This is a genomic window from Lachnospira rogosae (ex Hitch et al. 2025) (assembly GCF_040096455.1).
GTDB classification, from domain to species: Bacteria; Bacillota; Clostridia; order Lachnospirales; family Lachnospiraceae; genus Lachnospira; species Lachnospira rogosae.
In genome coordinates this window covers 57672-115342 of record NZ_JBBMER010000005.1, presented here as the reverse complement: position 1 = coordinate 115342, position 57671 = coordinate 57672, and the positions used below count along the sequence as shown (strand labels likewise).

General features: G+C 35.6%; 54 protein-coding genes and 1 pseudogene (2 of these 55 cut by a window edge). 42 read left to right on the top strand and 13 right to left on the bottom strand.

The window, feature by feature from the left end:
• The 3 genes in view from WMO14_RS08275 to WMO14_RS08265 are tightly spaced (at most 35 nt apart) and all read left to right on the top strand, a layout consistent with a single transcriptional unit that may run on beyond the window.
• Positions 1-1437, top strand: the 3' portion of a protein-coding gene (locus WMO14_RS08275) for an alpha-galactosidase (protein WP_349153638.1). Its footprint begins 957 nt before the window's first position; only the last 1437 of its 2394 coding nucleotides appear in the window; its start codon lies beyond the left edge, outside the window; it ends in the stop codon at positions 1435-1437.
• A complete protein-coding gene (locus tag WMO14_RS08270; RefSeq protein ID WP_349153637.1) occupies positions 1424-2746 on the top strand; it encodes a galactokinase in 1323 nt (440 codons plus the stop codon). The genes WMO14_RS08275 and WMO14_RS08270 overlap by 14 nt, the downstream gene beginning before the upstream one ends.
• 35 nt (positions 2747-2781) lie before the next feature.
• Complete coding sequence (locus WMO14_RS08265) at positions 2782-4338, top strand: UDP-glucose--hexose-1-phosphate uridylyltransferase (protein WP_090139714.1); 1557 nt, start codon at positions 2782-2784, stop codon at positions 4336-4338.
• A 172-nt stretch (positions 4339-4510) separates the two neighbouring features.
• Here WMO14_RS08265 and WMO14_RS08260 read toward each other — a convergent pair whose 3' ends face one another.
• Positions 4511-5104, bottom strand: coding sequence for a hypothetical protein (locus WMO14_RS08260; RefSeq protein ID WP_349153636.1), 594 nt, complete (start codon positions 5102-5104; stop codon positions 4511-4513).
• 556 nt (positions 5105-5660) lie between these two features.
• Between WMO14_RS08260 and WMO14_RS08255 the strand changes: the two genes are divergently transcribed.
• From WMO14_RS08255 to WMO14_RS08240, 4 genes are all read left to right on the top strand, one after another.
• On the top strand, positions 5661-6554 hold the full coding sequence (locus WMO14_RS08255; protein ID WP_349153635.1) for a zinc dependent phospholipase C family protein: 894 nt from the start codon (positions 5661-5663) through the stop codon (positions 6552-6554).
• Positions 6544-7872, top strand: a complete 1329-nt coding sequence (locus tag WMO14_RS08250) for an MFS transporter (RefSeq protein ID WP_349153634.1) — start codon at positions 6544-6546, stop codon at positions 7870-7872. The genes WMO14_RS08255 and WMO14_RS08250 overlap by 11 nt, the downstream gene beginning before the upstream one ends.
• A 178-nt stretch (positions 7873-8050) precedes the next feature.
• Positions 8051-8677 (top strand): methylated-DNA--[protein]-cysteine S-methyltransferase, encoded by a 627-nt coding sequence (locus WMO14_RS08245; RefSeq protein ID WP_349153633.1) that lies wholly within the window; start codon positions 8051-8053, stop codon positions 8675-8677.
• 207 nt (positions 8678-8884) lie between these two features.
• Positions 8885-10069 carry a pyridoxal phosphate-dependent aminotransferase gene (locus WMO14_RS08240; protein ID WP_349153632.1) on the top strand — a complete coding sequence of 395 codons (1185 nt, stop codon included), beginning with the start codon at positions 8885-8887 and terminating at the stop codon, positions 10067-10069.
• Here WMO14_RS08240 and WMO14_RS08235 read toward each other — a convergent pair whose 3' ends face one another.
• Entirely contained in the window at positions 10070-10948 is an 879-nt protein-coding gene (locus tag WMO14_RS08235) for a YitT family protein (protein WP_022503018.1), read from the bottom strand. It abuts the gene before it with no gap.
• A gap of 265 nt (positions 10949-11213) precedes the next feature.
• Here WMO14_RS08235 and metF point away from each other — a divergent pair, with 265 nt between their 5' ends.
• The 18 genes and pseudogenes from metF to WMO14_RS08145 all read left to right on the top strand — a co-directional run bounded on the left by metF (position 11214) and on the right by WMO14_RS08145 (position 27360).
• Positions 11214-12080 (top strand): methylenetetrahydrofolate reductase [NAD(P)H], encoded by an 867-nt coding sequence (gene metF / locus WMO14_RS08230; RefSeq protein WP_349153631.1) that lies wholly within the window; start codon positions 11214-11216, stop codon positions 12078-12080.
• A 1-nt stretch (position 12081) separates the two neighbouring features.
• Positions 12082-12717 carry an MBL fold metallo-hydrolase gene (locus tag WMO14_RS08225; RefSeq protein WP_349153630.1) on the top strand — a complete coding sequence of 212 codons (636 nt, stop codon included), beginning with the start codon at positions 12082-12084 and terminating at the stop codon, positions 12715-12717.
• Between the two features lie 133 nt (positions 12718-12850).
• A complete protein-coding gene (locus WMO14_RS08220) occupies positions 12851-13609 on the top strand; it encodes an SDR family NAD(P)-dependent oxidoreductase (RefSeq protein WP_022503015.1) in 759 nt (252 codons plus the stop codon).
• Between the two features lie 390 nt (positions 13610-13999).
• Positions 14000-14866 carry a deoxyribonuclease IV gene (locus tag WMO14_RS08215; protein ID WP_055306377.1) on the top strand — a complete coding sequence of 289 codons (867 nt, stop codon included), beginning with the start codon at positions 14000-14002 and terminating at the stop codon, positions 14864-14866.
• A 73-nt stretch (positions 14867-14939) separates the two neighbouring features.
• Positions 14940-15155 carry a hypothetical protein gene (locus WMO14_RS08210; RefSeq protein ID WP_022503013.1) on the top strand — a complete coding sequence of 72 codons (216 nt, stop codon included), beginning with the start codon at positions 14940-14942 and terminating at the stop codon, positions 15153-15155.
• Between the two features lie 6 nt (positions 15156-15161).
• Complete coding sequence (locus WMO14_RS08205; RefSeq protein ID WP_022503012.1) at positions 15162-15575, top strand: hypothetical protein; 414 nt, start codon at positions 15162-15164, stop codon at positions 15573-15575.
• A gap of 13 nt (positions 15576-15588) precedes the next feature.
• Positions 15589-16434: pseudogene (locus WMO14_RS08200) on the top strand (DNA/RNA non-specific endonuclease); the annotation flags it as partial.
• 154 nt (positions 16435-16588) lie between these two features.
• Positions 16589-17275, top strand: coding sequence for a hypothetical protein (locus WMO14_RS08195; RefSeq protein ID WP_055306378.1), 687 nt, complete (start codon positions 16589-16591; stop codon positions 17273-17275).
• Positions 17276-17280: 5 nt separating this feature from the next.
• The gene (locus WMO14_RS08190; RefSeq protein WP_090139597.1) at positions 17281-18030 is read left to right on the top strand and encodes a SipW-dependent-type signal peptide-containing protein; all 750 of its coding nucleotides are present in this window, start codon (positions 17281-17283) and stop codon (positions 18028-18030) included.
• A 121-nt stretch (positions 18031-18151) separates the two neighbouring features.
• Positions 18152-18754 (top strand): TasA family protein, encoded by a 603-nt coding sequence (locus tag WMO14_RS08185; protein WP_022503008.1) that lies wholly within the window; start codon positions 18152-18154, stop codon positions 18752-18754.
• Positions 18755-18883: 129 nt separating this feature from the next.
• Positions 18884-19477, top strand: a complete 594-nt coding sequence (locus tag WMO14_RS08180) for a hypothetical protein (protein WP_055306380.1) — start codon at positions 18884-18886, stop codon at positions 19475-19477.
• Between the two features lie 8 nt (positions 19478-19485).
• Entirely contained in the window at positions 19486-20154 is a 669-nt protein-coding gene (locus WMO14_RS08175; RefSeq protein ID WP_349153629.1) for an LPXTG cell wall anchor domain-containing protein, read from the top strand.
• A 2-nt stretch (positions 20155-20156) separates the two neighbouring features.
• A complete protein-coding gene (locus tag WMO14_RS08170; protein ID WP_349153628.1) occupies positions 20157-21311 on the top strand; it encodes an AfsR/SARP family transcriptional regulator in 1155 nt (384 codons plus the stop codon).
• A gap of 25 nt (positions 21312-21336) precedes the next feature.
• The gene (locus WMO14_RS08165) at positions 21337-24312 is read left to right on the top strand and encodes a SpaA isopeptide-forming pilin-related protein (protein WP_055306383.1); all 2976 of its coding nucleotides are present in this window, start codon (positions 21337-21339) and stop codon (positions 24310-24312) included.
• A gap of 16 nt (positions 24313-24328) precedes the next feature.
• Positions 24329-24712 carry a signal peptidase I gene (locus WMO14_RS08160; protein WP_055175728.1) on the top strand — a complete coding sequence of 128 codons (384 nt, stop codon included), beginning with the start codon at positions 24329-24331 and terminating at the stop codon, positions 24710-24712.
• A gap of 131 nt (positions 24713-24843) precedes the next feature.
• Entirely contained in the window at positions 24844-25557 is a 714-nt protein-coding gene (locus WMO14_RS08155; RefSeq protein ID WP_055175724.1) for a hypothetical protein, read from the top strand.
• A 247-nt stretch (positions 25558-25804) separates the two neighbouring features.
• On the top strand, positions 25805-26872 hold the full coding sequence (locus WMO14_RS08150) for a GGDEF domain-containing protein (RefSeq protein WP_349153627.1): 1068 nt from the start codon (positions 25805-25807) through the stop codon (positions 26870-26872).
• Between the two features lie 131 nt (positions 26873-27003).
• A complete protein-coding gene (locus WMO14_RS08145; RefSeq protein ID WP_022503000.1) occupies positions 27004-27360 on the top strand; it encodes a PilZ domain-containing protein in 357 nt (118 codons plus the stop codon).
• A 165-nt stretch (positions 27361-27525) separates the two neighbouring features.
• Here WMO14_RS08145 and WMO14_RS08140 read toward each other — a convergent pair whose 3' ends face one another.
• The gene (locus WMO14_RS08140) at positions 27526-29106 is read right to left on the bottom strand and encodes an LCP family protein (RefSeq protein WP_022502999.1); all 1581 of its coding nucleotides are present in this window, start codon (positions 29104-29106) and stop codon (positions 27526-27528) included.
• Between the two features lie 186 nt (positions 29107-29292).
• On the opposite strand from WMO14_RS08140, the gene upp reads away from it, so the two are divergent.
• Positions 29293-29937, top strand: coding sequence for a uracil phosphoribosyltransferase (gene upp, locus WMO14_RS08135; protein WP_022502998.1), 645 nt, complete (start codon positions 29293-29295; stop codon positions 29935-29937).
• 157 nt (positions 29938-30094) lie between these two features.
• On the opposite strand, the gene WMO14_RS08130 is transcribed toward upp, so the two are convergent.
• Entirely contained in the window at positions 30095-31504 is a 1410-nt protein-coding gene (locus tag WMO14_RS08130; RefSeq protein ID WP_022502997.1) for a uracil-xanthine permease family protein, read from the bottom strand.
• A 257-nt stretch (positions 31505-31761) separates the two neighbouring features.
• On the opposite strand from WMO14_RS08130, the gene WMO14_RS08125 reads away from it, so the two are divergent.
• The 3 genes from WMO14_RS08125 to WMO14_RS08115 all read left to right on the top strand — a co-directional run bounded on the left by WMO14_RS08125 (position 31762) and on the right by WMO14_RS08115 (position 36404).
• Positions 31762-33330: an O-antigen ligase family protein gene (locus tag WMO14_RS08125; RefSeq protein WP_349153626.1), complete on the top strand. Its 1569-nt coding sequence runs from the start codon at positions 31762-31764 to the stop codon at positions 33328-33330.
• 80 nt (positions 33331-33410) lie between these two features.
• On the top strand, positions 33411-35393 hold the full coding sequence (locus WMO14_RS08120; protein WP_349153625.1) for a methyl-accepting chemotaxis protein: 1983 nt from the start codon (positions 33411-33413) through the stop codon (positions 35391-35393).
• A 33-nt stretch (positions 35394-35426) separates the two neighbouring features.
• The gene (locus WMO14_RS08115; protein WP_349153624.1) at positions 35427-36404 is read left to right on the top strand and encodes a sugar ABC transporter substrate-binding protein; all 978 of its coding nucleotides are present in this window, start codon (positions 35427-35429) and stop codon (positions 36402-36404) included.
• Positions 36405-36562: 158 nt separating this feature from the next.
• On the opposite strand, the gene WMO14_RS08110 is transcribed toward WMO14_RS08115, so the two are convergent.
• Entirely contained in the window at positions 36563-38053 is a 1491-nt protein-coding gene (locus tag WMO14_RS08110) for an AAA family ATPase (RefSeq protein ID WP_349153623.1), read from the bottom strand.
• Between the two features lie 163 nt (positions 38054-38216).
• Here WMO14_RS08110 and WMO14_RS08105 point away from each other — a divergent pair, with 163 nt between their 5' ends.
• From WMO14_RS08105 to WMO14_RS08080, 6 genes are all read left to right on the top strand, one after another.
• Positions 38217-38435 (top strand): hypothetical protein, encoded by a 219-nt coding sequence (locus WMO14_RS08105; RefSeq protein WP_090139586.1) that lies wholly within the window; start codon positions 38217-38219, stop codon positions 38433-38435.
• On the top strand, positions 38425-39060 hold the full coding sequence (locus WMO14_RS08100; RefSeq protein ID WP_090139585.1) for a hypothetical protein: 636 nt from the start codon (positions 38425-38427) through the stop codon (positions 39058-39060). Before WMO14_RS08105 ends, WMO14_RS08100 begins: the two co-directional genes overlap by 11 nt.
• 161 nt (positions 39061-39221) lie before the next feature.
• Positions 39222-40082 carry a DUF3737 family protein gene (locus WMO14_RS08095; protein WP_055175695.1) on the top strand — a complete coding sequence of 287 codons (861 nt, stop codon included), beginning with the start codon at positions 39222-39224 and terminating at the stop codon, positions 40080-40082.
• 73 nt (positions 40083-40155) lie between these two features.
• A complete protein-coding gene (locus tag WMO14_RS08090) occupies positions 40156-40716 on the top strand; it encodes a flavin reductase family protein (protein WP_055175692.1) in 561 nt (186 codons plus the stop codon).
• Between the two features lie 257 nt (positions 40717-40973).
• Positions 40974-41828 (top strand): DUF6033 family protein, encoded by an 855-nt coding sequence (locus WMO14_RS08085; protein ID WP_022502990.1) that lies wholly within the window; start codon positions 40974-40976, stop codon positions 41826-41828.
• Positions 41829-41893: 65 nt separating this feature from the next.
• Positions 41894-42871 (top strand): hypothetical protein, encoded by a 978-nt coding sequence (locus WMO14_RS08080; RefSeq protein ID WP_349153622.1) that lies wholly within the window; start codon positions 41894-41896, stop codon positions 42869-42871.
• Between the two features lie 152 nt (positions 42872-43023).
• Here WMO14_RS08080 and WMO14_RS08075 read toward each other — a convergent pair whose 3' ends face one another.
• The 4 genes from WMO14_RS08075 to WMO14_RS08060 form a co-directional block, all read right to left on the bottom strand.
• Entirely contained in the window at positions 43024-43770 is a 747-nt protein-coding gene (locus WMO14_RS08075; protein ID WP_349153621.1) for a DUF4097 family beta strand repeat-containing protein, read from the bottom strand.
• A 27-nt stretch (positions 43771-43797) separates the two neighbouring features.
• Positions 43798-44769: a permease prefix domain 1-containing protein gene (locus tag WMO14_RS08070; RefSeq protein WP_022502987.1), complete on the bottom strand. Its 972-nt coding sequence runs from the start codon at positions 44767-44769 to the stop codon at positions 43798-43800.
• A 3-nt stretch (positions 44770-44772) separates the two neighbouring features.
• Positions 44773-45111: a PadR family transcriptional regulator gene (locus tag WMO14_RS08065; protein ID WP_022502986.1), complete on the bottom strand. Its 339-nt coding sequence runs from the start codon at positions 45109-45111 to the stop codon at positions 44773-44775.
• A 237-nt stretch (positions 45112-45348) separates the two neighbouring features.
• Positions 45349-45756 carry a MerR family transcriptional regulator gene (locus tag WMO14_RS08060; RefSeq protein WP_022502985.1) on the bottom strand — a complete coding sequence of 136 codons (408 nt, stop codon included), beginning with the start codon at positions 45754-45756 and terminating at the stop codon, positions 45349-45351.
• Between the two features lie 383 nt (positions 45757-46139).
• Between WMO14_RS08060 and WMO14_RS08055 the strand changes: the two genes are divergently transcribed.
• From WMO14_RS08055 to WMO14_RS08035, 5 genes are all read left to right on the top strand, one after another.
• Positions 46140-46910, top strand: a complete 771-nt coding sequence (locus tag WMO14_RS08055; RefSeq protein WP_349153620.1) for an NAD-dependent protein deacylase — start codon at positions 46140-46142, stop codon at positions 46908-46910.
• Positions 46911-47017: 107 nt separating this feature from the next.
• Complete coding sequence (locus tag WMO14_RS08050) at positions 47018-47446, top strand: SseB family protein (protein WP_055175674.1); 429 nt, start codon at positions 47018-47020, stop codon at positions 47444-47446.
• Positions 47447-47491: 45 nt separating this feature from the next.
• Positions 47492-48076: a GNAT family N-acetyltransferase gene (locus tag WMO14_RS08045; RefSeq protein ID WP_349153619.1), complete on the top strand. Its 585-nt coding sequence runs from the start codon at positions 47492-47494 to the stop codon at positions 48074-48076.
• 27 nt (positions 48077-48103) lie between these two features.
• Positions 48104-48340: a hypothetical protein gene (locus tag WMO14_RS08040; protein ID WP_055175670.1), complete on the top strand. Its 237-nt coding sequence runs from the start codon at positions 48104-48106 to the stop codon at positions 48338-48340.
• An 11-nt stretch (positions 48341-48351) separates the two neighbouring features.
• Entirely contained in the window at positions 48352-49353 is a 1002-nt protein-coding gene (locus WMO14_RS08035) for an asparaginase (RefSeq protein ID WP_349153618.1), read from the top strand.
• Positions 49354-49496: 143 nt separating this feature from the next.
• Here the strand turns inward: WMO14_RS08035 and WMO14_RS08030 are convergent, their stop codons facing one another.
• Positions 49497-50978 (bottom strand): methyl-accepting chemotaxis protein, encoded by a 1482-nt coding sequence (locus WMO14_RS08030; protein ID WP_055175666.1) that lies wholly within the window; start codon positions 50976-50978, stop codon positions 49497-49499.
• 306 nt (positions 50979-51284) lie between these two features.
• Here WMO14_RS08030 and WMO14_RS08025 point away from each other — a divergent pair, with 306 nt between their 5' ends.
• The gene (locus WMO14_RS08025) at positions 51285-52904 is read left to right on the top strand and encodes a glycoside hydrolase family 43 protein (protein ID WP_349153617.1); all 1620 of its coding nucleotides are present in this window, start codon (positions 51285-51287) and stop codon (positions 52902-52904) included.
• Between the two features lie 45 nt (positions 52905-52949).
• Positions 52950-55736 (top strand): glycosyl hydrolase family 95 catalytic domain-containing protein, encoded by a 2787-nt coding sequence (locus WMO14_RS08020; protein WP_349153616.1) that lies wholly within the window; start codon positions 52950-52952, stop codon positions 55734-55736.
• 52 nt (positions 55737-55788) lie between these two features.
• On the opposite strand, the gene rfbC is transcribed toward WMO14_RS08020, so the two are convergent.
• The 3 genes from rfbC to rfbA all read right to left on the bottom strand — a co-directional run.
• Positions 55789-56394 carry a dTDP-4-dehydrorhamnose 3,5-epimerase gene (gene rfbC, locus WMO14_RS08015; protein WP_022502976.1) on the bottom strand — a complete coding sequence of 202 codons (606 nt, stop codon included), beginning with the start codon at positions 56392-56394 and terminating at the stop codon, positions 55789-55791.
• Between the two features lie 87 nt (positions 56395-56481).
• Complete coding sequence (rfbB, locus tag WMO14_RS08010) at positions 56482-57501, bottom strand: dTDP-glucose 4,6-dehydratase (protein ID WP_022502975.1); 1020 nt, start codon at positions 57499-57501, stop codon at positions 56482-56484.
• A 77-nt stretch (positions 57502-57578) separates the two neighbouring features.
• Positions 57579-57671 carry the final stretch of a glucose-1-phosphate thymidylyltransferase RfbA gene (gene rfbA / locus WMO14_RS08005; protein WP_349153615.1) on the bottom strand. It continues 807 nt past the right edge of the window, so the window shows 93 of its 900 coding nt (coding positions 808-900); its start codon lies beyond the right edge, outside the window — the gene reads right to left on this strand; its stop codon occupies positions 57579-57581.

Here is a 57671-nt window from a genome sequence, read left to right as displayed (position 1 = left end):
AGCTGGCGCGACAAGGAAAGACCAGTTCTTATTAATAGCTGGGAAGCGGCATACTTTAATATTAATGAAAGAAAGCTTGTGAAGCTTGCAAAGGCGGCTAAGGATATAGGTGTTGAACTGTTCGTTATGGATGATGGCTGGTTTGGCGAGAGAAATGACGACACAAGTTCATTAGGCGACTGGACACCGAATAGCAGAAAGCTTCCAAATGGAATAGCTGGCATCGCTGATAAGATAAAAGAATCCGGGCTTAAATTTGGAATATGGGTTGAGCCTGAGATGGTGAGTGTGAACAGCAGATTATATGAGGCACACCCTGAATGGGTAATTGAAATACCAGATGTAGAACATTCAGAGGGACGGAATCAGAGAATTCTTGATTTAACCTATGAAGCTGTTCAGGACTATATAATTGAGGAGATGAGTGAGGTGTTCTCATCAGCAGATATATCTTATGTAAAATGGGATATGAACAGAATATTCAGTGATTATTATTCTAAAAATCTGCCACCTGAAAGGCAGAAGGAAGTATCGCATAGATATGTGTGCGGCTTGTACAGATGTATGAAGGAGCTTACTAATAGATTTCCTGACATATTATTTGAGGGCTGTGCGGCAGGCGGCAACAGGTTTGATCTGGGAATGTTATGCTATTTTCCGCAGATATGGGCAAGTGATAATACAGATGCACTTTGCAGGGCACAGATTCAGTATAATTACAGCTATGGTTATCCGTTATCGTGTATTTCAGCCCATGTATCGGCAAGCCCTAATCATCAGACATTAAGAAATATGCCGTTAGAGAGCAGATTTGCAGTTGCAGCATTTGGGCTTCTTGGCTATGAATGTAATATGTGTGATATGAATAAAGAGGAATTAAATGCTGTGAAATGTCAGATTGAACTGTATAAGAAGTTAAGAAATGTATTCTTTACTGGTACATTTTACAGGACAGAAAGCTTTGAAGAAGAAAATGCAGGTAATGCCAGTGTGTTAAATAATGGTAAAGGCAATATGGCAGAATGGACAGTAGTATCAACGGATAAGAAGAAAGCCGTCGGATTAATTATGCAAAAACACGTTATACCTAACACACAGTATGCCTGTTACAGGGCTAAAGGTCTTGATGAAGCTAAGAAATACCATTTTTACAACAGAAAGCTTCAATATGATATTAAAGAATTCGGTGAGCTTGTTAATATGGTATCGCCAATACATATCAAGCAGGGTTCTATGTTACAGGATATATTGTCTAAGCTAAAGAAAATGGATGGCGAGACAGAAGATTATGTTGCGTATGGAGATACACTTATGTATTCAGGTGTTAAGTTAAAGCAGGGTTTCAGTGCAACTGGATATAATGAAAATGTCCGATTTTTTCAAGACTTTGCAACGAGATTATATTTTATGGAAGAGGTAGAAGATGATAAGCAGTGACATAATTAGTTCTGGAGGTATTGATAATATATTAAAGGATCTATATATTGATGAAAGCCAGCTTAAATATCAGAGGAAAAGATATATTAATGCTCTGAACCGCTTCACACAGTTATATGGTGAAGGTGATGTGCTTATATTCAGTGCGCCGGGAAGAAGTGAGATTGGCGGTAATCACACAGACCACCAGAATGGAAAAGTTCTTGCAGCTTCTGTTAATCTGGATATTATCGCAGTAGTAAGACCGGTTAATTCCAAGGAGAGTGTATCAGAGAAAGGCAGTTTATCTGGGCATAGTGGTGTTAATGCCGGAATTATAAGAATTGTGTCGGACGATTATCCAATGCTAGAAGTGTCATTATCGGACACGGATATTAATAAGGATGAATACTCAACCACTAAGGCACTTGTTAAAGGTGTGATTGCCGGCTTTAAGAAAAAAGGTTTCAAGACAGGAGCATTTGATGCGTTTATAACAAGTGATGTGCCTATGGGAGCAGGACTTTCATCATCTGCGGCATTTGAAACACTTATAGGAACAATACAGTCACATATATATAATGCTGGAAAAGTATCGGCAGAAGATATTGCGGTTATCGGACAGATGGCAGAGAATGAGTATTTTGGCAAGCCTTGTGGACTTATGGATCAGATGGCATGTTCGGTTGGCAATATGGTCTATATCGATTTTAATAATAAGGAAAATCCAGTTGTTAATAAGCTTGATGTGGATATTAAAAAATTCGGTTACAGCCTGTGCATAACTGATACTAAAAGTTCACATAAGGATTTGACAGATGATTATGCAGATATCCGCCGTGAGATGAATGCAGTTGCAAGTTACTTCGGACAGGAGGTTCTTCGTGGCATTACATTAAAGGATATACTTGATAATTTTAAAGAGCTACAGGAGAAGTTCGGTGACAGGAGCATACTAAGAGCAGTTCATTTTATAGAGGAAAATGAGAGAGTAGAAAATGAAGTAAATGCTCTTATATCTGGAAATATTGATGAATTCTTAAGGCTGGTATCAAAGTCAGGTGATTCATCTTACAAATATCTTCAAAATATATATTCAACCAAAGATACTGCCAATCAGGGCGTTTCACTTGGACTTATGATGAGTGAAATATTCTTAGGTGATAATGGTGCATGCAGAGTTCACGGAGGTGGCTTCGCAGGTACAATACTTGCAATTGTCAAGGATACTGCTATAGATGAATACAGAAGAAATATGGATAAAATATTTGGTGATGGTGCAAGTATGATATTACAAATCAGACATTGCGGAGGTGTCAGAATAATATGAGAAATTTAGAAGATATGAAGAAATCAGACAATATAATGAGTAGTGATGCCAAGGAAGGTACGGAAAATATTCCAGATATAGACAAGGTTATATCAGAGCTTGTCAATTATGCTTCAGAGAATGAACTGATAGAAGCTGATGATAAGATATTTATAGTAAACAGGTTGCTGGATATTTTTGAAAAAAACGGACTTGCAGAAGATAGTGAGATAATTAAGAATTCAGGTGTGCAGGAGCTGAATAACACAAGACCAATAGCAGATATCCTGTCGGACTGCCTTAAAATAGCAGTTGATAATGGACTTATAGAAGATACGCAGCTTAACAGGGATTTGTTTGATACAAAGGTAATGGGTGCTGTCACACCAATGCCTTCAGTTGTAAGAAAGCATTTTAAGGAGCTTTATAATAATAATCCAAAGCTTGCGACAGACTATTTCTATGAACTTAATAAAGCCTGCAATTATATAAGGTGTGACAGGATTGAGAAAGACCAGAAATGGAAGTACAATTCAGAATATGGAATTATAGATATAACGATTAATCTGTCAAAGCCAGAGAAAGACCCTAAGGATATAATAAAACAAGGAAAGTTTGCAGCAAGCGGATATCCTAAATGCCTTTTGTGTAAGGAAAATGAGGGATATGCGGGAAATCTATCACATCCTGCAAGGCAGAATCTAAGAGTTATACCGCTTGAATTAAGTGGTGAGAAATACTATATGCAATATTCACCCTATGTATATTATAACGAGCATTGCATAGTGTTTAATGATAAGCATATTCCTATGAAGATTAATAAAAGCACATTTAAAAAGCTTATTGAATTCACAGATATGTTTCCGCATTATACATTAGGTTCTAATGCGGATTTACCAATTGTAGGAGGTTCTATATTAAGTCACGACCATTTTCAGGGCGGTGCTTATGAATTTCCTATGGCAAGAGCAGAATATGTGTATACATTCAAGCTGGATAGATTCAGTGATGTTAATGCAGGAATTCTTAACTGGCCTATGTCAGTAATAAGGCTTAGCAGTAATAATAAAGACAGCCTTGTTAATGCCTGTGATTATATATTAGATAAATGGAAGAATTACACTGATGAAAAAGCATTTATATATTGCAATACAGATGGTGAACAGCATAATACGATAACTCCGATATGCAGGCAGAAAGGTGATAATTATGAGATGGATCTGGTATTAAGAAACAATATTACTACAAATGAGTGTCCATGGGGAGTGTATCATCCATCAGCAAATCTTCATCATATAAAGAAAGAGAATATTGGTCTTATTGAGGTTATGGGAATGGCTATACTTCCAGCAAGACTTGATAAGGAAATGGGCATTTTAAAAAACGCTCTGTTAAATAATGAAGATGTCCGCTTAATCAGCGAAATTGAAAAGCACGCACAATGGGTTGATAGCTGGAAAGACAATTATAATATAACTAAAGATAATATTGATGAGATAATCAGATTGGAAATTGGCAAGGTATTTGTGCAGGTGCTTGAATGTGCCGGTGTATACAAGACAGACGATAATGGAAGAGAGGCATTTGTAAGATTTATAAAATATTGTCAATAATATTTACTTTCTTTGATTGATTAATGTAATGGGTAGATTTTAAAAATTCTGAATCAGAATTCATAGATAGTAAATTTATATTTTAATGATTTTATAAAAGTGGTGGTCAATAATAACCCGACCACCACAGATAATCAAAATTAACATAAGTTACCAGACAAATTCTAAAATGTTATGAATTATTCTTGATAGCATTAACAGCTTCTTCTTTAGAAAGTTTATAGTTTTTCATAAGCTTATAAATTGTATCTTCATCGGAAAGATTAACTTCTTTACATAATTTAATAAAAACTTTAATGCCATTGGAGCGTTCCTTGATTTTGCCCTCTGCAAGTCCTAACTGTCGTCCTTCTTCTTTGACTACTTCAAGATGACCTTCCTCATCATACTCATAAATACTCACAGTAATCACTTCCTCTCTGTGATTTCTAAAAAATTCCGACAATACATTCTCAGCGATACATTCATCTACAGCCTCTGTAACAGCAGTGCGGATATCAATTTTTTCAATATCGGTCTTTATACGCACCTTATTAACAAATGTCATATAGTCCTTAAGTGTCTCACATTTAGAAAGAAATTCAGAGCTATATGTATACATATTTGTCCTGTTGAAATTATTATTATCCTTTGAATTCCTGCCAGAACCATTACTATACTTTGAATTAATAGTACGAGCCTTATTACCAGCATAATTATCAGTATTGATATTGATAACTCTTACAGTAAGTTCAAGCTCAGGATTGTCGACATTTTTCTCATACATATCTGATAGTCGGAGAGTGCTTTCCGCCTCAAGTGGCTGTTGTCCTGAATTAATATCATCAATAGTATGCTGACTTGTATTCGTTGTTGATGACTTATGTCAGTTCCTGCATTTATAGTGCTGTCTGCTGAATGTCCAGCCTGCCTTGTATTGTCTGTAATATTAGTATTTTCCATAAGTTCTCCAATCTGTGGTAATGATGCCTGACAGCATAGCAGTTATATAAAATAATGACATAGCATTTAAACAGATGTTTGTTGTGATACTGTCATATACATTATCTGACAATATTGGAGAAATAAAAAATATATATCTTTATTACATTCTATCATTGGGAAAATGTTATGACAAGAAGAAAAATGCTGTTAATCCACCGTAATTATATTTCGTGCAAATATTTTATGGGCTTTTATTATACCTGAAATATATATTAATTTACATCAATTTTATCAATTTATACTACAATATTTACAGTCCTGTAATAAACTTCAATGACATAAAGAACAGATATAAAAATGTTCTATAACATATTTTAATTGAAAAATGGGAGGAAAATATGCCATCAACATATGCACATTATAGAATGGGGCAGCAGGTACGTTCTATGCTTGACGGTAATGAGAAAAAGATAGTTGAGAAATATCCTCAATTATATCTTATTGGATTACATGGACCAGATATTTTGTTTTATTATAAGCCATTAAAGTCTAATTCAATTAACAGTATTGGGTATGAATTGCACAAACATTCAGGTAAGGAATTTTTTGAAAGAGCAAGAAAAGTAATATCAGAAAAGAAAGACAGAGAGCCATATCTGGCTTACACATACGGTGTTCTTAATCATTTTGCACTTGATGTAAGCAGTCATGGTTATATTGAACAAAAAATAAATGAAAGCGGAATATCGCATGCAGAGATAGAAGTGGAATTTGACAGAGAACTTATGATTATGGATAAGAAAAATTCAATTACACAGTCATTAGTAAGACACATTATTCCATCAGAAGAAAATGCAAAAGTAATCAGTGAATTTTATCCTGGTACAACTATGCAGGAAGTAAAAAAGGCACTTGAAGGAATGATTTCCTATAACAATCTGCTGGTTGCTCCATCGCATCTAAAACGCTGGTTTATATATCTTTTACTTAAGTTATCTGGTAATTATAAGGAAATGCACGGACTGATTGTGAATTATCATAAGAACAAAGAGTGTAATGACAGCACAGTAAAATTATTATCGTTATACAGGCACGCTAAGAATACAGCATATCAGTCAATTATTAAATTTGACGGATTTTTAAATAATGATTGTGAGCTGGATAAAGCATTTAATTATAGCTTTGGTTCGGTTCTTATAGAAGGTTGTGATAATAATCAGAAACAGTGTATATCGGACAACATTCAGAATGTGGAAAGCTTTATAAAGAAAGAGGTGCAGTATGAGGGGTAAAAGCAATAACAGATTTAAGCTTACAGCTAATGAAAAAGGCTGGATATTATATGATGTTGGTAATTCGGCATTTATTCTTATGGTGTCTACGATATTACCTATATATTTTAATTATCTTGCAGAAAATGCTGGGATATCTGATGTTGATTATCTGGCATATTGGGGATATGCAGCATCTATAGTTACACTTATTGTAGCTGTATTAGGTCCTGTGCTTGGAACATTGGCAGATACCAAAGGCTTTAAAAAACCTATCTTTACAGGCTGTGTTGTAGCTGGCTGCCTGTCATGTATTGCAATGGGAGTGACTAGCTGGTGGATATCATTTCTTGTTGTATTTATTATTGCTAAGGTATGTTTTTCATCAAGTCTTGTATTTTATGACTCTATGTTATCAGATGTCACGACAGACGAGAGAATGGATATTGTATCGTCAAATGGATACGCTTACGGATATGCAGGAAGCTGTATTCCATTTATTATAAGCCTTATCTTTGTATTAGGATACAATAAAATAGGAATTTCTCTGAGTGCGGCAATGCTCATATCATTTGTAATAGTAGCTTTATGGTGGTTCTTAATGACAGTTCCGCTTATTAAGAATTATAAGCAGATTAATTATGTTGAAAGAAAGCCACACGCAGTAAAGGAAAGCTTTGTAAGAATTAAGGATACACTCTGTGGAGTTGTAAAGCAGAAGAAAATATTCTTGTTCCTTGTAGCATTTTTCTTCTATATTGATGGCGTGTATACAATAATAGATATGGCAACAGCTTATGGTTCAGCACTTGGACTCAATTCAACTGGTCTGCTTCTGGCTCTGCTTGTTACACAGCTTGTAGCATTTCCATTTGCTATTATATTTGGAAGGCTTACCTCAAAATACAGCACAGGACGTCTTATAACTGCCTGCATAATAGCGTACATAGGAATTACAGTATTTGCAGTATTTATGAAAAGCCAGTGGCAGTTCTGGGTATTAGCTATATTTGTTGGTATGTTTCAGGGCGGCATACAGGCGTTGTCACGTTCTTATTTTGCAAAGATAATACCGGCTGAAAGGTCAGGAGAATATTTCGGACTTATGGATATATGCGGAAAAGGAGCTTCTTTTTTGGGAACATTGGTTGTAGGTGCGGCTTCTCAGATATTTGGAAGCATTAATATCGGTGTGTCTATGATAGTGTTATTGTTTGCGGCAGGACTTGTGTTATTTATAATGACAGATAAGCTTGACAGCAAAGAGGCAGATTTGGATATAGAAAATGGTATGATTGCCAATAACAGCTTTGTAGAAGGTAAGGCAGTTAATAATTAACAGTTCAATATATCAAATAATGTATTACTGTTTACAGTGAGTATGTTAAAAGTTATACTGTGGTTATAAGGTTAAATATTTAATCTGACAACGCAGAATACTATTAATAATATGAACTGTAAACAGTTTTTTTAAATTAACAACAGATACATTGATTAAATAAAGAGGGAGGAAAGTTATGCAGAGCAGAAAAGAAGCACTGGACTATGGCTTGGCATTTCCTGATACATATGTAGAAACACCTTTTCGCGATACTAACTGGCAGTTAGTGAGGGTTAAATGCAGCAAGAAGGCTTTTTTATGGATATATGAGAAAGACGGATACGTTAATCTGAATGTGAAGGCAGATAAAGAATGGAGAGATTACTGGAGAAGTGCTTTCAAATCGGTAATTCCCGGATGGCACCAGAACAAGGAGAACTGGAACACAATAATTCTTGATGGTTCAGTGCCAGATGATGCTATTAAGACAATGATTAAGGAAAGCTACGAGCTTATTACTGATAATCCAACAAAAAGGATATATGAAGCGGTAAAGAAAATACCTAAGGGCTGTGTTGCGACCTATGGACAGATAGCGGAGCTTGCTGGTAATAAAGGAATGGCAAGAGCAGTAGGTAATGCACTTCATAGAAATCCTGACCCAGATAATATACCATGTTACAGGGTTGTTAATTCCAAGGGAGAACTGTCGGGTGCATTTGCATTTGGCGGTGCAGGACAACAGGAGGAGCTGCTTAAGGCAGACGGGATTGAAGTAGTTAATGGGAAAGTTGACCTTAAAGTGTATAGTATGAAATTCTAAACAATATGTCAGATTATATGCAGAAGCACAGAAGTAATTATACATTATTGATATAAAAAATAGTGTATAACTGCACAATAATGCACACAATCTAGGTAATATACTATTAACATATGATAAAAGTATGTTATACTTATAAGGCAGTACAATATATGTTTGTTACTGTGGAAAGATTAAATATCCGGTAATTGGAAGAAAGAGCAGATTATGAAAGAATTAAGCGAGAGAACGAAAGATTTTACAGATTCTGTTATAAGAAGAATGACAAGAATAGCCAATAAATATGGTGCAGTGAATTTATCACAGGGCTTTCCAGATTTTAACCCACCTAAGCAGATAACAGACAGACTGTCAGAGGTTGCAAGTGAAGGACCTCATCAGTATGCTTTGACTTGGGGAGCTAAGAATTTCAGAGATGCAATAGCTGCCAAATATGAACATTTTTCAGAAATTAAGGTTGACCCTGAATCAGAGATTGTAGTTACATGTGGAAGTACAGAGGCTATGATGGCGACAATGTTAAGCATTACCAATCCTAAGGATAAGGTAGTAATCTTCTCACCATTTTACGAGAATTATGGTGCAGATACTATTCTTTCAGGAGCAGAACCGATATATGTTCCACTTGTTCCACCAGATTTTACATTTAGCATTGAGCAGTTAGAAAATGCTTTTAAACAGGGAGCGAAAGCACTTATCCTGTGCAATCCGTCAAATCCTTGTGGAAAGGTATTTACATTCGAGGAATTAACTGCAATAGCAGATGTCGTAAAGAAATATGATGCCTATGTTGTGACAGATGAAGTGTATGAGCATATTGTGTACGCACCTAACAAACATATATATATGCAGGCACTTGACGGAATGAGAGAAAGAACTATCGTATGTAATTCATTGTCAAAGACATATTCTATTACAGGCTGGAGACTTGGATATGTAATTGCTAATCCTGAAATAATCGACAGGGTTAAGAAGGTACACGATTTTCTTACAGTAGGTGCGGCCGCACCACTTATGGAAGCCGCAACAGTTGGATTGAAATTCGATGACAAGTATTATGATGAACTTGCGGCACATTATGCACATATGAAAGAGGTATTTGTCGGCGGTTTAGAAAAGCTTGGTTTAAAATATACAGACCCACAGGGTGCTTATTATGTGCTTGTTGATGTGAGTGAATTTGGAGTAAAAGATGATGTGAAGTTCTGTGAATGGCTGGCACAGTATGTAGGGGTTGCGGCAGTACCGGGTTCAAGCTTCTTTAGGGAAGATGTACATAATCTTATAAGATTTCATTTTGCCAAGCAGGACGATACACTTAATGAAGCAATTAATCGTCTTGCTGGCTTAAGAAAGGCTGTAGCTGAAGCTGGAGATGTTGAGTGGAGATAATCAATCGTGAGGGATATCGTGAAAACGTCCATCTAGTTCTTCGGTTTTAACTATATTTATAAAGGCGTGAGGATCAGCACTTCGTATAAGCGGTATAAGCTGTCTTGTTGCCTCTGAATGAATTACAGAGTAAAGAAGTGTCTTTTCCCTGCCTTCATAACAGCCAACTCCCTTGAATAGAGTAGCATCGTGATGAGTAGTTTCTTTAATAATCTGGTATATTTCATCAGACTTGTCTGAGATAATAAAAAGAGTTTCCTTCTTGTAACGCTTATATAACCACTGGATAACCTGAGTACTACAGAACTGGTATATGATTGAGTAAAGAGCGATTGACCAGCCAAACATAGCACCGGCAATAGCAAGCATTACAACATTTCCAAGCAGAATATAGTTCCAGGCATCTATTCCTTTTTCGTGTGATAAGAATATGCTTATAAAATCTGTACCACCGGTTGTTGCACCAGCGTTAAGGCATAAGCTTATTGCAAATCCATTGATAATTCCACCAAACACGCTTATCAAAAGCACGTCATTAGTGAATACATAAGGTGGAAGAATATCCACAAATATACTTGATAAAAATATAACTATAATTGAGTAAATGGTAAATTTCTTTCCGATGTATTTGAATGCAATATAAGTAGGAAAAAGATTAAGTGCAATATTAAATATACTGAAAGGTATAGTTATATGTAAGAACTTAATGATTATTTCCTGTAAAAGCAGGGAAAGTCCTGAAAATCCTCCAGGGAAAAGTCCTGCGGTCTTAGCAAAACAGCGCAAATTCCACGCATATAATATTGATGCAAATGTAATAATAAAAAGCCTGAACACCTGATAGAACTTAGGGTGTTTAGCTTCGAATGACTGAAACATAGAACCTCCTTATAAATAATTAGTATTATGAAAAACAGGCTATATAATAGCACATTATAATTAAAGCTTCCATAGTAATTATTAATCTTTTAGCGCATTTTATTGAATTATATAAATAATAGAGTTATCATAATTATATTAATCAAAATAATTGTAATGGTTAAAATAATTTAATTGATTAATATAGTTAAAATAATTGTATTGATTAAAGTAATTATATTAATCAGATAGTAAGTAAAGATACAGACGAGGCAGGTAAAAGATATTGAAGATAAGAGATATTATAGACAGGGAACAGGAAACATTATCAATGGAGGTATTCCCACCAAAGAAAGACACGGATTTTGAGATGGTTAAGGAGGCAGCTTTACATATAGCCTCATTGAAACCAAGCTTTATGAGCGTTACATATGGAGCGGGAGGAAGCACTAAGGGCAATACAATTAAACTTGCAAGTGAAATCCAGAAGCAGTATCAGGTTCCAGCAATGGCACATCTTACTTGTGTATGTGCAACTAAAGAAAGCATTAATACAGCTTTAACAGAGATGAAGCAGGCTGGAATTGAAAATATTCTTGCACTCCGCGGAGATATTCCTAAAGATTATGACGGAGAAGTATTTACAGAATTTCAACACGCTTCACAGCTTGTAGAACTGATTAAAAAGACAGGTGATTTCTGTGTTGGTGGTGCGTGTTATCCAGAAGTACATCCAGATTCCAAGAATAAGTTTGATGATATTAATGGTCTTAAGAAAAAGGTTAAGGCAGGCTGTGAATTTCTTACAACACAGATGTTCTTTGATAATAACATTTTCTTTAACTTTATGTACAGGGTAAGGGAAGCTGGCATACATATTCCAATAATACCGGGAATTATGCCTATTACCAAGAGAGCACAGGTTAAGAATGCTGTTAAATTATCAGGCTGCAATGTGCCGGAAAGATTTAAGAATATTATTGATAAATATGGTGATACAGAAAATGCTATGAAACAGGCGGGGGTTATATATGCCTCAGACCAGATTATAGACCTGCTGGCTAATGGTGTTAAGAATATTCATATATATTCAATGAATAAGCCTGAGATTGCAAAAGGAATTCAGGATAATCTTAAAGGAATAATTCTGTAATATGAATTCACAAGTTGTTGAAAAAGTATCATTAGTCAGGGAAGATGAGAATATAAGTTATATTACGCCGACAAGAAATCCGTTGTCGTGTACAGTTGTAATTGTAGAAACCGGACATAATATATGGCTTTATGATACAGGAAGCCATTCTGATATACCGGCAATGATTAATTCTTATAATCAGGCTGGAAAAAATATTAATATAGTTCTGTCACATTTTCACCCAGACCATATAAAAAATGTGTCTGATATACATTTTATGAATATGTATCAGGGAAAGAATACATTAAGATATACAGGAACGGGTGAGATTGTTACAGATGATTTGTATATAGATGATGATATAATGCTTCGTATATTTCCAATAGCTTCAAGCCACGCAAAGGGGTGTCTTGCGTTGGAGGTTAAAGACATATGTTATGTTGGTGATGCACTTTATCCGGCAACAGGTCCGCAATTCAGAAGATACAACGCAGGACTTCTGCTTGAACAGTTAAGGAAGATAGAAAGCTGTAATGCTAAGTATATTTCACTCAGTCATAGAACACATTTTAAATATTCCAAAAGAGCGGTTGTAAGATGGTTGAAAGCAATATATAAGCTTCGGGGAGCGAATGAGGCCTATATATATCTGTAAAAAATTGTCAGATAATGTTTACAAATAGATAATATAATTGTACAATATTATACATAACGAGCATATATATGCAAAAGGATATGTGCAAATTGTATATATAGTAGAATATTCGTGAACAGAATGGAGGATTATTATGGGACGTTTAGACGGTAAAGTTGCAGTTATTACAGGTGGTAACTCTGGTGTTGGAGCAGCTACAGCGAAGTTATTTGCAAAAGAGGGAGCTACAGTTGTTATCACAGCAAGAAGAGAGGCGGCATTAAAGGAAGTTGCTGATGAGATTACAGCGGCAGGTGGTGAAGTATATGCTGTATCAACAGATATATCAAAGCCTGAAGACCCAGAGGCACTTATGCAGAAGGTAATGGATAAGTATGGAAAGATAGATATACTTGTTAATAATGCAGGTATTCTTGAGCAGGGACTTAAGCCAATCGACAGATTTCTTGATGAAGATATGGATAGAATTATTGAAACTAATGAAAAAGGAACTATGCGTTGTATGAAAGCTGCTTCTAAGAGAATGAAGAGCGGTGCATCAATTGTAAATGTAGCTTCTGTAGCAGGTGAGAAGGGCTGTGGAGGAGCTGCATATGTAGCTTCTAAGGCGGCAGTTATAGGACTTACCAAGCATACAGCATTAAGATTTCAGAAAGACGGAATTCGTTGTAATGCCATATGTCCAGGCAATATAATTACACCTATGACTATGGGAACAGACCCAGCGGCACTTGACCCGGATATGATAGGTGCTATGATGAACCATAGTGATATTAAAGCACCATCTTGTACAGCAGAGGATGTTGCTAATGTTATTATATTCTTTGCAAGCGATGAAGCCAAAGCAATAACAGGCCAGATTATAGTAACAGATTATGGTGCAATGCTTTAATTATTAAGAACAGGATTTTTAAGCCTGATAAGAGAAATTAATTAAAATAATATTTTATATGCATAATAAGAGATATTGATTAGCGTATCAATATCTCTTTTTTAATGAAATATTATAAAATATCCCAACTGGATAATTTGGTTTTGACATATTATCCGTCATAATTTATGCTATAATGTGCGTAAGCAATGAGCCGTGCAGGATAAAAGAATAAAAAAAGAACTGTGCTTGCACAAAGTACTTTTTTATTCTTTTATCCTATAGGGCGAACGCCCGACAGTGTAAGAAAGCATAGATTTCTTACACTTGCACGGTGGAGTATATAATTTATAATATTATATGCTTAAAAAATAAGAAATTAAGAAATATTAGAAACAGGAGTCTCACAGAATGAGTAAAATAAAATTAGGCTGTCACGTTGGAATGGCAGGAAAAGAAATGTTCTTAGCATCAGCTAAGGAAGCCGCTTCATATGGAGCTAATGTATTTATGTTATACACAGGTGCACCACAGAACACCAGACGTAAAGATATATCAGAGCTTAACATAGAAGCTGGCTGGGAATACGCAAGACAGCACGGAATTGAGGAAATCGTGGTACACGCTCCTTATATAATTAACCTTGCGAATACTGTTAAGCCAGAGACATATGAGCTCGCAGTTGAATTCCTTGAAAAAGAGATAATCCGTACAGCGGCAATGAGAAGCCGCATTATGGTGCTTCATCCGGGAAGTCACGTTAATGCAGGGGTGGAAGCAGGAATTGCACAGGTTATAAAAGGTCTTAATACGGTGCTTAACCAGAATGATGACGATGTTTATATTGCCCTTGAAACAATGGCAGGAAAAGGCAGCGAAGTTGGGCGTACATTTGAAGAACTAAAAGCAATATATGATGGTGTTGATAAGAAAGACAGATTAAGAGTATGCTTTGATACTTGTCACGTTAATGATGCAGGATATGATATTGTCAATCATTATGATGAAGTATTTGAAGAATTTGATAAGGTAATCGGTCTTGACCAGATAGCGGTATTTCATATTAATGACAGTATGAATCCATTGGGAGCACACAAGGACAGACATGCCAATATTGATAAAGGAAGTATCGGGTATGAAACACTTCACAGACTTGTACACGATGAAAGATTTATTGATGTGCCAAAGATATTAGAGACACCTTGGCTTGCCGAGGAAGGTTCAGACAAGAAGACAAAGCCACCATATAAAGAAGAAATAGAGTGGCTTCTTAAATAGTACCGCTTATAATAATTGTAGGGATAATGCAGAAAATAGTATTTGAAATAATAATATAGAAATGAGGCACAGTATGTTTATACAGGATGATAATACATATAATAACCTGAGAGAAAAGTCATTCTTGCAGTGGCTTGATGATTGCAGTAAGCACGAGGATATAGCTGTAAGAGGCGGCGTTAAGCTTGCTTATGAGTATGTAGAGATGCTTAACAATGAGATTAAAAGGCTCAAGGAACAGAATGAGTTAAAGAATGAATATTTAAAGAAAATATCAGGAAAGAAATAAAGAATTATGATAGCAATTGTAACAATTGATGATAATAACGGAATGATGTTTAATAAACGCAGACAGAGCAAGGATATCAGGCTTATTGAGAGGATTCTTGATATTGCAGGAACTAATAGAATATGGGTGTCTGAGTACAGCAGTCAGTTATTTGATACTTCTAAAGATAATATTATCGTGGATAATTCATATACAGAGGCACAGGCGCAAGATTACTGTTTTGTGGAAAATGTTGATATAAATGAGTTACAGGATAACATAAGTAAGATTTATGTGTATAAGTGGAATAGAAAATATCCGTCAGACGTTACATTTCCGGCAGCAATGCTTGATAATTACCAATTGGAAAATGTATCGGAATTTGAGGGTAATTCCCACGATAAAATAACAGAAGAAATATATATAAGGAGTAAGGTGTAATTATTGTGAAGTTATGTTAAATAGAATATTGTCAAGTAAAGAAAAAATTAATACGTCAAATAAGCGTCTATGTAAGGTACTGTCTGCATTAATTCTTGTCTTATCATTAGTATTAAGCTTAGCAGGCTGTTCAGGTGCTGATATTGCAGACAGCATTAACCCGTCACAGAATGAGAGTACAACTGTACAGACTGATAAGGCAGGTGGCAGTAATTCCTCCAATAAGAATAATTCCGCAGATAAGAATGATACATTAGCGGCGGGAACGGATAGTGCGGACTGGCGTGCTACATTACCAGAATACAGTGACAGTCCATATGTTATAGTTAATAATAATGAACCATTTTTTACAGAAAATGATATGACAGCGGACTCTTTTGAGTATTATGGTGAGTTAGACGAGCTTGGAAGATGTACAGTAGCTTATGCAAGCATAGGAAAAGACTTAATGCCAACAGAGAAACGTGGCTCAATAGGTTCTGTAAAACCTACAGGCTGGCATACAGTAAAATATGATATAGTAGACGGAAAATATCTTTATAACAGATGTCATCTTATAGGTTACCAGCTTACAGCAGAGAATGCCAACAAGAATAATCTTATAACAGGAACGAGATATCTTAATGTTGATGGTATGCTTTTATTTGAAAATATGGTAGCAGACTATATTAAAGAAACTAATAATCACGTTCTGTACAGGGTTACACCGATATTTACAGGAGATAACCTGCTTGCAGATGGAGTACTTATGGAGGCTGAGTCTGTTGAGGATAATGGAGAGGGAATTTCATATAATGTATTCTGCTATAATGTCCAGCCTGGTGTAAAGATTGATTACGTTACAGGTGACAGTTCACTTGAATAAATTAGTATAAGAAATCAGTGGTAAGAAAAATCAGTGGTAAGAGAAATCTTATCACTGATTTTTTTGTAAATATTTTCCTGTGTGACTTTCGTGTGACCAGAATGGGTAATAATACCGCAGTAAAGTAAATAAAGAAAGGAAGCACTGTATGAAAGGTAAGCAAAAGATACTGTTGTTAGTGTGTTCTGTTATTGCAGTTGTGTCAGTCAGTTGTATGGCTGCATACGCTTTGTTAAAGACGGTAACAGAAACTAAGACCAATGTATTTGCGTCGGATAAATCCATAAGTATTGACCTGACAGAACCGCAATGGGAGAGATATGGAAAAGAAGCAGCTAAGGTATATGTGCCGGGGCAGACAATTGATAAAGACCCAACCGTAAGCCTTAATGATGAAAGTATCAGTGCATATGTGGCATTAAAGGTTCAGTTCTTTGATGAGAAGAATAACGAACTCACATTCAGGGAATTTGCTGACAGATATCTTTATGGAGGTTCAGAGCTTGCTAATGCAGGAATTGACTGGTCTAAAGATTGGACATTTATTGGAAATGCCAATTCAGATTTAGAAAATGATGAATATGCAAGCCGGCTTATGTATATGTATAATAAGCCGCTTGATAAAGATAATGCCAACACAGATATTAAAGAAAATATTTCAAAGCCTTTATTTACTAAAGTGCATTTAAGCAATGAAATTACTGCAGATAACACAACTAAGAGATTACCTGAGTTCAATATCAAGGTTACGGCATATGCAGTTCAGGCAGAGGGCGTATCAGTAGAGGAAGCGAAGAATTCGTTATTGGAAATGAGTATTGTTAGGGAGGATTAATTATTATGACAACTTGTAAGAAGATTACATTAACAGCAGCAGCTATGGTACTTTCAGCAGGTCTTGCAGTAGGAGGTACATTAGCATATCTTAATGCAGTAACAGAAACTAAGACCAATACATTTACTTCAAGCCGTAATATTACAACAACACTTACAGAAACAGAATGGACCAGTGATTCAGGAAAGAATTATCTTCCAGGAGATGTAATAAAGAAAAATCCTGTTATGAATAACGAATCAGATCAGCCTGTCTATATGGCAGTTAAGGTTGATTATTTAGATGATAAGGGCAATCTTATGAGTGCAGAAGAATTTAAAAAATATGCCTCAATTACAGATTACGACAATGATAACTGGAAAATGGCGACAGTCAATTCAGACGGAAGTGAAGTGTGGATATATATGACAGCCGTTGAAGCAGGAGAGTCAACAGAAGCATTATTTAACAATGTTACAGTTAATGCTGGAATAACAGAAGAATGGTCAAGTGCAGCTAAGACAACAACTATCTATAAGTGTGATGCAGACGGCAATAAGTTATCAATAATTGATACAACTAAGGAACAGTACGACCCAACTGTTATATACAAGGATGCAGATGGTAACATTGTAAGTGCAGGTACACTTCCTACATTCAATATCAAGGTTACAGGTTTTGCAGTTCAGGCATCAACATTTGCTGATTACAACGAGGCACAGCCAGAACTTATCAAGCTTGTAAACAGCAAGACATCTGCTGATGCACAGTTCTAATAAAATGTATTATATTGAATAAATCGGACAGTGCTTTTTGCGTTATATTATTGAAATTGTATTATATCATTGGAATTGAACAATAACAGTATAATATTTATTTATTCAGGAAAGAGGTTATATGGTTAATAAGAAGAAATTAACTGCCGGTGTAGCAGCTTTGATACTTTGTATTACAGGGGTGACTTACGGAACACTTGCATATTTTACAGATAAGGATACAAGAGCAAATGTAATAACTATAGGACACGTTACAGGAACTTTGACAGAAACAGATGAGCATATGCGAGATGATAATACGACAGGTAAAGATTATACGAATGTAAAGCCGGGTGATGTGCTTGATAAAGATCCGACAGTGACACTTGATAAAGAGTCAGAAGATGCTTATGTAAGAGTGAGCATTAATTATGAGGGACTTACTAAGGAGCAGGCATTAGCTATTGAGAATAATCTTGATATTAGTGCTGGCTGGACTAAGTCAGAGGATGGTTATTATTACTATAATGAGATACTTTCTAATAAAACAGGAGCAATCAATTCATCAAAAGTATTCTCTAAAGTTACTATTCCAACAGAATGGGGCAATGAGATTGCAGGAATAACATTTAATATTAACGTTAAGGCAGAATTTATCCAGTCTGATAATTTTACACCTGTAACTGATGAAGCTGGTAATATTACAGGATGGGGCAATGTGGCTATTGAAAAAAGCTTAAAGTAATTCAAGCGTTATTAATATGCAGCAAAAGTTGTCATATATATTACACTAGCCCAATATAATAATAAATGTAATGATGTCAGGGGCAGATTAATAATTTGCCCCTTAATTAAATGAAATGAGAGGAAGTATATGAAAAGATTCATATTAGTTGGTACGGCAATACTTGTTATTGCTGGTTTATACACGGGAAAGACAATGGCAAAAAATCGTGTGTCAGCATACGTTGATAAGACAGTTACGACATCTTCGTTAGACTTAAGCTTGTGTGTAAGTGGTGCGGGAATTGATGATAAGGGCAATATGCAGACTAACGGAATTAACACAATAGATGACACTATTGAACAGAGAGTATCTGTGCTTAATAGTGGAGAGAAGGCACAATATGTCCGTGTAAAGATTAGCAAGGATAACTGGGTTAATATCAATATGATTAATAAAGATGATTGGATAGTACCCGATAATCATACAGATAGTGAAAATGTATATGTATATTATAATAAGGTATTAAATCCAGGTGAGAGAACACCAGAGCTTATGGATTCAATAATACTCTTTGATTCGAAATCTGAGAACACTAATAAATACAGCGGAAAGACTATTAATATTAATTGGGATGCAGAAGCAGTCCAGACAGTTGCGGCCGGTGATGCTATGCTGACAGAATGGGGAGTTGAAGCTGAATTAGGTGATGATGGCAGCCTTAAAGCTGTATCTGACAGGTAGGAGGAGATATGCTTTTAAAGAAATTAGTGGCGGTAGTATCTGCCGTAGTTGTTATTGCAGTGCCATATGTTAAAGTCTTGGCAGATGATACGGTTATAACACTTGATGAAACAGCTAAGAAATTCGTAGTGATTGATAAAAATCTTGAGTACAGGGATATGCTTCCAGGAGAGGAGAGAAGTTCAGTTATTAAGATATCCAACAGTTCAGCAGAGAATATGGAATTCTATATTAATGGAAAAGTTCTTGATAACCTTGCAGATAAAGGAACTGGAGATCAGACGGCAGTATATGGAATTAAGATTTATAAAAACACAGATACAGAGCCTTTTTATAATGAACTTATAGGTAACAGCAGTAAGACACAGTCTGACAAGTCGTTTTTTGATGAAGATGTCAGGATTGCACAATTAAGTAAGGGTGAGAGCTGTGATATAAAGCTTGTATTGTATATAGATGGTCGTTCTATGGACAATTCTTATATGAATAAGCAGGGACAGTTGGAGATTACGGTTAATGCAGAACAGCCAGATTTGCAGGATACAGTAAGCAATAATGTGATTACAGCGGTAAAGACAGGTGATAGTAATAATATATTATTATATATAATTGTGGCACTTGCAGGCATAGCAGGAATAGCTGGTGTTGTTGTAATGAGGCAGAGGAACAGGCAGTAATAATGTATAAATCAGAAACTGATACGCAGGAGTTGAAAGTTACGTTTTTAGATGATTTTAAAATCACTTATAAAGATAAAGAGCTTTCACAAAAGAGTATCAATTCTGATAAGGTGACAAGACTTCTGGCATATCTTATATGTCATAAGGAAAATGTTGTGAGTGTCGGGGAGTTATCTGATGTCCTTTGGACAGAGGGTGAATGTGACGACCCTGTCAATGCACTTAAAAATCTTGTATACAGGGCAAGAAGCGTATTAAAAAGCCAGCTTGGAATCAACCCTATAAAGACATTAATGGGAAGCTACTGCTGGAATGATAATGTTAATACAGTTATAGATACTGAGCAGTTCGAGAAGCTGTGCAACAGGGCAGAATGTGAGCCGGATATTAAAGAGCGTATATCATACAGTGCTTATGCAATAGACATTTATAAAAAGAAATTCTTTAATAAATATTCATATGAATACTGGGTTGTCACATTCAGCGTGTATTATCATTCAAGGTATCTAGAGGTTGTTAAAAATGTATTGCAGGATTTATATGGTGAGGGTGATTATGACAGGATTGAACAAATCGGACATAGAGCCATAATGATAGATGGATTAGATGAAGATATACAATTCTATTATATTAAGTCACTGATTGCTAAGAATAAAATAGCAGAAGCGGCTGGGCATTATGAGAAGGTGAAGGAGTTGTTAAAAGAACAGCTTAATGTAAGCCCTGGAAGAAAGTTAATGGAACTATATAACCAGCTTCTTATAATGACGCATTCAGCCAGATCGGATATAAGGACTGTAAGAAGAGAGCTTTATGCAGGCAGGACAGCTATAAAGGGGGCTTTATTCTGCGATTATAATAGTTTTAAGAAAAGCTTTGAATTGGAACTTAGAAGAAGACAGAGAAGTAATTGTTTTTTTACAATTGTGCTTGTCACTGTAAATGGCAGGAACAGCGCACATATAAAGAATACATTGCTGGCTTCATTAAGGGAAGGAGATCTGATTTCACAGTACAATAAATGGCAGTATGTGATTATGCTTACGCAGTGTGATTATAACAATGCGTTAGTTGTTGTCAGAAGGATTAAAGGAAATCTTAGAGTAAAAAAGCTTGATGAGAGTATAGAGTACGCAATAGAAAGAATACAGTAGTAATGGAAAGGTGAAAGGAGCTGACATGGGAATTAACTGGAAGCACAGGAAGGTTATTGTTTCTATTGTGATGTGTGTGTTATTGTGTGTGACAGCTATAACAGCAATGATGTATACAGCATTTGGAGCAGGCAGCAGTAATATAAAAAATGTTAATGCAATACAGGTGTATTCTAATGATAAGGCAGGAAGTGCAGATACATCAGAAGGTACAGACACTACAGGAAATATGGATAAGGCAGGTAGTACAGATACTACGGGAAATGCGGATACACCAGGTGTTAGTAAATTGGCGGCATCAGATAACGTGCTTGAGGGATATTGCACATTTTATGATTATGTAGTTGCACCATATAAAGGAAATGTGTATGGCTGGGGTTATAAGGAATATCCAAAGAGAAGTATTAATACTTCATCTAATTACGCTGACAATGGAAAGCCAAAGCTGACTGTTGGAACCATAGACCAGAACTTCAGGGCTAACCAGCACAATTGTTACGTTAATGGACTTAATGTCAACACCTGTATATATTACAATGGTGGAATTAAGACAACAGGCTCATTCAGCGGAGTAAAAAAAGATTATATGAATGCTTCGCAGGGAATTATTTATGGGCTTGATAAGGAAAATTATAAAAATGTATTGTTCAATGTTGATGAGCCGGGATTATTTTCTGATGCTAAGAAGACAGGAAAGACAATATATAACAATTATAAATTGACATTTGATAAACAGGATAATGGTAATGACAGCAGCACTTACACATTAAAAAGCGTAACTTCGCCATCAGGCGATGTGACATTGGCGGGAGATAATTTCTTCCCATTAAATAATGCGGACTCCAATGTGTTAGACTGCGGTTATAATGCGGCTGATGGACAGAAGGGTACTAACTATTATTTTGGAATGAGATATGATATTTCATTCTCGCTTAATGGTTATACAGGCGACCTTTTATATAAGTTCACAGGTGATGATGATTTGTGGGTATTTGTCGATGGTGAGCTTGTTCTTGATCTTGGTGGAATACATCCTGAATGTGGCGGTGATGTAGACCTCTGGCAGACAGGGCCTATAGCGAGGGAATTACAGACTGTTGCAAGCAGGGATAAAGTAAATATGTCAACTAACCACACAATAACAGTTCTTTATATGGAGAGAGGTGGTAATGCCTCTAACTGTAATATGAAGTTTATTGTTCCTAATTCAGCAAGAATTGATATTGCGGATAGTGGCAATCTTAATTTTAAAAAGATTGATGATAGAGGTAATGGGCTTGCTAATGCAGTGTTTGGAATTACAAGTAAAGATAATAAGGAAAATGCTTTAACTAAAACAAGTGTATCTGATAAGAATGGTATAGTAAGCTTTGATAATCTTCCAGTTGGAAAATACATTTTAAAAGAAATAACAGCACCAGACGGCTACACAGGTTCAGGTGAGGAATACAATGTCGAGGTTGTACTTGATGAGAATGACAGTTCAACAGCTATAGCCACACTCACTGACAACAGTGGAAATGTAATTGCTGTTACAAGAACTAAAGTACAGTATATAGACGGCAAGAAGAGTTATGCGGTTGAAAATGTATTTAACAGCAGTATTGTCAATACAAGAAATGTAAGCATAGAGGATTTTATCGTTGATAAGCAGGTAAGGGTAGAGGATTGGGATAACCGCACATATAAGATTAATCTTATGACAGGTATCAGCAATAATAATGGAAGCTATGCAGAAGGTGATGTGATTAATAATGTAATAATAAGAGATTACATTGATTCGAGATTTGACATTATAGCTGATAATAACGAGATAGTTACGGCTGATAAAGCGGCTGACCAGCCATACAGTGTGAATGGCGGTAATATAAAGTATGATAAGGAAAGAAATCTTCTGTATGTAGAATGGGATAACCAGTCAGTACAGTATTCTGATAGTAAGCTGTATACCTGGGAGAAAAGCATATTCGTAAAGGCAAAGGACAATTATATAGGTGGTAATAATGTCACGACTAATGCTTCGGCTTCTGGTGTAATTATCAATGGAGGTATTAAGGAATTCGATACACCGACGGTTAATGTAAAAGTCAACGGAACTCTTAAGTGCAGGGAAAATGTAATATTTTACGGAGAAAATATTACCTCAGCAGATTATGAAATGTCCGAAATGTTCAAACTTAACGGCAATATCCGTGAAGACGGAAATGCATTAACAGAGCAGGATTATTATACGGAGTGGTATGAGGATAATAATGGAACATTAGGAAGTGTTATAACTAAGGCAGATGTTATTAACAGAATTAATAGTAATGCCAGCACAGGAAGTGACAGCGTATATTATGTGAAAGGATTTTATAATGTAACACCTGTAAGTAATAGCGATGAGTGTACTATTAATACAGATGGACATATAGCAAGCAGCATAATATACAACAATGACGAGCCAGGTGATCATTATGGCAGTGATTGTGCGTGCTATAGAATAAAGGTTGTTAAGGGGCAGCTTGATATAACTAAATATATTGATGAGCAGTATATTGATAACAAAGTTATAAGAGCTAACCAGACATTTATATTCAGAATAGAGCAGTATGGTGTTGTGAATGAAGATAATACAGAGAACAAGGGTGCATTAGAGGCGGTATTCTATGCCACAGCTTCATTTGATGCCAATGGTGATGTATTGTCAGCGACAAGTACAGTGACTGGTTTAAAGAAAGGCTTTTATAGTGTTATAGAGGAAGAAAGCTGGACACCGGAATATACCTTAATTAAAAAGAGTGATAACTATTCTGGCAATGACTCCTATAAGGAATGTGAGGATATATTTATAGGAAAGAGAATAGATGGCACAAAACCGGAATTCTTCGGGCTTGATAAACTGCATTATGGAAATACTGCTGATGGAGATAAGGCACAGGCAGATTTTAGCAATGTTATTAAGAAGAATTATAACTGGTTAAGAGATGCAGCATCAGCAGTTAATAAGTTTATAAGATAATGCACGAGAGGGGAATATGAAAAAGTTTATAAAAATTGTCACGGATATTCTGTTGGTGATTGTGTTGGTTATGGCGGCAGTTCTATATATTCCAAGGCTTATGGGACTTAAGACTTATAAGGTGCTGTCGGGAAGCATGGAGCCTGAATATCACGTTGGAAGTGTTGTATATGTGGAAAAATCATTAATTGATGATATTGAGGTTGGTGATGTTATTACATTTTATATTAATGATAATACAGTCGTCACACACAGGGTTGTTGATAAAGATGATGACACTGAGAGCTTTCGAACCAAAGGAGATGCGAATGAGATAGAAGATGGCGGAAGTGTAGCTTATGATAAGGTTGTGGGGAAAGTGGTGCTAAACGTGCCATATCTTGGATACATTTTAAGATAGAGAGAGCCTTATAGGTATTAAGCTTCTCAATAGTTATACTGTATATTATGAATGGTTTACAGGTTATAAAATTTATAAAGTTCATAAGAGGTAATAATTAGAAAAAATAACTGGAAGGAAGTCAGAAGTATATGGGAAAGTTAAAAAAGACTGCACTGGTGGCTGGAATAACTGTATTACTTATGAGTGCTGCTGCCGGGACTGCTTATGCACTGCTTAATGCAAGGACAGTGACAGTGGCTAACCAGTTCGCAGGTGCGGTGGTTAATATAGGTGTAGTTGAGCAATTCACCGATGATAATACAATAATATATGAAGATATGGGTGAACAGCTTACGGATAATATTAATGACGTTTATGATAGAATCAAAGACGACAATACTACGAGAACCAAAGAAATAGCTGTAAAGAATATTAATTCAGAGGAGTATCCTACAACTGATACTTATGTGAGAGTAAGGTTAGTACCTATGATTATATACGATGACAGCAAGGAAAATATTAAGGCGGGAATTGCAGGAAATATAGCCGCTGTTGATATGAGGGGCAAGGTCAGTTATTCTTATGCCAATGAGTTAAAGAGTAAAGATGATGTCAATAAAGATATTCAGGATAATGAAGATTTAACCGGAAGCTGGTTCTATATGGATAATTCTTCATCTGATGATAATGAGAGATATTATTATTATAGTGTGCCGGTTGCACCGGGGGATATGACCTCACGTTTGATTAATAATGTCACATATGCAGGTGATATTCCAGAAAATGCACATTTTGAATTAAAGGTACTTGCAGAGGGGGTGTCTTCTAAGCAGGAAGACAGCAGGGCAGACTGGGGCTTATAGTTATGCAGTTTAATGCTGTTATTATTGATTATATTATAGCAATGTAATATTATTCTATATTTGAAATATAAATATATAGTAAATACTACAGGGACTAAGGTACAGATATAGTACTTTAGTCCCTAATTATTCATACTTTTCTCATAAACTTCTATTGCCTTGTATAAAGGTATATTGTATAATGCAGTTTATGTTTGGAACTTATAATATTTAATTGAGAGCTAATAAAGATTAAGAAGGTAGTATAATGGTTAATAAAGATCTTAAGAAAAACAGTAAGATAAGAACAGTAAATATGATGATACAGAGTGCATTGATTATTATACTTATTGTATTGGTTGCTAATATGATGGTAGAGATTAAAAATCTTCAGGGAACTGCAAGAGTAATTAATTATGCAGGACTTGTGAGAGGTGCAACACAGAGGGTAGTTAAGCTTGAAGTTATCGGTAATTCCGATGATGAGCTAATAGAATATCTTGATGATGTCCTTGCAGATTTGAAGTATGAAGATGGTGAGTATAATCTTGTAAGCTTACGCGATACAGACTACCAGAAGAAGCTTGATATACAGATTGATTACTGGGGTAAGCTTAAGAATGAGATTAATAATGTAAGGGAAAACGGAGTTGATAATTCAGATATTGTTGATATGAGTGAGATGTATTTTTCGCTTGCAGACCAGACAGTATCTGCGGCAGAAAGATATTCAGAGGGCATAGCCGACAATATCCATTTTATAGAGACAATTACAGTTATTGATATGGCAGGGCTGCTTTTACTTATAATTATTCAGATGATACAGGCAATTATAATTGTAAGAAAGAATAAAGTGCTTGAACAGAAAGCATATCTGGATGCTCATACAGGACTTCCTAATAAGAGCAGATGTGAAGAGGTATTCCACGATTTAAGATTTCTTGACAGGAATGTTGCTTGTATAATGTTTGACCTTAATAATCTGAAGATTGCAAATGACACATTAGGACATTCTGTTGGTGACCAGTTGATTGTTAATTTTGCCAATATATTAAGAAATGTCATACCGTCAAAGGAATTTGTTGGAAGATATGGCGGAGATGAGTTTGTTGCAGTTATCAGGGATATGCCTAAGGAAGATGTTATTGGCTTGCTTGAAAAGTTAAAGGAAGAGGTTGACGATTTTAACGACCACGGAAAGAATATTAAGATAAGTTATGCGTATGGCTGGGCATTTTCTGATGATTATACAGAATGTACGCTTAGAACATTGTTTGACAGGGCGGATAAGCATATGTACGAGAATAAACGCCTTGTAAAATTAGCACAACAATAAAATATTAATTTATACAAAATTAATAAAAATGTAATAAAATATTATAAATAATAGAAATATGTCGAATAATGTGATAATATATACAAGTATTATACAATTTTATATTATATTGAATGGGAGATGGATGTAATATGGGTGCTGAGATGAGAAAAGCAAGGAGAACAGATATAGATGTAACGGTATCACTTAATCAGCTAGGGGTAAATGCCGCAGATCGTATTCAAAATAAAGCTGATGTTCACGTTGTAGACATATCTAAAGGTGGGATAGCATTTAAGTCTGGCTATGATTTTAAAGTTAATTCTTTTTATGACACGGTTATAACTCTTGCTAATGGCGAAAAGCTTTACGTTGTAGTTGAAATTCTACACAGAGATTCTTGTGAGAATGACGAGTATATGTATGGCTGTAGATTTGTTGGAATAGGTGCAGAAGACCAGTTCAAGATTGAAGCCTACCAGATAGTAGATACAGGTAGTGCGATATAGATATTATTATGTAACTACATATAACTGGACATAATTTTATATTTATAGTAGTGACATATAATTATCTATGACAAATTAATATTTAACATATAAATCCCCATTGAAATGTTTGCTTTCAATGGGGATTTATATGTGTTTATTTTAAATATTATTTAATAAAGCTTATTAGTTATCTGAATTAAGGTATGTGTCAACATCGAAGGTTTCACCAGCGATAACCTTATTCATAAGCTTGGTTGCTGTGCTTATATCTTCTTCGTATGGAAGTACGATAGAAGCACCATATACATTAGATACCTCAAGATGACGATATTCATCAGTCTTACCAGATATACTGTATGTCTGTATATTCCAAGGTGTGCTGTTGCTTAACTGTAACTTTACAAGGTCAGATATTGCACTTGAAGGTATATTTGTTAAGAACATATCACTAACTGTATCCATAACTGCTGAGTAGCGTGTAAGTATTGCAGGTGATGTGGCCTTTTGAATAATACCTTTAATAACGGCTGTCTGATTACGTCCACGCTGGAAATCACCAGCTGCAAAGGCTTTACGTTCTCTTGCGAAAGCAATAGCCTTTTCTCCATCACATTCATTAGCACCCTGAACAAAATGGTAAGAAACAGGAGCAGCTTCCCATCCATTGGTAAATTCTATCTCTGATTCAATTGTAATACCACCGAGGGCATCAATAACTGCCTGTGAACCAGCAAAATTAATCTTTACATAATAGTCAATATTAATTCCGTACAGATTTTCAAGGGCTTCGATAGATTTATCGACACCATAAGAACCTGCATGTGCAAGCTTGTCATAACCGGTTACACCTGATGAATTACTGATTTTAATATAGGAATCACGAGGTGTAGTAACAAGTAATACCTGCTTGGTTTCTGGATTGATAACTGCAAGAATATTAACATCACTTAATGCCTTGCTTGCAAGCTTGGTATCTTCGCCATCATCACTTGATATACCTGAAACATATATAATGAAAGGATCACGTTTTACATTTACATTAGAGGCATCAAGTTCAACCTTTTCTTTGTATTCGTAAGTCTTAATTATCTTTATGCTATCCTCAAAATCAGGAAATTCCTGAGATATAATACTCATCATAGAGTGATTGATAACGATAGCCTGAACATTTTTATTATCATAAAGTGCATTAACAAGATTAGACCAGTTAGTATATTCAGTTGGCTTGATTGTCTTGCCGGTTTCTGAACTAATGCTTTCAATGGAGGTATTGATATTGGCATTGCTTGCAGTTGAATTAATGGCAAATTTGTAATTAGCTGCATCATTTAAGTTCTGTGCCTTGTCATTTGAAAGCACGCACACATCAACAATGTCTATCTCAACATTGGCAGCACCAAGTTTGTCAAGTACGGAGTCAAATTTGGCGGCAAACAGATATGTGAATAATATAAGGCAGGACAGCATAACCGATATAAGCTTTCCTAGTATGTGTGATTTCGTGAATTGTGATGTAAAATCATACAGTACTAATAATATAAGTATGATATTAATCATAAATAAATATTTAAACGGAAGAATATCAAGTTTAAACATTTTTAGTAAAAATAACACTGTCAGGACAAGCTGTATAAGAACCAGCACAGAGCCAATAGCGAAAGCCCATGCACGGCGTTTCTTTTTACGTTCGATTTTTGAGAGTGATACCTTAGGTTTGAAAAGGTACTGCATATCATTCTTTACAGAAAATGTATTTTTAGCCATAACTTTTTTCCTCATAGATTTATAATATAGTTTAAATACAAACATAAGACAGTTTAGCACAATATGCTGTAAAAATAAAGAAAAATATGGCAGGTGGAAAATACCTTTTGACCCTGATACTGCATATATGGTATTATATAAAATAATGAAACAAAATGCGTACGGCGCACAGGCAAGGAGAATGATATGGATTTAAGAAACGAAGAGAATATTACAGTGTTTGAACACCCTCTTATTCAGCACAAGATTTCATTACTTCGCGATAAGAAGACAGGAACTAATGAATTCAGAAAGCTTGTAGAAGAGATAGCAATGCTTGAAGGGTTTGAGGCTATGGGTGACCTTGAACTTGAAGATATTGAAGTTGAGACACCAATTGAAACTTGTATGACACCAATGATAGCAGGAAGAAAGCTTGCTATTGTACCAATATTAAGAGCTGGTCTTGGTATGGTATCTGGTATACTTGCACTTGTTCCAACAGCTAAGGTTGGTCATATTGGTATGTACAGAGATGAGGAAACACACGAGCCACACGAATATTACTGCAAGCTTCCAGATCCAATTGAGGAAAGGCTTATTGTAGTTACAGATCCAATGCTTGCAACAGGTGGTTCTGCTGTTGATGCAATCGACCAGATTAAAAAGCATGGTGGTAAGAAGATTAAATTTATGTGTATCATAGCTGCTCCAGAAGGTTTAGAGAAGCTTCACAAGGCACATCCGGATGTACAGATATATGTAGGACATCTGGACAGACAGCTTAATGAGCAGGCTTATATCTGCCCAGGTCTTGGAGATGCTGGCGATAGAATATTTGGTACTAAATAATAATATTCAATATAAAACAGCTTGTCATAATGTATCTTAACCTGATTAAGATACATTATGGCGGGCTGTTTTTAATTCTTGTAGTATTAATGGCACAGAAAAAGCAAATGTATATTTATGGTTCATTGCTTTCCTGTGCCAATTATTATATAGATATTTATTTATTGTCTGTATTGCTTACATATACTCCACGGCTCTGGTCACCTTCTGGATTAACACCAAAGTTGTAGTCATTGCCAGGAAGAATTGCATTAAGGATAATACCAGCAATAGCGGCGATAGCGAGTGCTGTAAGTGTGATATGTGTTTCTCCGATAGTGAATGTAAGACCATCAGAAAATCCAAGTCCACATACGAATATAACACCTGCGATTATAAGATTACGTGACTTAGTAAGGTCAACTCTGTTTTCAACAACATTTCTTACACCGATAGCAGATATCATACCATATAGCATAAATGATACACCGCCGATGATAGCAGTTGGCATTGTTGATATAATAGCTGAGAACTTAGGGATGAATGAAAGTATAACAGCTAATACAGCAGCAATTCTTATAACTGCTGGGTCATAAACCTTTGAAAGTTCAAGTACACCAGTATTTTCTCCATAAGTTGTGTTAGCAGGACCGCCAAGAAAACCTGCAAATGCTGTGGCAAGACCATCACCCATAAGTGTGCGGTGAAGACCTGGCTCTGCGATGAAGTTCTCATCAACAGTTGCAGATATAGCTGACATATCACCAACGTGTTCCATCATAGTAGCAATTGCGATAGGAGCCATAACAAGTATAGCAGTTATATCGAATTTACATATCTGGAACTTAGGTATTCCAACCCAGCTTGCAGATGATACTGAAGCAAAGTTAAGTATTGCAGAACCATCAGGGTTAGTAACACCAAAGGCATTAAGTATTAATGCGAATACATAGGAAATAACTACACCCATAAGAATAGGTATAATCTTAAACATTCCTTTGCCCCATATATTAAATATAACGATTACAGCTAATGCAACAAAGGCTAAAAGCCAGTTAGTAGAAGCATTGTTAATAGCTGATGAAGCAAGTGATAAACCTATACATATAATGATAGGACCTGTAACAACAGGTGGAAGAAATCTCATAACTCTGTTGACACCAACAATCTTAAAGATGAGGGCAACAATAAGATAGAATAAACCTGCGATAACTATTCCACCGCATGCATAAGCGGCTTTATCGTTGGCACTCATATCTGCATATATTCCTGTATTTAAGTTGGCAACTGTGTAGAAACCTCCTAAGAATGCAAATGATGAGCCTAAAAATGCGGGTACTTTAAATTTGGAACATATATGGAATATAAGTGTACCAATACCAGCACAGAATAAAGTTACAGAAACTGTAAGACCTCTTGTTAAAGGTTCATTGCACGCACTCTGGAAGTATCCTGCTACAAGTATTGGAACAAGTATAGTTGCCCCAAACATTGCGAACATATGCTGTATACCAAGTATAAGCATTTTAGGAATACCGAGCTGGCGGGCATCACGAACAGCTTCCTGATTTTGAGTCTTTTCGTTCATTTGAGTCTCCTTTTTATTAAATTTTTTCTATGATACCATAACAATTTATCCTTGAAAAGAAAATATTAAAAATAATTATGGATAATATTTATGACTAATATCTGAATGTATGTTAATATTAAGTATATTTATTTTTTAGTATTTTAATATAATATTAATATGTATTTAATATAGTGGTGCGAGATATAAATAAAATAATTAAGATATGAATAATATAATCAAATATAATAAGATGACAGGATAAAGGAAGAAGTAAGATGAATAAGCAGAATATATATGAAAATGTGCGTTATTATATAGGAAAGATTACCGTGATACTTATGATGGTGTTATTCCCATTTGTTATGACAGATAAGCTTAATAATGTTACGAAGACAAGATATGTATTCTTTGTTATTATTGCACTTGTTGGCTGGATTGCAATGCTTATTAATGAGGTTGTATTCAGAATAATTATGTCTGGTGATTATCCGGGGGCAAAGAAGTCCTTAGATATAAAGAAAAACTTCAATATAAAGATAATTTACAATATAAAGAATAGTAAGCATATTATATATTCGGTATTATTGATAGCCAGTTCGATAATATCTTATCTTGTATCTCCGTATAAGAATATAGCCTTATATGGTGCAGGTTCAAGATATATAGGTATGATATTTTTTATTGCAGTGGCATTGCTTTATTGGACAGTTTCGGAGTGTTATGAGTTTAAAGAGATAGATGTAATATTAATTCTGACGTCTTCGATTATGGTACATCTGGTTGCTGTGTTTAATTATATGAATATTGATATATTGCATTTGTTCAGTAATCTTACTATAAAAGAGCAGACAGTGTATATGTCAACGCTTGGAAATATTAATGTATATGGAATGTATACAGGACTTACATTGTCTATTGCAATTGCTGCATATTACAAGGCAGAAACAGCAGCTAAGGAGATATTCTATTATATTGCAGTAATATCTGGAATTATTGGAATTATAATATGCGACAGTGATATGGCACTTGTGGCTGTTGTAATTCCGCTGGTTATTCTGTTTCCATATTCAATTAAATCGGCGGTTTTAATTAAAAAATACATAGCGACTCTTACGGCAGTTCTGCTTGCAGGACGTGTTGCAGGGTGTATTAAGCTTATTATTCCGGATAAAGTAAGGAAGCTTAGTAATATAATGTCAGGGCTTATATCAACTAATAATATATTTAATATCATAATTGTAGTGTTATTGCTGTTATATGTATTGATAGTGCTTAGTGATAACAGATTGCAGAAGCTGCTTGACAATATTAAAATCCGCATAGTCCAGATAATATATTGTGTAATGGCAGGTGGATTTGGAGTATATGCCATAGTCCGTGTGATTAGTGATAATATTAATAAAATTGGAGCATTTTATATAACAGATAGCTGGGGTTCAGGACGAGGTTATATATGGAGTAATCTTATCAATGGCTATAAGAATTATCCATTTATATATAAAATATTCGGATTGGGCGAGGGAACGGTTAGAAAGAATCTGAGCTATTATTCAGACAGCCACTGGGATATTTTATATGGAAATGTAGTTGATAACGCACACAGCATATGGCTGCAAATGCTTGTTACGATGGGTTGTGTCGGCGTAATTATTTTATTAGTTATTTTCATTCATACATTGGTCAATTCAGCAAAGCATGGTGTGCCAGATATAATTGCAGGCTTTGGAATGGCGGCTTTAGTGTATGCTGTGCAGGGTGCAGGTAACATTTTGGAAGTGATAACATTTCCAATGTTTATATGTGCAATGGCAATAGTGAATTGTAATAAAAAGATTGTTAAATAATTGTAAAGTGATATAATAAATATAGTGTATTTGCGTGAAAATTATATACAATTGAATACATAAGAAAGGGGTTTTCAACTATGAAGAAACAAAGGAAAATATCAATCAAAGCCAGGCTTTTGGGAAGCATAATGCCAGTCGTTATTGCTATCGTAGCAGTACTTGTGCTTATTGCTTATCAGGCATCAGCGGGCATAATTGAAGATTATTCACAGAATTTGCTGGAGTCATCGGTAAGTAACCAGTCATCTAAGATAGAAGCCTGGTTAAGTGAGAACCTTGCTTCTTTCCAGATGGCAAAGACCACAATAGAAAATCTTCACCCAGATGATACACAGCTAAAGGCTATTCTTGATGGATATTATAACTATAATGATAATTATCCAGATGGTTTATATGTATCTGACTCTAATGGTAATCTTATAAAGGCGGATAAGTCAACTAAGAAGGAGAGCAATCCTGTACAGAGCATATGGTATAAGGAAGGTCTTACAAGGGTTAATATGGCTGTTGGTTCGGCATATAAGAACGCTGAGGGGGTTAATGTAATTAGTGCTTCAGGTATTCTTAATGACGGAACTGATAATATAAGGGTAATATCAGCAGATATGACACTTGACCGAATTACTATAATTGTCAATTCTTTCATTGATATGGATAATGCAGAGGCATTTCTTGTTGATAAGAATACAGGAGTTATACTTGCTGACAGAGAATCTTCATTAATATCACAGAAGCTTGGTGCTTCCGGACAGAGTGAATATTATCAGAAGGTAGCAGCCCAATTTAATTCTAATGATTATGATTTTACAACTATTGACGGTAACATGACGGTATTTAAAGAGGTCGATGGCACTGACTGGGTATTAGTATCATATATTCCTAAGAATATTGTACTTGCAGAGCTTATACGTTTAAGAACTATTATGATAATTGTAGGAATTATATGTATAATGGTTCTTTGTGTTCTTGTTGAAAGAATGACTAATGTGGTAGTTAAGCCAGTAAAGAATATGACTAAAGCTATCACACAGATGGCTTCTGGTGATTTTACTGTATCAGTTAATGTTAAGGGCAATGATGAGATTGCGGTTATGGGACAGAGCATACAGAAGTTTATTCAGGCTATGCGCCAGATGATAGCCCAGATTGGAGATGTATCAGTACGATTAAAGGAGCAGGCAGTCTCAAGCAAGAATGTATCAGGCGAGATGAATACTGCGGCAGATATACAGTCTAAGTCGATGCGTGAACTTAACGACACAGTTGACCAGTTATCAGTGTCAGTTAATGAGATAGCAGAAAATGTTACACAGCTTGCAGGTGTTGCCGCAGAAACTAAGAACGATGGCGACTCAGTTGATATTAAAATGCGTGAGACAGTTGAAGTGTCCGAAAAAGGACGAATGGATATGGAACACGTCAGCGAAGCACTTAACAATATTGAGTTATCAATAAGAAGTCTTGAGGAAGCTGTTAATAAAGTTGGCTTGGCTTCTAAGGAAATAGTCGATATTATTAAGCTTATAGGTGATATAGCTGATGAAACTAACCTCTTATCACTTAATGCATCTATTGAAGCAGCAAGAGCAGGAGAAGCAGGAAGAGGCTTTGCAGTTGTTGCTTCTGAGATAGGTTCACTTGCAAAGAACAGTACAGAGTCTGTAGGACACATTACACAGCTTATCACAGAGATTAACAAGCTTGTTGAAGATGCTGTAAGTCAGGCGGGGGACAGTGTTGGAGAGATTGGTGACAGTGCAGTATTAATTCATACAGCAGTAGATACATTTAATACAATATTCAATAATATTAAGGCAACCAATGAACTTATGGCAAATGTTGTTGAGAAGATTGGACGTGTTGATGAGGTTGCTACTAATGTTGCTGCTATATGTGAGGAACAGGCTGCAAGCTCAGATGAGATTATGGCAACATCTGAGTCAATGTTAGGACAGGCTAATAATATTTCTAAAAATAGTGGACAGGTGGAAATCTCAGCAGAAGAATTAGCAGCTTCGGCAGAACAGCTTTCTAATCAGGTACAGCAGTTTCATATATAGAGAAGATAAAATGTCCGGAAAAGAGGTTATAGAATGAAGAAAAGGTTATGTTTATTAATATGTCTGGTAATGCTTGTATTAGGTGTTGCCGGCTGTGGCACTGGTACTAATACATCTTCAACAGGAAGTAAGGGCAGTGTAAAGATGTTAATGACACTGGCACAGGCTGATACTTTCAGAACACAGTTAGTTAATAAAGCAAAGGAAACAGCACAGGAGAATAATGCACAGCTTGATATATTAGATGCCAATAATTCAATTGAAAAGCAGGTTGAGCATATTAAGAAAGCCGTTTCAGAGAATTATGATGTAATTCTTTGTAATATGGTAGATAATGATACTTCATTAGAGCTTGAAGCTCTCGCAGGAGATATTCCTATTGTATTCTTTAATGTATCACCAGATGAATCAAGACTTAAAGCTGGCAAGTATATGTATGTTGGCTCAGATGAGTACACAGCAGGACAGTTTCAGGCAGAATATGTGCTTGATAAGTTAAAATCATCATCAGAGATTAATGTTGCTATAATTAAAGGACCATCAAGCCATTCAGCAACTAAGGGAAGAACTAAAGCTGTTAAAGAGATACTTAACGCTTCTGGAAAGAAGATTAATTATGTATTTGAAGACCACGCTGACTGGGAGCAGTCAAAAGCAGAGGAAATGTTTAATATATTCTTAAAGACTAACCAGAAATGTGATGTTGTTATATGTAACAATGATACTATGGCACTTGGTATAGTAGATGCGTGTCGTAAAGCAGGAAAGAGTAATATATTAATTCTTGGTATTGATGCGACAAGCGATGGCTGTAAGGCAATAGAAGCAGGAACAATGTCATTTACAGTATACCAGTCTGCTGACGGACAGGGAAAGAGGCTTATAGAAGCAGCTATAGCACTCGGAACAGGAAGCAGTACGAGTGGCATTGAAGGAATATCAGATGACGGTTTATATGTATGGGTACCATTTGAAAAGGTAGATTCAACTAATGTATCAAAGTATAAATGATAAAAAATAAAAATAATAAAAGTTATAAGTGATAAAAAATAAAAGTAAAAAAATACAAGTGATAAACTAGTGGATTTACTGGTTATAATTTATAGTTGATATAATAAAATGCGTGGCATAGTTAATATCTATGTCACGCATTTCATAACAGCAGTTTATTAGTGGTGTGTAGAGAATAATTCCTTAACCATATCTGCGTTGTATACAACCTCTTTAACGTGGTCAACTTCTATTAAATAGAGTGCGTGTGCGGCAAGGTGTTCAGCAGCCTGTTCAAGGTCACGGATACCTGTTGTGTCTTTGAATATATCAAGTACAACATCAAGTCCTTCATCAAGTATAGTACATTCATTCTCGTGAAGACCAATCTTCTTTAATACCTTAGGAAGAGAGAACTGCTTAAATATAGTCTTCTTTTCTTCTCTGGAGTAATCTAGAATATCAATAACTGCAAATCTTGAAAGCAATGGAGCACTAATCTGTTCCTTGTAGTTAGCAGTTGCAATTGGATATACACCAGATGTAGGAATAAGACATTCCATATAATTATCTGTAAATCCAAGGTTATCAAGCAGTGTAAGTAATACATCGGCAGGGTTAGCATTGCCATTGCTTGAAGTTGCTTTATCAAGTTCGTTGATTATGAATACAAGATTAGATTCACCAGCGTTGTTAAATGCTTCCATAATAATACCAGGCTTGGCATTAGAGTATATTCTTGAACTTCCTGTAAGCTGTTCGGCATCATTGATAGAACTCATATCAAGAGTTGTCCAAGGCATTTTAAGGATTTTTGCAACAAGGTAAGCAATCTGCGATTTACCAGTACCAGCAGGACCTACAAGAAGAATTCCATATGAAGGAAGTGTATGTGTACGGTTAATCTGAATTACAGTTTCAATAATTCTCTGCTTAACAGATTCCATACCAAAGAGTTCTTCATCAAGAATACGTCTTGCCTCAACAGGATCGATTGATTCAAAATAGTTGCTTTTCCACTGTATGTTAAGCATTATTGAAAGAGCTCTCTGTGCGTGACGTTTCTCCTCAGGAGTTACCTCGCTTGAACGAGCAACTGCAAGATTTCTTCTAGCCCATAATCTTATGTTATCAGGGAGAGTTATTCCGGCACAGTTAAGGAAATCAGAAATGCTTGTAATACTTGTAAGCTTCATACTGTCGCCTGACTCGTCTAATTCGTCATCAGGAATATCCTGAGCCACGATACTACTGTCTAAAAGACGTTCTATCATATACTGTAAAAATCCGTCTTCAGATGATAATTTCTGGCTGTTGTTAAAAGCAATCTCTCTTATTCTGTATACAGCATAACCATCTTCTACATTCTTACCTGAAAGCTTAACCTTAATGCGGTTCTCACCAAGCCATTTGATAAGGCTTGTAAATCTTGCATCTACCTTAATAATATTGCTTAAGATATTGCCGTCATCTGTCTGGAATTCAAATGCAGTCTTTTTGTATGGATTGGCAAACATTCCGATAGTTTCTGCAGCCCAGTTATGTTCACTGTTATCAAGAACGAATATAGGGTGTTCTGGTGAAGCTGTCTTATTGTCAGATGAAAATGTTGTATAGGTACATTCAAAAGATGATTCTTTTGAAGCATTCTTAAAATCAAATACTGGCATATTGTAATCTCCTGTGTAATTATATATTTATAATATGGACAGTTATAATTGATAGTCACATATGTTTTATAATAACACATTTTAAATAATTAGGAACAATAAATTATGGAATTGTAACAGATGTTGTATTGACTTGGAGTGAGCTTCAAGGATTAATATTCAATTGGATACAAAATGTAATGCAGCAGATATAGTAATAATTACAATTAAATTAAGAGGTTATGGCAAGAATATGACAATTAATGAGGCAGGAGAACGCTATAATATTACTATACATATTCTTAAGCTGTATGAAAGCTGGGAGTGGTGCAGAGGTTCTGTTAAAGCAGAATTGTTATTAATATTTATTGGGGTTAAAAGGAGAGTAAGAAATGGCAAATAAACCGGGTGGAAAAATGTTACTTATTATAACAACCTGTATGAGTGTAATTGCGGCATTCAGTCTTTTTAATAATGGACCACAGCATTTGCTGGCTGGTACAAAGACAGCATTATATAATGGACAGAATGTTGTGTATGACAGTCAGAAAGCTGGCGGAAGTCAGGTGGCATATAAGACTTATTGCACAGATAGTAATTGTACATTTCAGTATGCAGGTGAAGGTTCAGATAAAAAGATTGCTGTGATTAATATGGACAAGGAAAGTACAGTTATGAGCGAGCTTGCTGAAATTGTTGATGCTGACCTTATTGATATGCCAGATGATGTTAGCAATATTAATATCAGCCAGTACAATACTTTATTTGTTAATCCGACATCTGATGATTACAGAGTATCGGATGATATAAAGGAATTTGCCGGCAAAGCTAATCTTGATGGTAAGACAATCGTTGTAATATATGATGTGGCACAGGATATTATTAATGGTGTATCAAGTGCGGACGAGCTTATGGATAATACGGTATGGCTTACTGGTGGTAAGCTTTCTGATAATGCTGGTGATGAAGAAATTAAGAACTGGGTTAATGGGCTTGGAATGGAGCTGATAGCTGATGATGAGGAATAGTAAGTCAGGATGGGATTCCAAGTTGTTCAATGGATTTACACAGGTATATTCTTATAATTTTATTATAATTTAATAAACATATCAGACTGGTTGGTAAATATATGTGTTAAAATATAATATATATTCAACTTAAGTTAAAAAGATAGGAATTGGAGTAAATTATGAAAGAGATAAATAATGGTTATTTCACTGGGGAACGCTCATTGTTTAATAGTGAAGATATTAAAATTAATAATACAATATTTGGCGAGGGCGAATCACCATTGAAAGAATCGGACAATATTGAACTTAATAACAGCAGCTTCCAATGGAAATACCCATTATGGTACTGCAAAGATGTAGTTGCTAATAACTGTTCGTGGGCAGAGATGGCAAGAGCTGGAGTATGGTATACAGATAATCTGCTGATTAAAGATACCTTAATTGAAGCTCCTAAGAATTTTAGAAGATGTAAGAATATTACATTGTCGAATGTGGTTATGCCTAATGCGGCTGAGACACTGTGGAACTGCGATGATGTTACAATGCAGAAGGTCAGTGCCAAAGGTGATTATTTTGCAATGAACAGCCATAATATGAAGATATTGGATTTCCAGCTTGCTGGTAATTATCCATTTGATGGTGCTGAAAATGTAGAAATCCATAATGCCAAGCTTCTGTCAAAAGATGCGTTCTGGAACACGAATAATGTCACAGTATATGACTCATTTATATCAGGAGAGTACCTTGGCTGGAATTCTAAAAATCTTACACTTATTAACTGTACAATAGAAAGCCTTCAAGGTATGTGTTATATAGATAATCTTGTTATGAAGAATTGTACATTGATTAATACTACACTTGCGTTTGAATATTCTAATGTAGATGTGCAGGTTAATGGAAAAATTGATAGTGTTATGAACCCATCAAGAGGAATTATAAGGGCAGATGAAATTGGCGAACTTATTATGGAAAAAGATAAGATTCATCCTGAGGATACAGATATTGAATGCCCGGTTATTTCAAAAAGAACACAAAGATGATTATCTGTAAAATATTATTTTGCAGTTATCAGATATATTATAAATTTATTGAACCGAAAGGAGAATATATATTATGTCAAGAAAGAATTTTGGAGCAAAGCCATTAACTTATCCACAGCCTGTATTTATTATTGCAACATATGATGAGAATGGTAATGCAGATGCTATGAACGCAGCATGGGGTGGAATAAGCGAAGGTGATGAGTTATCTCTTTGCCTTAGTGCAGGACATAAGACAGTTAAGAATTTATTAAAGACAGGTGCTTTTACAGTAAGTATGGCAGATGCCAAGCATGTCGCAGAGTGCGATTATGTAGGTATTGTGTCAGCTAATACAGTTCCTGACAAGCTTTCAAAGGCCGGTTTTACAACAACTAAGAGTGAGAATGTCAATGCACCAGTTATCAATGAACTTGCAGTATGTGTTGAATGTAAGGTCAAAAGCTATGATGAGAATATATGCAGACTTGTAGGACAGATAGTTAATGTAAGCGTTGATGAAGCTACACTTACAGATGGTAAAGTAGATGTTGCTAAGGTTGCACCAATTACATTTGACCCATTTAATAATGAATATTATGTACTTGGTGAAAAGGTTGGTAACGCATTTTCTGATGGAAAAGCTATCAAATAATTCAAAATAAGTGTTAAGTAATCAATTAACAGAATATTAGTATGTGAAATCCGCATTTATTCAGACAGTAATGTCTGGATAGGTGCGTTTTTTATAAGGAATTGCGATTATATTAAGCTTAAATTAAGATGGAATATTTTATAATATAAATATTTATAAGTATTGTTATACTTTGTAGTATTTTGCCGATATATTGTATGTAAATAATGTCAGAACGGATTTTGACAGATTGATTTTTCATTCAAGGAGGAGTGGATATGAGTAATACAATTTACAATGGAAGTTATCCTTCAATAGCAGAGAATTATGTTTACAGCAGTACAGGCACTTCAAAGGTAAAAACTAAGAGTGATGCAGGTAGCAATACTGCGAAGACAAGCGACACAGCATCTATTAAGGATACTTCGACAGTTAATAACACAAAGGCAGACGGAAAAGTTGCTGTAAATGGACAGACAATTGGCAATCCAAGATTAAGTGAGAAGGCATCTAAGTATTATGACCAGCTCAAGAAGAAATATTCTAATATGAATTTTATTCTGGTAAGTGAGGACCAGAAAGAATATGCAAAGGCACAGGCTTCAAACTATGCCAATGCTAATAATATGGTTGTTCTTATTGATGAGGATAAAATTGAGCGAATGGCTGAAGATGAGAATTACCGCAAGCAGTATGAAGGAATAATTGCCAATGCCGCAAGTGGTCTTTCACAGCTAGGACAGAGCATTGCCGCAACTGGAGCTAATGTTAAGGGTTACGGTATGCAGGTAAATGATGGTGGAACAGCTTCATTTTTTGCTGTACTTAAGAAGTCAGGGGCAGCACAGAAAGAAAGGATAGCCAAGAAAGCTGAACAGAAAAAAGAAGCTAAAAAGGCAGAAGCAAAGAAAGCTAAGAAGAAGGAAGAACAGGAACGTCTTGAGAACAAGAAAGACAGCAGGATAGATGATAACAGTGGAATAGAGGAAGATGAGGATACAGTAACTATAACAGCTTCTTCTATGGAAGAATTGTTACAGAAGATACAGGAATATACACAGAAGTATATGAACGATGATGTAAAGACTGATGATGAAAAGAAGGTAGGTCAGCAGTTCGATTATTCTGTGTAAAATATTATTGCAAAAGTACAATGGAAAGATAAATATATTTCTTTCATTAGAGAAAGGGGTTATGTATGGCTTTGAGTATTAATATTAATGTCAATAATTCAGATATTAGCATTAAGAACAGTAAGACTGGTGCTAAGAAGAATATTAAGTCTATATCAGTAGGTAATCTTAACGATATGACGGATAGGGAATTTAATATCAGCCAGAAAAGAAAGGTTGCCAGAAAGCAGGCCATGAAGCTTATTTCAGATGCATGGGATAAGGATAATAAAGCAGCACAGGGTATTAAGGATATGGAGTCAGAGAAAGCAGATATTGCTAATATTAATGCTGATTTAAAGTCAAAGCTGAAAGATATAGATAAAAGTCAGAAGGATTTGCAGGAATTATATGGCGTACATTCAGAGTCACAGGAGCAGAAGGATCTTGAATTATTAAAGAAATATCAGGATAACAGAAATGGTGTATCTAATGACAAGTTTAGCAAAGAAGAAATTGACAGATTAAAAGAATTGCAGAATGAGCCATTAACAGAATATCAGAAGAAAGCCCTTATGATTAACAGTTCTAAAGATGCCATAAGGTCTCAGATAGACCAGAATGATCTTAAAGCAATGAATAAGACTATGTCTATCAATAATGCCAAGTTAGAGCAGCTTAAATCTCAGGATATGTTAAAAGCAGGAGATGCGGCAGACAGTATTATTGAAGCTGCTGATAAAGATATATTTGGTATGCTTGTTAATGAAGGTAAGCAGAATATAGATGATAATATGAAGGAACAGCAGGAAGAAGCTAAGAAAGCAGAAGAAGAGAAGGAAAAGAAGCAAGAGCAGATTGATGAAGCCAAGAAGAAACGTCAGGAAGAGAAAGAGCTTCTTGAAAATGAACAACAGGCAGACAAGCTTGAGCTTGATAATTCAATTAATAGTCAGGCTGTAGACCATTTATCAGAAGCACAGCAGCAGGTTGAGCAGCTTATGAAGAATAATAATATGGTTAATGAAGATATTAAAGGAATTGAGATTGACCTTAATTTCTAATTGACATTTTGTAGTAAATTCGTCTGGCAATTTGTTAGGCAATAATTATTGAAGTTAATAAAAAGCTGTCGTAGAAGACATATTTTTACAGTATATAGAGTTCAATAGCTTCTATATATTGTATAAAATGTTTCATACGGCAGCTTTTATTACTAATTATTAATTGATATATTTCCCATATTTACAGTGGCTTTTAGCAGAGTAGAGGAACTAAGATTATTAGTGTATGTGTTGGAGCATTTATTATTATATAATGTGATGTTACCCATATCTACACTAAGGTCGTAACCACAATCTTTATTCTCAGGCATACGGATGGTTAAATTACCCATATCTACATTAATAATTGCTGACTTATATGTGCAGTTATCAAATTTGCAGTTACCCATATTAATCTCTGCGTTAATCTTTTCTATATTGCTTTTAGTAGCTTTAAAGTTACCCATATTTAATGAAGCTGTTAAATAACCAATATCTATAGAGTCGATTTTAACATTTCCTACATTAGAAGATAAATGCAGGTCGCTTATAGACGCATTTTCGGGTATTCCTATTGTTATTGTACAATCTGCATTTTTAATATTACCAAGGAAATGTTCTGTAGATTGTGTCACATTAAGAGTACTGCCGTTAACAACAGCAGTAGCTTTAAAACGCTCTCCGCCCTCATATTTGAAGCTGTAAGTATCGTCTTTTACAATATTGATATGAGCTACAGTGCCATCGATTGTAATATTAGAAAATGCTTTTAATTCTTCGTAGAAATCGCAATTGTTTCCAGAAGAGGAAGCGGTTAATCGGTTGAATGGTGCGGCATTAAATATATTTCCTAATATACCAGCTATTATACATAAAGCGGTTATTATATATATGATAATAAGATAAATTCTTTTATTCATAGTGTTCTCCTATCTTAGACCCTCATATTATTTTCTTAAAACATTTTTTAATAAAGCATAGATTACCCCGGCAATAGGCCATATAACCCAGGTTATGTGCCAGTAGAATGTTAAAAAGCTGATAGAAAGGTAAATACAGCTTACTGTTGACCAGTATACGGACATAATAGCGGTGGCTGTAGGATTAATATATTCAACAGACTTATTAGCTGGTTTGGCATAATTGCCAGCTATTGTGTCAGGGTTGTTAAGTGATAGAAGCACTTTATAGGCTTTTGAAGCATTTGCCTGATATACAATTAAGAACACACCAATGCCGACAAAACATAATACTCCGGCACCACCAAGGTCGTCAAGAATTTCAAAGTTAAGTGCATCAATTATTATTGGAGGTATAACGCTCATGACACATAATGCAACACCAATGCTTAGACACAGCGAATGAATTGTACGCATATGGTCACATTCATTCTGAATATATGAGGCAGACTGGTAGTCAACGCGGCATTGTTTGTATTTGATATCATCAAATTGCTTAAGCATAATACCTGATAATACGAAAAATCCGACTGCAATCGCAATTACTGCCAACATAACAGCTACCATAATGTTTTCAATAAAGGTAATTCCAATCATATCTCCAATAATTGGAAATATAGGGCTTATAATACATAAAAATACGCCGATTGCAATGAGAATACTTTTCACATTGTAAGCTCTTATGTATTTCTTGATTTCTTCTATCGAAAGACATCTTCTGTTATCAGAAGGTGTATTGTACTGTTGTCTGTTAAGTCCGAGTGTTTCGGAAAGTTCATCAAGATTGCCGAATTCAGATATAACAGTTCCAACAGCTTCATTCTCACTTAAACCTTCTGATATCAGCTCATTGTATTTGTCTTCCATCATTCCCCATAGTTCCTGCTTGGCACGAAGAACTTCAGGAGTGTTCGGCATATTGGCGAACATAGTTTCAAGATAACTTTTGATTGTTTCCATAAGTTAATTCTCCTTCTTAATAAATTGTTCAACGACTTCTTTGGTAAGTGCCCATTCTTCACAGCGGGCTTTGTAATACTCTCTTCCGGCATCAGTTATGCTGTAGTAAGTTCTTTTCTTTCCACCATTGTCACCTACACCAGGGAATGAAGTTATATATCCATTCTTTTCCATTCGTGTAAATGCAGAGTAGAGAGTTGTTTCTTTCATAATATACTTTTCATTGGATAGAGCTTTAATCTGCTTAGATATTTCATATCCATATGATGGTTTGTCTAATAGAAGATAGAGTATCATAGTGTCGTTGTAACCTCTGATGATGTCACTACTTATACCAGCCATAAAACCTCCCCAAAAAATACTACGACTGACATACTACGTTAGTCGTAGTATGTCTGTCGTAGTATTATATATCATAATATATTATATACTGTCAATACATTTGGTATGAAATGTTATATTGGTTGGAATATAATGCTTTAACTGCCGTAAATAAAAAGAGGGTTCTGTAGTCAGAAACCCTCTTTTGTCGTGTAATATGCCGAATATTGATTAAATTATATGCTGTATAAGCTTATATCAGCTATGTTTGATATTTATATCTTCAGGACAGTCATCCCAGCTTAATACACCAGTTTTTACGGCATTTTCATATCTTGAAATTTTATATTTCAGACGTTTCATAGTTGCTTCAATCTGTGCATGCTGTTCTTTAAGGGCATCAAGCTGTTCCTGTAAAAGCTGTCTTCTTGCTTCAAATGTTTCATCGCCTTCCTGATAGAGTTTCACATATTCAATAAGTGCTTCAATAGGAACTCCAGCATTACGCATACAGATGGCATTTTCAACCCAGCCAAGGTCATTTTCTGTGTAATTTCTTATGCCGCCGGAAGTGCGGGCAACAGTTGGTATAAGACCAACACGTTCGTAGTATCGTAGTGTATCTTGTGAAATATTATATTTCTGGCTTACTTCTTTGATTGTCATAATATCCTCATTTCTGCACACATTTTTGCGCATATCGGGTTTGTGTCAGGTGCGCACAGACACAAATCCCTGGTATGAAAATTATTTTCACGCTATTACTTAATTCCTGTCCGATTATTTAGCTGATTATTATATTGTTATATTAACACTTAGAGTCAGCTTAAAGTCAAGTGTATTGTGAATGAATTAAAAAAATCAAGTGGATAAGCACAGGAAATGTGGTATACTGTCATATAAAAGACTGTCCTATAAGCTAGATTAGCTAAGCGTTCTTATACGTACACTGCGGAATGAATGATTATAATAACAGATAAGTGCAGACAAAATCCGTTAGTGCAGGACAGAGTTGTGATACAGTAAGGTGTTTGGAAAAGAGGTTTATTATGGGTTGTGATAGCGAATTTTATAATAAAATAAACAAGCTTACAGATTTTATTAGTGAGAGTAACAGCATAGTATTCTTTGGAGGTGCTGGGGTATCGACAGAGTCTGGAATACCAGATTTTCGTAGTAAGGACGGTTTATATAACCAGCACGATATTGAATTTGATATGTATGAGCCAGAATATCTGCTCAGTGAAGAGTGTCTTCATCATAAGCCTAAGGTATTTTTTGAATTTTACAGACAGAAAATGGATGCAAGAAATGTAAAGCCTAATATAACGCATTATATGCTTGCCAGATTAGAGAAGCTTGGAAAGCTGGATAAGATTATTACACAGAATATTGATGGACTTCATCAGATGGCTGGAAGCACTAATGTGATTGAACTTCACGGTGCAACTACAAGAAATTATTGTGAAAAATGCGGTAAAAAGTATCCGGCAGATTATATATTTGAGAGCAGGGAAGCAATTCCAAGATGTGTTGAGTGTAACCATATGATACGACCAGATGTGACTTTGTATGGTGAACAGCTTCCAGCAGGTGCATATGAGAGTGCGGTGGAGGCTATAAGAAAGGCTGATATGTTAATAGTGGCAGGAACATCATTAAAGGTATATCCAGCGGCAGGACTTGTATGGGAATTTGCTGGAAAGCATCTTGTCGTAATGAATAAAGAGCCGTTGGATTTCAAGCTGGATATGAATAAAGACATAGAGTTTAATTGTGCGATGGGTGATGTGTTCAGGGCACTTGATAAGAATATATAAATAAACACACTTTACGGGGCTGCTTAATTAAAGTTGACTTGCTCACAATCAAATGTTATGTTGATATAGCATTTTAATAACGAATGTAAACAGAATGGAGAAAGCACATGTCAGGGAATAAAGAGCAGATAGATGTTTCATTAATTGGTAATGACAAAATAGAAGAAGCAATTGTTAACATACAGAAAGAACCGACAGAGGAAAATCTTGTAAGAGCATTGTCTATAGTAAGGCACAGAATGAATGATAAAGGTCAGCTGATAATAGCAGTAGAGCCGCCATTGCCAGATGGTAAGCTTAATTTGAAGGTTATAAAGACAGAAGACGGACAGATGTGGTGGATAGCTTACACAAGCTTTGATGAAGAATTAAAAGGTGCAGATAACATTAAATCGACGTTTTTAACAGATATAGATAAGCTGTTGAATTCAGCTTTGCAGGTTGATGAGATTAGCGGCATTATAATTAACCCTTGGAATAAGACGCTTATGATTGATAAAGAACTTATAAAGATTATAATAGGAAAAGAACAATAAAATGTTATATAAGTTTATAAGTATGAAAAAGAGGCGTAAGATAATATGCAGGAATTAAATAAAGCGATAGATGATATACGGTCAAAAGGTGAATTGTCAAATGGGATAACAACACGCTATGCTGTGCCTGAAGATGCAAAAAGACTTCTTGAGATATATGCACCATATGTAGAGAATACAGCAATAACATTTGAATATGATGTACCAACATTGGAAGGATTTATTGAAAGAATCAGACATACACTTGAAAAGTATCCATATATTGTAGCGTTGAATAATGGCACAATCGTTGGTTATGCGTATGCTGGAATGTTCCACGAAAGAGAAGCATACAGCAGATGTGTAGAAACATCTATATATGTTGATAATAATATGAAGCATATGGGCATTGGTGGAATACTTCATAAGACATTAGAAGATGAGTTAAGGAAAGATGGCTTTCTTAATATGTACGCCTGTATAGCCTGCCCTAAGAAAGAAGATGAATACCTTAACAGAAACAGCATAGAGTTCCATAGTCATCAAGGATACAGGCTTGTAGGAGAATTCTATGACTGCGGATATAAATTTAAAAGATGGTACAATATGGTCTGGATGGAAAAGCTCATCGGGGAACATACTGATAAATAAAATATATGTGCAGGAAAGAGGAGTAGTATGAAAAGTACATTAATTAAGGATACAACTAAATCAGAGAGAATAGAGCTTGTTAAGCAGTGGGAGGAAAGTGAGGGCTGTGAGAGCAGTGGAATAGATCTTATGGAATTCTTCCGTGATTATATTGACGGAGTTAAGGAGATTTCAGAGGTCAATGCAGCATTTACAGCAAGATACATTTCTGAAATTCCTGATGATAATTCAGGCATAAGCTGCGGAATGGGCGGCAGGAGATAAGGAGAACTGGCGTGAAGAATATATTATTAATAGCTACTGGCGGAACAATAGCCTGTTCGTCCTCTGATGAAGGGCTTACACCATCAGCTAATGTCAACGAACTGCTTTCATATATACCGCATATTAAAGAAAAATGTAAGCTTTCAGGAATTTCAATAATGAATATCGACAGTACCAATATGAATCCTGAACTTATGATGAATATTGCAAAGGCAATAAAAGAATACAGGGATAATTATGATGGATTTGTCGTGGCACACGGAACGGATACAATGGGTTATACTGCTGCGGCACTTGTATATATGCTGAAGAACTTTAATAAGCCTGTTGTTATAACTGGATCACAACTGCCAATGGAAGCAGAATATACAGATGCGAAGAAGAATTTATCAGATGCGATAATATATGCGTGTGAGGGAAGGGCTGGTGTATATGTGGCATTTGATGGGTGCATAATTAATGGTGCACATGCAAGAAAGGTTAAGACACGCAGTTATGATGCATTTGAGAGTGTTAATTATCCAGTTGTTGCACATATTAAGCATAGCAGGATAACACATAATGAGGCTGTGCAGGGTGACTATAATAAGTCTGATAACAGCGGAATAGAGCCGGAGTTATGTTCAGATGTGATGCTTATTAAGCTGTTTCCGGGAATAGATAATAAGATATTTGAATTTATTAAGGGACACTATAAAGGTGTTGTTATTGAAAGCTTTGGGATTGGTGGAATTCCGAATATAGATAACAATATTGTAGAGGAAATTCACAAGCTTATAGAGGCTGGTGTTGCAGTTGTTGTGACAACACAGTGCAATTATGAGGGTGTTGATCTTGATATATATGAGGTGGGAAAGAAGCTGGCTAAAGAAAATGTTATTATAGCCGCTGATATGACGACAGAAGCGGTTGTTATGAAGCTTATGTGGGCATTGGCACATTTTGGTAAAAATGCAGTTACAGATATTAAGAAATATATTGAAACACCGGTATTCTGTGACAGAAGTTATTAACAGCAGGGAGCTTATGACAGCTTCAATCAATGAATGCAGACGGAATAATTAAAGAATATTATATAATATAAAATACCCTGTTATGTAAGGATTAACTCCAACAAGTTTATTCTTACATAACAGGGTATTTTGTAATATGTTGATTATTGATTATTGTGCTTAATAGTGTCTATAAGACTATGCATTCTTGTATTGATTGATTCAAGAATCTTCATATTGGCATCTTCTGTATTAGTGGTTTCAGCAGCGTGTGCAGAGAGCTGTTCAGATACAGCTGATATTGTCTGTATAGAGTCAACAATTACGCTGTTAGCCTGTTTGAGTTCATCAATACTTGATGAAAGTCTTGAAACATTATCACGGACAGTATATGTATTAGTCTGAATATTATCAAAGCTTTTGGCTGTATTCTCAGTAGAAGACTTTTCAGTATTAATTCCGTCTATCATAGTGTAGATAACTGATACAACATCTTCAATAGCTGATGACATATTATGTATAAGCTTTGTTATATTCTCAGTTGCATCACCTGTCTGTGTTGCCATTTTGGAAATCTCAGAAGCAACAACGGAGAAACCTTTTCCAGCTTCACCAGCTCTTGCGGCTTCAATACTTGCATTTAATGCTAAGAGTTCTGTCTGGGAAGCAATCTCCTCAATCATAACAATAATAGAATGCATCTGTGAAATATGGTTGTTAAGGTAAGTAAGCTTATCAGCAACCATTTCTCCGTTCTTAACAGATATATCAACTGTAGTAACAAGATGCTCAATATCTTTACTGCTCTGTGTAAGGATATCAAGGGTTTCTGCCATACTTGCAGAGATTTCATTAGCGGACATATCTACAAGTTCAACTTTTTTCTGAATTGCATCTGTCTGTGTAAGCTGGTTCTGTACGGCATTGGCTGTATCAGTTGCACCGTTGGATACGTCAGACATAGTTGATTGTGTGATCTTTGAAGATTCCTGTAACTTTTCTAAATCAGCATATACTTCAGAAATACCATTCTGCATTGTAGCAGACATTTCTGATATCTGACTAAGAAGCTCATCACTCTGCTCTTTTGATTTAGAAATGTTATTAATCTTCTGGTCTGCATTAGCTTTAGTTGCAAGAGCAAGCATACAGGCATATATACCAGTTATTAATACAATTATGAGCTGTATAACGGCGGCATCAGTTCCAAGATAGCCCATTCTGCCAGTTCTTGCACCGATAATAATAGTGATAATATTTTCAATAACTACGCCAAAATTGACAAGAAACATAAGACGGAATTCGTTATATAATGAAACAATAAATACCATAGGAAGTGCAAAGGCATACATAGTAATACTTGTTGTTGTAAATATGTTGCAGGTATAGAAAACAGCATATCCTATAGCTACTAAGTGCTTGATTGCATTAGTTTCGTGGTTCTTGTTCCAGAAAATAAATTCAGCAATCACAGGTGCCATTCCGATAGCAAAGATAATAATTGCGTAGGCGAATGATGTTATACCAACTGCTGTCTGCATAAAAACAAGAAGGCTGATAACAAGCACTTCTATTAAGTGTGCTAGCATAGCTACACGATTGTTTCGTTCCATTTCGGGAACTTCTCTTTTGATTTTGATAGGCATAAGTACCTCCTGATGTATATTGTTATTTAAGTGCCTAGAATACTAACCCCCATTATAATATATATAATTTGATATTTCAATGATACATTTATGGTTCTTCCGACACAGATAGCTTTTATATAATAATTACATTTTTTGTCAGATTAATGCTGTCTTTATAATATTATATTGATTGTTTCGTTTTGAATATTTATAGGCATTATTTCTGTAAAATAATATGAAACAGCGATATTTCACCTTGAAATAATACAATAATAATTATAATATACATTTATAAAATAAGTTTATAAAAGTCGGAGGTGCCATATGTTATTTAAAAATCCAATTATTCCGGGATATAATCCTGATCCAAGCATATGCCGTGTAGGAAGTGATTATTATATTGTGAATTCCACATTTGAATTCTTCCCAGGAGTGCCTGTATATCATAGTAAGAATTTGGTTAACTGGGAGCTTACAGGATATTGTCTGGACAGGCGTTCACAGTTAGAACTTGAGGACTGTCGTAATTCGGGAGGAATATATGCACCAACGATACGATATCATAAAGGTATGTTTTATATGATAACAACAAATGTTACTGATAAAGGTAATTTTGTTGTTCATACAGAAGATATTAACAGCGAATGGTCTGAGCCAGCGTGGATTGACCAGGGGGGAATTGACCCGTCATTATTCTTTGATGATGATGACAAATGTTATTATTGTTCAACGGGAATAATTGATGGTGTACGTGGAATTGTTGCATTTGAGATAAATCCGCTTACAGGTGCGATATTATCTGAGAAGAAGCTTATAAGTGAAGGTTGTGGTGGACAGTGTCCGGAAGGTCCACATATTTATAAGAAGGATGGCTGGTATTATCTTATGATAGCAGAAGGCGGAACGGAATATGCACATCGTGAAACAATCCAGCGTTCGCATAATGTATATGGCCCATATGAGGCTTGTCCGGATAATCCTGTTATATCGCATAAGGAATATAAGAAATCAGAGATTCAGGCGACAGGACATGCGGATTTATTAGAGGATGAGAATGGCAACTGGTGGCTTGTGTTTCTTGGAATAAGAAGATTCAGCCATGCTTTGCTTCATAATCTTGGAAGAGAAACATTTCTTGCACCAGTAAAGTGGGAAAATGGCTGGCCAGTTGTTGGCTATAATGGCAATGGAACAATTGAGCTTGTAATGGATGCACCACTGCCTGGACTTGATTGTGAAGAGAGTTCTGCCAATATCCGTATTGATAAGCAGTCCGGACAGCCAATTCTGTACGCAGACCACAGTGTGGATATAGATTTTACAGATGAATTGCTTGATAAAAGGCTTCAATATACAAGAAATCCTGATACGTCAAAGTATATATATGATAATAAAAATGCTGTGCTTACACTTAAGGGAACAGATATAACACTTAACACGGCTGGCAAATCGCCAACAATTGTGTCATTTAAACAGCCGGAATTCACGACAACTTTATATGCATGTCTTGATATAGCCAGATGTAATGCAAAAAGATGTGGCGTTGCGGCATATTACAATAACGATTATCACTATGAGATATACATAGGTAATGATGATAATGGCAGGTATATAGGATTTTATAAACATATACACGATATGGGTGTTGAGCTTGAAAGAATTCCCATTAATAATGAAGATTTGAATTCAAAGCTTTTGATAAAAATAGATACAGACAGGGAAAAGTATACATTTTCTTATGCAATAGCTGACACTGCTAATCTTGGTGCAAGGGTGGCATACAGGCAGATAGGTTCAGGACTTAATGCCGGACTTAGCACAGAGGGTACGCGGACAATGACATTTACGGGTACATTGTTCTCGCTATTTGCAGAAAATGGAGATGGTGTATTTAATATAGGGGTAAAGCTTTTAATCAATCCTGATGAGAATTATACATTATAATATAATTATGTTTGTAGATTAATGTATACAGAAATGAGGGTAATTATGGGAGATAATAACTGGTCATATTCAAAAATATATAAAGAAATTAAACCCTATGAGGAATATGGTATGTATGATGTTGCGTGGCACGATGGTATGTCAGCGGCAGATGGCCACATAGGTGTAATTACATCGTGTGCACCTTTAAATGACAGCTTTATATTCCAGAATGTTGAGTATATTATGCCGTCAGAAGAGCCAAGATATGTGCCTTTAGAGGTTGAAGGACAGCTGGATGAGGCAAGGCAGTCAGTTATTAATATGGACGATACCTGGGATATACACAACAGAGAACGTACCAATATGTATTGTCATCATCCAGGACACCAGCTCAGGGTGGAATTATGCAGGAGTGCTGATATAACAGATACTAACGCATTAATATCAGAAGCTGCAAAACACCCTCATATGACACGAAATGATGATATAAATATTACGGATTATGAACGATATACAGATTTTAACAGGTCTGAGATTGTTGTTAAATATAAGGCAGATGGAAGAACTATAACTAAAAGAACTTTTGCATCCTTGACTGATGATGTTGTTATTACAGAGATTACAGGAGCGAAGGATTTTATCGTTAATATTTCAGTTGATGATTTTGAGGCAATGCATAAGTTTGGTATGGATAAGAATAAACAGGCAACATCAGAGAGAGGAATGAAGTATTCGCGTTTTGTTAAAGATGATATAGTTGGTGTTGTGGCACATTATCCTTCATTTGAGGGAAGTGAGCTTGCAAATGGAGGGTTTGCAGGTGCAACCAGATTTATTACAGATGGTATAGTCAATATGATAGAATTGAATAAATCAGACAAGGCATATACCTGTATAGATAATATAGTACCAATTATTCAATTGAATAAATCGGACAAGATTATTCTTATAACATATCTTGATTGGACAGATAAGCTTGGCAGGCTTGAAGATTTCCAGTCAGAATGTGAGAGTGGCAGTATATTTGATACAGAGCTTATTAGAAAATGTTTTGCAAAGGTAAATGATAGTTTAGGCACAGCTGATAAAGCGTTTTTTAATAATAAAGAAATTTTCTATGATGCTGCAATCAAAGAACATAGTATTAAAAGTGCTGAAAGATATAACAGGGTATCATTATATTTATACGATAATACTGATTGTATATCTAATAAAAATGATAAAGAAAAGAAATATTATGATAATGTCTCTAAAGCTGATGACAATAGTAAATGCGCAATAGCTGATAATGAAGATAGGTACAATATATATAATATGGCAGCTAATGAGGAGCTTCTAGATAAGCAGAAAGAAGTTCCAGATATTCTTATTCCGCTTCTTGAAAGAATATATAATAATGCAAGATATGGGCTTATGTCAGGGGCTGGCTATACAGCACCAAGGCTTAATGGACCAGGTGTTGGAGAGTGGAATCTGATGTGGCGTAATGCGTATACCATGGATGCTAATGTTAATATTCAGGTATCGGGAATCAACAGCGGCAATATGTATGAAGCTGGCGTTGGGTATATTTGGTTCGTATTAAGACAGCTTAAAGACTGGGAGATTAATGCTAAAAAGGTATATGGAATGAAAAATGCCCTGTTAGCACCTATCAATACTGACGGACAGAGGGCAATGATGGTTGAGTATGACATTAACTATCCGTTCCAGTATTGGAATACGGGTGCAAGCTGGATGATACTTCCTATAGCAGAATGGGTTGACTGCTATGGTGATGTGTCAATTACAACAACTGATCAAAAGATAATAAAGCAGTATAACAAAGATGTCTTTAATGTAAAGAAAGATATTCTTATGCCGCTTCTTCAAAAAACTTATAATTTCTGGGAACAGCTCTGCACGCCTGAATACTATACGGATATTGAGGGCAATGCAAGATATGAAAAGGGTAAGACACATTTGTTTACTGGTGAGAAGTATCTTATAATTCCGTCATTTTCACCAGAGAATAAGCCGCTTGGCTATAAGAGTGCAATAACAGCCAATGCTTCAATGGATATAGCTGCTGCCAAAGATATTATAGCTATGTATATTGATATGGAAAATGAACTTCATAATGAAGGATACAAGGAAAGAATTAAGAAGGCTGAAAAGTTAAATAATGAGCTTCCGGATTATCAATATGATGAAAGCGGTGCAATAAGAGAGTGGGCTATGAAAGAGTATCAGGAAAATAATGCCCACAGGCATATAAGCCACCTTTATTGTGCATGGCCGGCATATCAGACACAGCATAATAATAAGCTTGCCAACGCCTGCCGACAGGCTATATTAAACCGTAATAAGGAGAATTCCGGAAAAGATGACACGGCATCACACGGCTGGATTCATAAGGCACTTGTTGAGGCAAGGCTTAAGAATTCAGAGGAAGTGTATAATATATTAAATATGCTTGTGCATAGCGATATATTTTATTCAACATTATTTACCGACCATAATACGAACAGGGCTAAGGGTGTCGCCTGCACAGATACATTATATGGAATAACTGGAATTATTAATGAAATGCTAGTGTATTCGGATAAGAACACGGTAGAACTGCTTCCTGCATTAAGCAGTAATATACCAGCAGGAAATATAAGCGGACTTTTAACATGTGCTGGTGTGAGAGTTGATTATTTAAGCTGGGATGTTGATAAGAGAAATGTAAAAGCAGACTTAACTGCATTACGGGATACAAGCTTTAATCTTGTGCTTAATAATAAGGCGTATATTGGTGAGGAAAATGAAAGTAAATGCGTTGCAGTTCAGTTAAAAAAGGGTGAAAGGTATTGCTTTATGGGTTGATAGTGAAAATGCGGAAACACCGATATAGTAGAGTGTTTCCGCATTTTTTATTTTATTTGAACTTGAATGTATTCTCAAGTGTCTCCCACTTGGTATCTTTCTCGCTGAAATTAAGTGGGGTTCCGTCTTCAAGCTTGTATCCAGATGGGTCAGCACTGCCTGGATATTTGCCTGTAACCTGTGGCCATTCAATGCCAATGCTTGGGTCGTTCCACGCAAGACCGCCCTCATCACCAGGATGATAGAAGTCAGTTACTTTGTAGCAGAACTCAGCTTCGTCACTTAATACGAGGAAGCCGTGTGCAAAGCCTTCGCTTATATAGAACTGCTTCTTGTTCTCTTCTGTAAGTTCTACGCCAAACCATTTGCCGTATGTCTTAGAACCTGCACGAAGGTCAACAGCAACATCAAATACGCTTCCTTTGATTACACGTACAAGCTTTCCCTGAGGAAATTCTTTCTGGAAGTGTAAGCCACGAAGAACACCCTTAACAGAGCGTGACTGGTTATCCTGAACAAATACCATATCAAGACCGGCTTCGTGCATATCATTCTGATTGTAAGTTTCCATAAAATATCCGCGGTTATCGCCGTGAACAGTAGGTTCTATTATATAAAGTCCTTCAATATCGCAAGGAGTTACTTTAATCTGTCCCATAGTTATTACCTTTCTTTGATTAATCTAAAAATACTGCCACCTGACAGATAAAAATAAATTGTCAGGTGGTATATAAAAATATATTAATTATCGGTTAGAATACATTTTCTCATAGTAGTTCTGGTATTCGCCTGAGATGATAGTTTCCCACCATTCCTTGTTGTCAAGATACCACTGGATTGTCTTCTTTATGCCGTCTTCAAACTTAGTTTCTGGTAACCAGCCAAGTTCGTTGTGGATTTTAGAAGGGTCGATAGCATAACGCATATCGTGTCCCTTACGGTCGCCAACGTGAACGATAAGTGATTCTGGCTTGCCAAGTTCTTTACAGATAAGCTTAACGATGTCAATATTTCTCTTTTCATTATGTCCACCGACATTGTATACTTCACCGACACGTCCTTTGTGAATGATAAGGTCAATAGCCTTGCAGTGGTCTTCAACATAAAGCCAGTCACGGACATTAAGACCTTCACCATATACAGGAAGTGGCTTATCATTAAGAGCATTGGCAATCATAAGAGGAATAAGCTTTTCTGGGAAGTGGTATGGTCCGTAGTTGTTAGAACATCTGCTTATAGTTACAGGAAGTCCATAAGTTCTGTGGTAAGCTAATACTAAAAGATCAGCACCAGCTTTTGATGAGCTGTATGGGCTTGATGTATGTATAGGTGTTTCCTCTGTGAAGAAAAGGTCAGGTCTGTCAAGTGGAAGGTCACCGTATACTTCATCAGTAGATACCTGATGATAACGCTTAATTCCGTACTTTCTGCACGCATCCATAAGAACAGCAGTACCTTTGATGTTAGTGTCAAGGAATACTTCCGGGTTCTCGATAGAACGGTCAACGTGTGACTCGGCGGCAAAGTTTACAACCATATCTGGGTGTTCTTCTTCAAAAAGCTTGTATACAGCTTCTCTGTCAGTGATACTTTCCTTAACAAATCTGAAGTTAGGATTATCCATTACAGGAGCAAGTGTTGAGAGATTGCCCGCATATGTAAGGCAGTCAAGACAGATAATTCTGTAATCTGGATATTTCTTTAACATATGGAAAATGAAGTTGCTTCCGATAAATCCGGCACCGCCGGTAACAATAATATTCATATATAATCCTCGTTTCTGTGCACATATTAATAATTAAAATGGTGCAGTGTGCGCTACACACCAAATGATAATATATTCTAGCTATGAAGTACGTCAATATATTTGCCGTCAAGCACATCTTTTAAATACTGTCCGTACTGGTTTTTCTTTAAGACTTCATAAGTCTTAAG

Coding starts and splice junctions, on each gene's coding strand:
- WMO14_RS08270 (WP_349153637.1), top strand. CDS start 1,424: ATGATAAGCAGTGACATAATTAGTTCTGGAGGTATTGATAATATATTA.
- WMO14_RS08265 (WP_090139714.1), top strand. CDS start 2,782: ATGAGTAGTGATGCCAAGGAAGGTACGGAAAATATTCCAGATATAGAC.
- WMO14_RS08260 (WP_349153636.1), bottom strand. CDS start 5,104: ATGTATGAGAAAAATGTCGACAATCCTGAGCTTGAACTTACTGTAAGA.
- WMO14_RS08255 (WP_349153635.1), top strand. CDS start 5,661: ATGCCATCAACATATGCACATTATAGAATGGGGCAGCAGGTACGTTCT.
- WMO14_RS08250 (WP_349153634.1), top strand. CDS start 6,544: ATGAGGGGTAAAAGCAATAACAGATTTAAGCTTACAGCTAATGAAAAA.
- WMO14_RS08245 (WP_349153633.1), top strand. CDS start 8,051: ATGCAGAGCAGAAAAGAAGCACTGGACTATGGCTTGGCATTTCCTGAT.
- WMO14_RS08240 (WP_349153632.1), top strand. CDS start 8,885: ATGAAAGAATTAAGCGAGAGAACGAAAGATTTTACAGATTCTGTTATA.
- WMO14_RS08235 (WP_022503018.1), bottom strand. CDS start 10,948: ATGTTTCAGTCATTCGAAGCTAAACACCCTAAGTTCTATCAGGTGTTC.
- WMO14_RS08225 (WP_349153630.1), top strand. CDS start 12,082: ATGAATTCACAAGTTGTTGAAAAAGTATCATTAGTCAGGGAAGATGAG.
- WMO14_RS08220 (WP_022503015.1), top strand. CDS start 12,851: ATGGGACGTTTAGACGGTAAAGTTGCAGTTATTACAGGTGGTAACTCT.
- WMO14_RS08215 (WP_055306377.1), top strand. CDS start 14,000: ATGAGTAAAATAAAATTAGGCTGTCACGTTGGAATGGCAGGAAAAGAA.
- WMO14_RS08210 (WP_022503013.1), top strand. CDS start 14,940: ATGTTTATACAGGATGATAATACATATAATAACCTGAGAGAAAAGTCA.
- WMO14_RS08205 (WP_022503012.1), top strand. CDS start 15,162: ATGATAGCAATTGTAACAATTGATGATAATAACGGAATGATGTTTAAT.
- WMO14_RS08195 (WP_055306378.1), top strand. CDS start 16,589: ATGAAAGGTAAGCAAAAGATACTGTTGTTAGTGTGTTCTGTTATTGCA.
- WMO14_RS08190 (WP_090139597.1), top strand. CDS start 17,281: ATGACAACTTGTAAGAAGATTACATTAACAGCAGCAGCTATGGTACTT.
- WMO14_RS08185 (WP_022503008.1), top strand. CDS start 18,152: ATGGTTAATAAGAAGAAATTAACTGCCGGTGTAGCAGCTTTGATACTT.
- WMO14_RS08180 (WP_055306380.1), top strand. CDS start 18,884: ATGAAAAGATTCATATTAGTTGGTACGGCAATACTTGTTATTGCTGGT.
- WMO14_RS08175 (WP_349153629.1), top strand. CDS start 19,486: ATGCTTTTAAAGAAATTAGTGGCGGTAGTATCTGCCGTAGTTGTTATT.
- WMO14_RS08170 (WP_349153628.1), top strand. CDS start 20,157: ATGTATAAATCAGAAACTGATACGCAGGAGTTGAAAGTTACGTTTTTA.
- WMO14_RS08165 (WP_055306383.1), top strand. CDS start 21,337: ATGGGAATTAACTGGAAGCACAGGAAGGTTATTGTTTCTATTGTGATG.
- WMO14_RS08160 (WP_055175728.1), top strand. CDS start 24,329: ATGAAAAAGTTTATAAAAATTGTCACGGATATTCTGTTGGTGATTGTG.
- WMO14_RS08155 (WP_055175724.1), top strand. CDS start 24,844: ATGGGAAAGTTAAAAAAGACTGCACTGGTGGCTGGAATAACTGTATTA.
- WMO14_RS08150 (WP_349153627.1), top strand. CDS start 25,805: ATGGTTAATAAAGATCTTAAGAAAAACAGTAAGATAAGAACAGTAAAT.
- WMO14_RS08145 (WP_022503000.1), top strand. CDS start 27,004: ATGGGTGCTGAGATGAGAAAAGCAAGGAGAACAGATATAGATGTAACG.
- WMO14_RS08140 (WP_022502999.1), bottom strand. CDS start 29,106: ATGGCTAAAAATACATTTTCTGTAAAGAATGATATGCAGTACCTTTTC.
- upp (WP_022502998.1), top strand. CDS start 29,293: ATGGATTTAAGAAACGAAGAGAATATTACAGTGTTTGAACACCCTCTT.
- WMO14_RS08130 (WP_022502997.1), bottom strand. CDS start 31,504: ATGAACGAAAAGACTCAAAATCAGGAAGCTGTTCGTGATGCCCGCCAG.
- WMO14_RS08125 (WP_349153626.1), top strand. CDS start 31,762: ATGAATAAGCAGAATATATATGAAAATGTGCGTTATTATATAGGAAAG.
- WMO14_RS08120 (WP_349153625.1), top strand. CDS start 33,411: ATGAAGAAACAAAGGAAAATATCAATCAAAGCCAGGCTTTTGGGAAGC.
- WMO14_RS08115 (WP_349153624.1), top strand. CDS start 35,427: ATGAAGAAAAGGTTATGTTTATTAATATGTCTGGTAATGCTTGTATTA.
- WMO14_RS08110 (WP_349153623.1), bottom strand. CDS start 38,053: ATGCCAGTATTTGATTTTAAGAATGCTTCAAAAGAATCATCTTTTGAA.
- WMO14_RS08100 (WP_090139585.1), top strand. CDS start 38,425: ATGGCAAATAAACCGGGTGGAAAAATGTTACTTATTATAACAACCTGT.
- WMO14_RS08095 (WP_055175695.1), top strand. CDS start 39,222: ATGAAAGAGATAAATAATGGTTATTTCACTGGGGAACGCTCATTGTTT.
- WMO14_RS08090 (WP_055175692.1), top strand. CDS start 40,156: ATGTCAAGAAAGAATTTTGGAGCAAAGCCATTAACTTATCCACAGCCT.
- WMO14_RS08085 (WP_022502990.1), top strand. CDS start 40,974: ATGAGTAATACAATTTACAATGGAAGTTATCCTTCAATAGCAGAGAAT.
- WMO14_RS08080 (WP_349153622.1), top strand. CDS start 41,894: ATGGCTTTGAGTATTAATATTAATGTCAATAATTCAGATATTAGCATT.
- WMO14_RS08075 (WP_349153621.1), bottom strand. CDS start 43,770: ATGAATAAAAGAATTTATCTTATTATCATATATATAATAACCGCTTTA.
- WMO14_RS08070 (WP_022502987.1), bottom strand. CDS start 44,769: ATGGAAACAATCAAAAGTTATCTTGAAACTATGTTCGCCAATATGCCG.
- WMO14_RS08065 (WP_022502986.1), bottom strand. CDS start 45,111: ATGGCTGGTATAAGTAGTGACATCATCAGAGGTTACAACGACACTATG.
- WMO14_RS08060 (WP_022502985.1), bottom strand. CDS start 45,756: ATGACAATCAAAGAAGTAAGCCAGAAATATAATATTTCACAAGATACA.
- WMO14_RS08055 (WP_349153620.1), top strand. CDS start 46,140: ATGGGTTGTGATAGCGAATTTTATAATAAAATAAACAAGCTTACAGAT.
- WMO14_RS08050 (WP_055175674.1), top strand. CDS start 47,018: ATGTCAGGGAATAAAGAGCAGATAGATGTTTCATTAATTGGTAATGAC.
- WMO14_RS08045 (WP_349153619.1), top strand. CDS start 47,492: ATGCAGGAATTAAATAAAGCGATAGATGATATACGGTCAAAAGGTGAA.
- WMO14_RS08040 (WP_055175670.1), top strand. CDS start 48,104: ATGAAAAGTACATTAATTAAGGATACAACTAAATCAGAGAGAATAGAG.
- WMO14_RS08030 (WP_055175666.1), bottom strand. CDS start 50,978: ATGCCTATCAAAATCAAAAGAGAAGTTCCCGAAATGGAACGAAACAAT.
- WMO14_RS08025 (WP_349153617.1), top strand. CDS start 51,285: ATGTTATTTAAAAATCCAATTATTCCGGGATATAATCCTGATCCAAGC.
- WMO14_RS08020 (WP_349153616.1), top strand. CDS start 52,950: ATGGGAGATAATAACTGGTCATATTCAAAAATATATAAAGAAATTAAA.
- rfbC (WP_022502976.1), bottom strand. CDS start 56,394: ATGGGACAGATTAAAGTAACTCCTTGCGATATTGAAGGACTTTATATA.
- rfbB (WP_022502975.1), bottom strand. CDS start 57,501: ATGAATATTATTGTTACCGGCGGTGCCGGATTTATCGGAAGCAACTTC.